This window comes from Segeticoccus sp. (genome assembly GCF_035708005.1).
This window is the reverse complement of sequence record NZ_DASSTI010000174.1, coordinates 1-51,853: the sequence shown is the minus strand read 5'-3', so window position 1 is coordinate 51,853 and position 51,853 is coordinate 1. Positions and strand designations below refer to the sequence as shown.

Here is a 51,853-nt window from a genome sequence, read left to right as displayed (position 1 = left end):
CGCAAGGCGCTCGAGCGCGGCGTTGACGCGCTCGCCAACACCGTCAAGGTGACCCTCGGCCCGAAGGGCCGCAACGTGGTCATCGACAAGAAGTGGGGCGCCCCGACCATCACCAACGACGGCGTGACCATCGCCCGCGAGGTGGAGCTCGAGGACCCCTACGAGAACCTCGGCGCGCAGCTCGCCAAGGAGGTCGCCACCAAGACCAACGACATCGCCGGTGACGGCACCACCACCGCCACGGTGCTGGCGCAGGCGATGGTCAAGGAGGGCCTGCGCAACGTGGCCGCCGGTGCCGCCCCGTCCGCGATCGGCCGCGGCATCAACGCCGCCGTGCAGGCGATGAACGACGAGCTGCTCAGCGGCGCGCGGGAGCTCGAGGGCAAGGACGAGATCGCCCAGGTCGCGACCCTGTCCGCCCAGGACGCCACCATCGGCGGCATCATCGCCGAGGCGTTCGACAAGGTTGGCAAGGACGGCGTGATCACCGTCGAGGAGTCCTCGACCGCGACCACCGACCTCGAGTTCACCGAGGGCATGCAGTTCGACAAGGGCTACCTGTCGCCGTACTTCGTGTCCGACCCGGAGCGCATGGAGGCCGTCCTCGAGGACGCCTACGTGCTCATCAACCAGGGCAAGATCTCCGCGGTCGCCGACATCCTGCCGCTGCTCGAGAAGGTCGTGCAGTCCGGCAAGCCGCTGCTGATCATTGCCGAGGACGTCGAGGGCGAGGCCCTGTCCACGCTGGTGGTCAACAAGATCCGCGGCACCTTCAACGTGGCGGCCGTCAAGGCCCCCGGCTTCGGTGACCGTCGCAAGGCCATGCTGCAGGACATCGCCGTCCTGACCGGTGGCCAGGTCATCAGCGAGGAGGTCGGCCTCAAGCTCGACCAGGCCGACCTGGACGTGCTGGGCACCTGCCGCCGCGTCGTGGTCACCAAGGACGACACCACGATCGTCGACGGTGGCGGCGCGGCCGCGGACGTCGAGGGCCGGGTCGGCCAGATCAAGGCCGAGATCGAGCGCAGCGACTCCGACTGGGACCGCGAGAAGCTGCAGGAGCGCCTCGCCAAGCTCTCCGGCGGTGTCTGCGTGATCCGTGTCGGCGCGCACACCGAGGTGGAGCTGAAGGAGAAGAAGCACCGCATCGAGGACGCCATCTCCGCCACCCGTGCGGCCATCGAGGAGGGCATCGTCGCCGGCGGCGGTACCGCCCTGGTGCACGCCTCCTCGGTGCTGGACAAGGTGGAGCGTGAGGGTGACGAGGCGACCGGCGTGGCGCTGGTGCGCAAGGCGGTCTCCGAGCCGCTGCGCTGGATCGCCGAGAACGCCGGCCTCGAGGGCTACGTCGCGGTCGAGAAGGTGCGCGCGCTCGAGGGTGCCCAGGGCCTGAACGCCGCGACCGGTGAGTACGTCGACCTGATCAAGGCCGGCATCATCGACCCGGTCAAGGTCACCCGCTCGGCGCTCCGCAACGCCGCGTCCATCGCCTCCATGGTGCTGACCACCGAGACGCTGGTCGTGGAGAAGAAGGAAGAGGAGGAGTCCGCGGCCGCCGGACACGGTCACGGCCACGGGCACTGATCCCGAACCGTCCGCTGGGTCCTGCCCAGCAACCGCGAGGGCCCCGCACCGGCAGGTGCGGGGCCCTCGTCCTGTCTGTGTCGGAAACCGGGTCTCAGCCGGATGGCCGGTCTGAGAGCGGGTCTCAGCCGGAGGTCACCCGGATGACCGTGCCGTCGACGTCGACGAAGCTGCCGAGGTCGACCTGCCGTCCACGTCGCTGCTCGACCTCACCGTCGACGCGCACGTGCCCCTCCTCGATGAGGGTCCGGGCCATCACGCCGTCCTCGACCAGGCCGGCCAGCTTCAGCAGCTGACCGAGCTTGATCGCCTGGTCACGGATCATCACCTGCCGTGGTTCGGCAGCGCTGTCGATGCCGTCCACGGCCTCGACGGGGTGGGCAGGGTCGGTGCGGTCGGTGCCAGGGGTCACGGGGTCATCCCATCAGGGCATGCCACGGGCCGCCACCTCTCGGTGACGGCCCGTCGTTCTTCGGCTCTCAGCTCGCCGCAGGGAACAGCGAGGGGGCCTCGGCAGGTGGCGACGCGGCATACAGCTCCTCGCGCTCGGCCTCCGTCAGACCGCCCCAGACGCCATACGGCTCTCGGACCTTCAGGGCGTGCCGGCGGCACTGCTGCAGCACCGGGCACTGCATGCACACGGCCTTGGCCTCGGCGTCGCGATTGCGCCGGGCCGGCCCGCGCTCACCCTCCGGGTGGAAGAAGACGTCAGGGCTCGAACTGCGGCAGGCTCCTTCGAGCTGCCAGTCCCACAGGTCGGCGACGGGTCCGGGCAGTCGAGAGATCTCAGCCAACGGTGCCTCCTTGGGTCGGTCCACGAGGGACGACGGGTTCTTTCGGGCTCAACGTCGAGCGAACTACCCGCGCCCCGGGGGCCTAAACCCACACGACGGTTTCCGCAATCGGAGAAGTCTCGGTACGGTGTCTGCGCCAAGAATCAATTCGGGTGGTGGTTCATGCTCAGGGGGAGCAGCAGGACGCGGGGGGCCGCGACAGCAGCAGCGTCACCCATCGCACCGCGGGGGACGGGTGCGCAGGAGGGCACAACCGGATCCGTACCGGTCGCAGGCGTAACGCCGACCCCTGCTGCGCCGATGGACTCCACGGACGCTCGAACGTCGTTACGAGAACTGCTCGCCGCCTCCCGTGGCGGTGACCAGGCGGCGAGCGAGCAGCTCATGGCGGCGGTGCACCGTCTCGCACTGCGCTACGCGTGGGCCCGGCTCGGCCCGTTCGGCGGCGCGGCGGAGGTGGCGCAGGACGCCGCCCAGGAGGTGTGTGTCGCGGTGCTGGCAGCGTTGCCGCGCTATGTGGACAAGGGCGCGCCGTTCGAGGCGTTCGTCTACGCCATTGCCTCGCGCAAGGTGGCCGACGCCCAGCGCTTCGCCATGCGCCAACCCGTCCCCACCGACGAGGTTCCCGACCAGGTCGACGACAGCGCGGGACCGGAGCAGCATGCCCTCGCCGCCGACGACGCGGAGCGGCTGTGGGCGCTCATGTCCCGCCTGTCCGACAACCAGCGCGAGCTGCTCACCCTGCGCGTGGCCGTGGGACTGTCCGCCGAGGAGACCGGACGCGCGCTCGGTATGACGGCTGGCGCGGTCCGCGTCGCCCAGCACCGGGCGTTGGGTCGCCTGCGCACGCTCCTCGCGCACGAGGACCCCGGACTCGTGCCCTCCAGCGGTGAGGCTGCGGGGGCCACCGGATGACGCCTCCCGCTCCGCTCGGCCCGATCCGCGAGGACGACCAGTTGCTCGACGCGCTCGGACAGCGGCTCGGCGCGCCCGGGCAGGACGAGCTCTCGGAACTGCTCGAGGGATGGGTCCGCCACATTGACGCGAGCGTGGCGATCCCGGTGGTTGAGAGCGCACCTGTGCGGCTGTCGGTCCCGGTCCGGCGCCGGGCGCGCGCGGCCTCCGTGGCGCTCGCGATGGCCCTCACCCTCTCCGGTGGGACGGTGGCGGCTGCGGTGACCAACACGCGGGTCCCGGTCCTGCACCAGCTCGGCGCCGTGGGCAACTACTTCCTGCACGGCCCCTTCCTACGCAGCACCGGCGCTCCCTGGGTCCCCGAGCACCTCCCGGCCGGCCCGACCGCTCCGCCTTGCGACCTGACCAGCGCTGCTCCCGGGGTCCCGACGCCGAGCAGCACCACCGTGCCCACCTCCACGGGCCACCCCACTGCCGGCCACGGGTCCTTGGCGGCGGAATCGCGTTCGCCGGACGCGTCCGGTGCGCTGGCGCGCTCCGGCGCGCCGGGGGTGGCCGGGGCGGATCCGGCGCAGCGCCCCGTCGGAGGCACCGGTGCCGCTCCGTCCGCGGGCGGGCCGGGTCCGGCCCCGAGCCGTCCCGCGACCTCGCCGGGTGGTTCCCCCTCGGGCGGCTCGGCAGCAGCGCCGGGGGGCGCGACGCCTGCGTCCGGTGGCTCCAGCACGGCGCCCGGTTCCGGCACGGCGCCCGGTTCCGGCACGGCGCCCGGTGGGGCGGACACAGGGTCCGGGGCGGAGCTGCCCGCGCCGGCGCCCCGGCTGCGGGTGCCACCGGTGGTGTCGCCCCCGCAGGGTCCGCCGCAGTCGCTCGTGCCGCCGACTCCCGCCCCGCCACTGCCGGTGCGCACCAGTCCCGGGCCGCCGCCCCGCACGAAGCTGGTCAAGGTGCCCGGTCCGCACGGGCCGGCCAGCCACGCACCGCACGCAGGTCACCCCGTGCCGCCGGTCGGGGTGGGCATGGCACCGCCCGGTCATCCCGACCGGTCGCTCACCGTGCAGCCGCCGCCGGTGCGGTCACCGACCGGGCTGACCGGTCAGACCCCCACTCCCGGAGCCTCGGCGCCTGCCACGCCGGCACCTGCAGCCTCGCCACCTGCAGCGTCGGCACCCGCGGCACCGGGAGACGAGCCGTCTCCGCAGCCCAACTAGAATCGGGGAATGACCCCCGCGAGTCATTCCGACGCCGCCGTTCCTGCCCCGTTCGCCACCCTCGGCCTCACGTTCGACGACGTGCTGCTCCTGCCCGGCCACACCGACGTGGTGCCCAGCGAGGTGGACACCACCACCCGGCTGACGCGTGAGATCACCCTGCGCGTGCCGCTCATCTCCGCCGCGATGGACACCGTCACCGAGTCGCGCATGGCGATCGCCATGGCCCGCCAGGGCGGCCTCGGCGTGCTGCACCGCAACCTGTCGACCGAGGACCAGGCCTACCAGGTCGACCTCGTGAAGCGGACGCAGACCGGGCGCATCACGAACCCGATCACGATCGGCCCCGATGCCACCCTGGAGCAGCTGGACGAACGGTGTGGGGAGTACCGCGTCTCCGGCCTGCCGGTGGTCGACGCCGACAACCGGCTGCTGGGCATCTGCACCAACCGGGACCTGCGCTTCACGCCGGTCGCGGAGTGGGCGAGCACCAAGGTGTCCGAGGTGATGACGCCGACGCCGCTGATCACCGCACCCGTCGGGATCAGCCGCGAGGAGGCCACGCTGCTGCTGCGCAAGCACAAGCGGGAGCGGCTGCCCCTCGTCGACGACGAGGGTCGGCTCGCCGGTCTCATCACGGTGAAGGACTTCGTCAAGAGCGAGCAGTTCCCCCACGCCAGCAAGGACGACCATGGTCGGCTCCTCGTGGGCGCGGCCATCGGCTACTTCGGTGACGCCTGGGAGCGGGCCACGACCCTGATCGATGCCGGTGTCGACGTGCTCGTCGCCGACACGGCCCACGGGCACGTGCGGATGCTGCTCGACATGGTCAAGCGACTCAAGACCGACCCCGCCACCCGGCACGTCCAGGTCATTGGCGGCAACGTCGCCACGCGCGACGGCGCGCAGGCCTTCGTCGACGTCGGGTCGGACGCCGTCAAGGTCGGGGTGGGGCCGGGCTCGATCTGCACCACCCGCATCGTCACCGGCGTCGGGGTGCCGCAGATCACCGCGATCCACGAGGCGGCGCAGGCCTGCAAGCCGGCCGGCATCCCGGTGATCGCCGACGGCGGCCTGCAGTACTCCGGCGACATCGCCAAGGCCCTCGTCGCGGGGGCGGACTCGGTGATGCTGGGCTCGATGCTCGCCGGCTGTGACGAGAGCCCGGGCGACCTCATCTTCGTCAACGGCAAGCAGTTCAAGGCCTACCGCGGCATGGGGTCGCTCGGCGCCATGTCGTCGCGGGGCAAGCAGTCCTATTCCAAGGACCGCTACTTCCAGGCCGAGGTCGACAGCGACGACAAGCTCGTCCCCGAGGGCATCGAGGGTCGCGTGGCCTACCGTGGCCCGCTGTCCGCGGTCGCGCACCAGATGGTGGGCGGGCTCCGCCAGTCGATGTTCTACTCCGGCGCGCGCACCATCCCGGAGCTGCAGGAGCGGGGCCGGTTTGTCCGGATCACGCAGGCCAGCCTCAAGGAGAGCCACCCCCACGACATCCAGATGACGGTGGAGGCACCCAACTACACCGTCGGGTAGCCGCCGGTAGCCTTGCCGCGTGACTGAGATCGAGATCGGCCGCGGCAAGCGGGGACGGCGGGCCTACTCCTTCGACGACGTGGCCATCGTGCCGTCGCGACGGACCCGCGACCCCGAAGAGGTGTCGGTCTCCTGGCAGATCGACGCCTACCACTTCGACCTGCCGGTCATCGCCGCGCCGATGGACTCGGTCGTCTCGCCGGAGACCGCGATAGCGATCGGCCGGCTCGGCGGCCTGCCCGTGCTCGACCTCGAGGGCCTGTGGACCCGCCACGAGGACCCCGTGCCCCTGCTGGCCGAGATCGCGCGGCTCGACGCGAGCGCGGCGACCGCGCGGATGCGCGACCTCTATGCCACGGAGATCCGGGAGGACCTCATCGTGGAGCGGCTGCGGCAGATCCGCGAGGCGGGGATCACGGTTGCTGGCGCCCTCTCGCCGCAGCGGACCCAGCAGTTCTGGAAGACCGTCGTGGACGCCGGGGTCGACCTCTTCGTCATCCGCGGCACGACGGTGTCGGCCGAGCACGTCTCCAGCCGCGCCGAGCCGCTGAACCTCAAGCGCTTCATCTACGAGCTCGACGTCCCGGTCATCGTCGGCGGGGCCGCGACCTACACCGCTGCCCTGCACCTCATGCGGACCGGCGCAGCGGGCGTGCTCGTCGGCTTCGGTGGGGGAGCGGCGCACACGACCCGGCTCACGCTGGGCATCCAGGCGCCGATGGCGACCGCGATTGCCGACGTCGCCGCCGCGCGCCGCGACTACATGGACGAGTCCGGCGGCCGCTACGTCCACGTCATCGCCGACGGTGGTGTCGGCCGCAGCGGTGACATCGTCAAGGCCGTCGCCTGTGGGGCCGACGCGGTGATGCTCGGCGCGGCGCTGGCGCGGGCCCAGGAGTCACCGGGTGGCGGCTATCACTGGGGCTCCGAGGCCCACCACCCGGTCCTCCCCCGGGGGGAGCGGGTGGCGGTCGACACCGTCGGTTCGCTCGAGGAGATCCTCCTCGGCCCCGGACACAGCGCGGACGGCACCACCAACCTGATCGGCGCGCTCCGCCGCGCCATGGCGACCACCGGCTACTCCGACCTCAAGGAGTTCCAGCGGGTCGAGGTCGTCGTGGCGCCCTACCAGCGCAGCTGACACGTCGCTCCACCTCGGACCGACGACCCGGTCTGTGGCGTTTCGCCCCCCGACAACGCCGCGACACGCCACAGACGAGGTCGTCGGTCGGCCATCGGGGTCCGGTCAGCGGGCGTCCGGCCATCGGGGTCCGGTCAGCGGGCGGGATGGGTCTCCGGGCCGACCGCCGTCGCCGGGTCGCCAGGCGCGGTTCCCGACGGGGACGGGCCGGACGGCTCGTCCCGCCAGGACCGCCACAGGGCGGCGTAGGCGCCGTCGGCGGCGACGAGCTCCTCGTGCGTGCCCAACTCGCTGACCTCGCCGTCCTCGACCACCGCCACGCGGTCGGCGTCGTGCGCGGTGTGCAGCCGGTGGGCTATCGCGACCACGGTGCGGCCGCGCACGACCGCCGCCAGTGACCGCTCGAGGTGCCGCGCGGCCCTGGGGTCGAGCAACGACGTGGCCTCGTCGAGCACCAGCGTGTGCGGGTCGGCCAGCACCAGGCGGGCCAGCGCCAGCTGCTGCGACTGTGACTCACCCAGCCGGTGGCCGCCGCTGCCGACGACCGTGTCCAGCCCGGCGGGCAGCTCGGCAGCCCAGCCGTCGGCGTCGACGGCGCGCAGGGCCGCCCACAGGTCCTCCCGCCTGGCCTCGGGACGCGCCAGGCGCAGGTTGTCATCCAGCGTGCCGACGAACACGTGGTGCTCCTGGGTGACCAGGGCCACCTCACGGCGCAGCCGGTCGAGCTCGAGGTCGACCAGCCGCACGCCGCCGACGTCCACCCGTCCTTCGCGGGGGCCGTCGATGCCGGCCAGCAGCCGGCCCAGGGTGGACTTGCCCGCGCCCGAGGGACCCACGACCGCCAGGCGCTCACCGGGACGCAGGTCGAGCGACACACCACGCAGCACATCGCGGCCCGCGCGGTAGGCATACCGCGCCTCGCGTACCTCGATGTCCCGGCCGTGCGGCTGCTCGTCGGTCGCTTCCCGGTCCGGCGGCACGTCGGCGATCCCGATGACGCGCGCCAGCGACGTGGCAGCGACCTGGATCTCGTCGAGCCAGCTCAGCAGCTCATCCAGCGGCCCGGTGAGCTGCTGCAGGTAGAGCACGACCGTCGTCACCGTGCCGATGCTCGCGTGCCCGGTGGAGACGAGCCAGCCGCCCCACAGCAGCGCACCCGCCACCGGCAGCAGGTAGGCGAAGTCCACCTGAGGGAACCACCACAGCCGCAGCTTCAGGGTGTACTTCTCCGCCGCGAAGCACCCGCGCACCGCCTCGTCGATGCGCTGCCGACGGCGCTCCTGCAGCGACAGCGCATCGACGGTCCGGGCCCCGTCCACCGTCTCGGTCACGACCCCGTTGGCGACGGCATACGCGGCACGCTCGGCGAGGTAGCCGTCCGGAGCCAGCCGCAGGTAGCGCTTGGTGGACCACCAGATGATCGGCACGCCGAGCACCATGGGCAGGGCCACGAGCGGCCCAGCCGCGACCGCTGCCACCGCGGTCAGCACCGTGGTGACGACGGCCACGAACATCGCCGGGATTCCGAACCGCACCACGTACGAAAGGGATTCGACGTCGTTGGTGGTCCGCGACACCAGGTCCCCGGTGCCGGCGCGCTCCACCGTCGACAGCGGCAGGGCCGTGACCCGCGCGACGAACTGCTCGCGCAGCTCGGCGAACACCGTCTCGCCCATGACGACCGAGGCCCGGCTCGCCGCCCACGTCAGCACCGTCTGGAAGACCACGGCCACGGCGATCACGAGCGCCAGCTCGTCGACGAACGACCGCGACGTGCCGTGCGTGACACCGTCGACGAGCATGCCGACGAGCCGCGGCGCCACGAGCCCCGCCAGGGCGGCGAACGCGTGCAGGCTCACCACCGTGCCCAGCGTGCGCCCGTGCTCGCGCACCATCGCCGCCGTGTGCCGGCGGACGGACCGCATGTCAGCCACCGGCAGGGTGCGGCTGGTCGGTTCGACCGTGAGTGCCATGTCAGTCCTCCTCTCCTCGCGTCACGACGCGTCGGTATGCCGGGCAGCTCACCATGAGCTCGTGGTGGGTGCCGGCCGCCACCGCTCGACCGTCCTCGATGAGGACGACCTCGTCGCAGTGGTCCAACAGCAGCGGGCTCGCGGTCATCATGACCGTGGTCCGGCCCGCGCGGGCCGCCGGCAGCCGCTGGGCGATGCGCGCCTCGGTGTGGGCGTCCACCGCGCTGGTCGGCTCCACCAGGACGAGGACCTCGGCCTCGGTCAGCAACGCCCGCGCGAGCGCGATCCGCTGCCGTTGGCCGCCGGAGAACGACCGGCCGCGCTCCTCGACCGGGCTGTCGAGTGCGGCTTCGAGGGCGCCGCCGTCGAAGGAGCCACGAGACGATGCCGCCAACGCCTCGAGCACGTCCTCGCCGCTGGCAACCGCGAGCGCCAGCAGGATCGCGGTGTCGTGGTGCCGGCCACTGGGGTCGAGCTCCTCGCGCAGCGTCCCCGTGAACAGGCGTGGGTCCGGTTCACTCACCACGATCCGGGACCGGACCTGCTGCACCGGCACGGTTGCCAGCGCCGTGCCGCCGAGGGTGGCGGGGGTCGGTTGCGGGCCGAACCGGCCGAGCCGGTCGGCCAGCGCGGCGGTCTCGGCCGGCCGCGCCGACACCAGCGCCGTGAGCCGGCCCGGGTGGATCGTCACGCCGCTGTCGGGGTCGTGCAGCGGCCCGTTGCCGAGTTCCGTTTCCGCAGGGGTGGATTCGTCGTCCCGGGTGTCCGGCTCCACGGCGAGCACGCGGATGACCTTGCGGGCCGCGATGAGGGCACGCGTAGCCCGGTCGGCGAACTCGGTGGCCGTGCGCAGCGGGATCACGAGGAACGCCGTGTAGCCGTAGAACGCCACGAGCTGGCCGACCGAGATGCTGCCCGTCAGGGCGAACCGGGCCCCCAGCCAGGTGACCAGGACCACGAAGCAGCCGGGGAGCAGCACTTGTGCGGCCTCCAGCGTCGCCTGCACCGCCGCGACGTGCACGCCGACCCGGCGCACCTCCTGGCTCTGGGCGACGTAGCGGCGCAGGAAGGTCTGCTCACCGCCGATGCCGCGCAGGACCCGCAGTCCCGCGACCGTGTCGGCCCCCAGCGTGGTGAGCCTGCCGGACTCCTCGCGCTGGTGCGCCTGCCGCTGCTGCAGCGGGCGGACGATGAGCGACAGCGTGCCGACGAGCACCGGCACGCCGAGCAGCACGACCAGGCCCAGGGGCACCGACTGGCTCAGGAGGACCACGGCGACCACCGCATAGCTGACGACCGCGCCGCCAAACCGCGCGGACACGTCATACAGGCCGCCGAGGCGCACGGCGTCGGAGGCGACGGTCGCGACGACCTCCCCGGTGGGCATCGTGCGCGGCAGTGCCTCACCCGCGCGGGCGCTGTGGTGGCCGATGAGCTGCATGCAGCGGAACGCCGAGCGCAGCCAGTTCTCCACCGAGTAGCGGTGCCGAGCGGCCCCCGACAGCGCGCTGAGGACGCCGAGGGCAAGGAGCGCGCCGCCCCACAGGAGCAGCGCCCTGCTGTCGTGCGCGACGATGCCATCGTCGATCGCGCGGCTCACCGCGGCGGGGAAGAACGCCTGACCGACCATCCAGACGACGCCGAAGCCGAGCGCCAGCAGCTGGGTACGCCACTGGCCCCCCAGGACCCAGAGCAGGAACCGCAGTGGGCTGCGCAGGTCGGGGGTCCCCGGGTCGTCGTAGGGAAGGTTCCGCATCAGACCGACCACGCTATGCCGCGTGGGTGCGCCGATTCGACTGAATTTCCCCGTACCCTAGGCTGCCGGACACTCACCCTCCGGACGGAATTGATCGTGCACCTCAGACAGGAAGCCGTCTTCCGGCGTCGCCGGCGCGCCGCCGCCCTCGTCGTCCTCCTCCTGGTCGCCGCCCTGGTCGTGGCCGGCGGCACTCTCGCCTCCCTCGTGCGTGACGACGGCCCCGCCGTCGCGCAGGGCGGCCCCGGCCACCGGGTAGCGGGCAGCCCCAAGGGGACCGGCCGCTCCGTCGCGCCGTCGCAGCGTCCGTCGGCGAGTCCGTCGCCCTCCGCGAGCCGGGGGACGCAGGCGACCACGGAGGGCCACCGCAGCGACCGGACCGTGCTCACCCGGGTGGACCGGATCACCGGGGCGATCACGCCCAAGTCGGTCGTGTCCTCCCAGCACGGCATCGTCATCGCAAACAACATGATGTACAGCCACACGGTGACCGCCTACGACGCCAGGACCCGCAAGCTGCTGGCCACGATCCCGGACTCGGTGGACCTGTCGGCCTTCGGCGTGAAGGGTCACCCCGGCATCTCGCAGGGGGCACCCGTGGAGGGGGCGTTCACCAAGGACGGGCGCTACGCCTACGTGTCGAACTACTCGATGTACGGCAACGGCTTCGGGCCGCACGGGCTGGACGTGTGCAGCCCCAAGGACGGCTACGACGCCAGCTACCTCTACCGGATCGACACCACGACCATGTCCGTCGACCAGGTCATCAAGGTGGGCGCGGTCCCGAAGTACGTGGCCATCACCCCGGACCAGAGCAAGGTGCTCGTCACCAACTGGTGCGACTACACCCTGTCCATCGTCGACCGGGCGACGGCCCGACAGGTGGCGACCGTCAAGATCGGCCCGATGCCCCGCGGCATCGCGGTCGCCCCGGACGGGCGCACCGCCTACGTGACGGCGATGTGGACCAACCACGTCTACCGGGTGGACCTGGTCCACCCACCGAAGCAGGCGCCGATCTTCGTCTCCCCGGGCGACCGGATGCGCCACCTCGACATCTCCCCGGACGGCCGCTGGCTGTACGGCGTGAGCACCGGGGACAACGCCGTGTCCAAGATCGACACCCGCACCGGGAAGATCGTCGACACGGCGACCACCGGCGCCGAGCCGCGCAGCATGGCCATCTCGCCGGACGGTCGCGCGCTGTACGTCGTGAACTACAACGAGGCCACGATGACGAAGATCCGCACGTCCGACATGACGCCGCTGGGCACGGTGAAGACCGACATCCACCCGATCGGCGTCACCTACGTACCGGCCACGCACTCGGTCTGGGTGGCCTGCTACGGCGGCAGCATCCTCGTCTTCGACGACGACACGCCGGCCCCGGCGGACGGCGTCAAGAGCCCCGCCTAGCCGCCCGGCGGGCGGCACGGAGCACCCAGTCCGATCACGTAGCCTGAGGGCGTGCTCCGGACGGCCCTGCGACCCCGCATGCTGGGGTTGCTGGCGCTCGTTCTGGCCAGCATGGCGGTCATGTCCGGCCTGGGGGTGTGGCAGCTCGGCGTCGCCCGCGACCACGGACGGGTCAACGCCATGAAGGCGGCCGAGGCCCGTCCGGTCACCCCGCTCACCACGGTCGTCGGTCCGCACCAGCCGTTCCCCGACAACGGCTCGCTGCGCCGCGTCACCGCCACCGGCCACTACGACTCCTCGGGCCAGGTGCTCGTCACCCCGCGCCGCCTGCACGGCAGGACCGGCGCGTGGGTGGTGACCCCGCTGGTCGTCGACGCCACCGGCGCCCGCCTCGCCGTCGTCCGCGGGTTCGTGCGCAACCCCAGCCAGGCCCCGCCACCGGCCGCGACCGGAACCGTGACGGTGACCGGCGCGCTGGCCCCGGGGGAGGAGCCGAGCGACCAGAGCCTGCCGAAGGGTCGGCTGAGCACCGTGGACCTGCCGCTGCTCCTCGACCGCTGGGGCGGCGACATCTACAACGCCTTCGTGTTCGAGCTGCACGAGAAGCCGGCCGCGACCGCCGCCTCCTCGACGCTGCAACGGGTGCCGCCGCCCGTGCCCACCGTCCAGCTGGACAAGCGCAACGCCGCCTACGCCCTGCAGTGGTGGGTGTTCGCCGCGTTCGCCGGCTACATGTACCTCCGCGTCCTCCGGGACGAGGCCCACCGCGAGCAGACCCCCGCTCCGGAACCCGCAACACACACGAATGAGAGAGCACATGTCTGAGCAGGCCCGCCCTGCCGCCCGTCCCCTCGACGTCGGTGCCGCCCGCAAGGCGCTCGGCTTCTTCAAGGTGATGGCGACCCTCGCCGGTATCGCGCTGTTCATCCTGGTGATCGTCGTGATCATCCACTACGGCTTCCACAACCCCAAGCCGTCGAACGCGTGGAGCCCCATCCACGGCGTCATCTTCTTCGTCTACGTGGTCTCGGTGGCCAACCTGGGCTTCAAGATGCGCTGGAACCTCGTGCGCATGGTGCGGATCATGCTCGCCGGCGTCGTGCCGATCCTGCCGTTCTTCGTCGAGCGCAAGGTCGCCGCCGAGGTGGAGGCCGAGCTCTCGACGGCCGAAGGCAGCCAGCCCGCCCGCCCCGAGCAGGCCCCGCAGAGCCAGCTCCGCACGGGGGACCAGCCGGACTGAGTCCGGTATGCCGGCCGGTAGCCTTGCGTCGTGAGCGAACCCCTGCAGTCCAAGCCGGTGCTCGTCGTCGACTTCGGGGCGCAGTACGCGCAGCTGATCGCCCGCCGGGTGCGTGAGGCGGCGATCTACAGCGAGGTCGTGCCGCACACCATGCCGGTCGGCGCGATGCTCGCGAAGGACCCCGCCGCGGTGATCCTCTCCGGAGGCCCGTCGTCGGTCTACGCCGAGGACGCGCCGGGGCTCGACGCCGCCCTCCTCAAGGCCGGCGTGCCGGTGTTCGGCATGTGCTACGGCTTCCAGGCGATGGTCCAGGCGCTCGGCGGCGAGGTCGCCCACACCGGGCTCGGCGAGTACGGCTCGACGCCCGCGGAGATCAACGACACCGACTCCACCTTGTTCAACGGGCAGCCGGACGAGCAGTCGGTCTGGATGTCCCACGGCGATTCGGTCACCCGGGTGCCCGAGGGCATGCGGGTCACGGCCGCCACGGCCGGCACCCCGGTGGCCGCCTTCGAGGACGACGACCGCCACCTCTACGGCGTGCAGTGGCACCCCGAGGTGGTCCACTCCACCTTCGGGCAGCGGGTGCTGGAGAACTTCCTGCTCCGCGGGGCCGGCATCGAGCCGGACTGGACCCCGGAGAACGTGGTCGACGAGCTCGTCGACCAGATCCGCGAGCAGGTCGGCGACGCCCGCGTGCTCTGCGCCCTCTCCGGCGGCGTGGACTCCTCCGTTGCGGCCGCGCTCGTGCACAAGGCGGTCGGGGACCAGCTCACCTGCGTCTTCGTCGACCACGGCCTGCTCCGCCAGGGGGAGGCCGAGCAGGTCCAGAAGGACTTCGTCGACGCCACCGGCGTGGACCTCGTCGTCGTGGACGGGCAGGAGCGCTTCTTGTCCGCCCTCGAGGGCGTCTCCGACCCCGAGCAGAAGCGCAAGATCATCGGCCGGGAGTTCATCCGGGTCTTCGAGCAGGCGGCCCGTGACGTCGTGGGCTCCGCCGACGCGGAGGGCCACCCCGTGGAGTTCCTCGTCCAGGGCACGCTCTACCCCGACGTGGTCGAGTCCGGCGGCGGCGCGGGCGCCGCCAACATCAAGAGCCACCACAACGTCGGCGGCCTGCCCGAGGACCTGCAGTTCAAGCTCGTCGAGCCGCTGCGGACCCTGTTCAAGGACGAGGTCCGGCAGGTGGGTCTCGAGCTCGGCGTCCCCGAGGGCATCGTCTGGCGCCAGCCGTTCCCGGGACCCGGCCTCGCGATCCGCATCGTCGGCGCCGTCACCGCCGATCGCCTGGCCACCCTGCGCGCCGCCGACCAGATCGTCCGCGAGGAGCTCAGCGCCGCCGGGCTCGACCGGGAGATCTGGCAGTGCCCGGTGGTCCTGCTCGCCAACGTCCGCAGCGTGGGCGTCCAGGGCGACGGGCGCACCTACGGGCACCCGGTCGTCATACGGCCGGTGTCCTCCGAGGACGCGATGACCGCGGACTGGACGCGGGTGCCGCACGAGGTGCTCGCGCGCATCTCCACCCGGGTGACCAACGAGGTCCCCGAGGTGAACCGGGTGGTGCTGGACGTCACCAGCAAGCCCCCGGGCACGATCGAGTGGGAGTAGCTCAGCCCAGCACGTGGTAGCGGGTGACCATGCCCGCCGTCAGGTGGTCATTGACGTGGCAGTGGAACAGCCACACGCCGGGGTCGTCGGGGACCATGTCCGCGGTGATCATGGTCGCCGGCATCAGGCTGACCACGTCCATCCGCATGCCGCCGACCAGGGCGTCGTTGCCGTGCCAGTGCGGCGTGTGCAGGTCCACCTCGGTGCCCATCGACATGAGGTACCAGCGCACCCGCTCGCCCTTGCGCAGCGTGAGCATCGGCTGGTTGCCGTAGACGTAGCCGTTGATGGAGTGCATGAGGTTGGACTCGTGGAAGTCGTCGTCCTCGGGGTCGACCGACTCGGTGGTGAAGCGGCGGATGTTCTCGGCCAGGTAGGCACTGCTGTTCTCGTCCATCACCGAGAACAGCTCGAACACCTCACGGTCCACGTCCTTGGGGCTGCCGTCGGCGCGGGCCATCCCCGGCGCGGTGATCACCATGAACCCCTGCAGCCCGGAATAGGTGTCGGAGACCTCGTCGGTGTGCGAGTGGTACATCCACATCACCGAGGAGCCGTCGTGCGGGCCAGGGCCGGCCCGGTCGGGGACGAGCCAGGTGTAGGTGTGCTTGCCGCCCCGCGGGACCGCGTCGTCGTAGGTGTCCTTGCCCGAGGTGTTGTCCGCGTAGGGGGCACCCTCGGAGGCCTTTTGGTAGAAGACGCCGTGCGGGTGGACGCTGGCGCCGATCGAGCAGCCGTTGCGGAAGACGACCGTGATGGTGTCGCCCACCGCGGCCCGGATCACCGGGCCCGTGAAGCCCAGGTAGGCGTCCCGCGGCGCCCGAACGGTCCGGTGCCGGAAGGTGCCGTCGGTGTACTGCCGGTACAGGCACTTCACGTAGCGCGTCCCGATCCGCTGTGGGCCGTGCCCGACGAAGACGCCGGCGACGTCGTCGAACGGCTTGCCGGTGATCTCGTTGCGCCCGCGTGGTGCGTAGTCCCACACCACCTCGTCGGCGCCGACGTAGTAGGTCCGCACCGTCCCGCTCGGGTGGAACGGTCGGCCGGCCACCTGCTTCCAGTAGTCCGTCGTGCCGGCGGACGAGCCGGGCATCGAGCCGGACCTGCTCGTGGCCTGGTGCTGGCCGGAGGTCATCGTGTGCTGGTGCTGACCGGCGGAACGTCCCGGTGGCTTGGCCTTCTCCACCCGCCCCTGCTGCCCCGCCGACGCGGGTCTCGCACGGTGCACCTCGTTGGGCGGTATGACGGCCGGTGCCGTGTCCAGCGCACAGGCGCCGGTCACGGCCGTGCCGAACAACAGGACCAGAAGGAGGGTGGTGAGCTTCATGGCTGCCTCCAGCGGAAGGAAGACCGGCCAGGGTCATGGCTGCCTTCGCTCGGAACGTAGCGCCGAGAGGTATGCCGACACGCACGATTCCGCGGAATTGCACCGTGGCGCCCGGGCGGCTACCCCGCCGCTGCGCGGCGGCCGGGCGAGCGCGCTGGGCCGGACTTTCCCCTAGAGAACTTCCCGGCGCCGTGGTGGCATGGGCACATGTCGTCCGAGACGTCACCGGAATACGCCACCGAGGGGCTGGAGCTGGACCTGCGCTGGTGGGCCGCGGCGAACTACCTGACCGTGGGGCAGATCTACCTGCAATCCAACCCGCTGCTGCGCGAGCCGTTGACCGTGGCGGACATCAAGCCCCGCTTGCTGGGCCACTGGGGCACCAGCCCCGGGTTGTCGGCGATCTACACCGTCCTCAACCGGGTGATCCGCGAGACCGACAGCGACTGGCTGTACGTCACCGGCCCGGGGCACGGCGGGCCGGCGCTCGTGGCCAACGCGTGGCTCGAAGGGACCTACTCGGAGGTGTACCCGCACGTCGGCGACGACGCCGAGGGGATGCGCCGGCTGTTCCGCCAGTTCTCCTCTCCCGGTGGGGTGCCCAGTCACGTGAGCGTGCAGACGCCGGGCAGCATCCACGAGGGCGGCGAGCTGGGCTACGCGCTCATCCACGCGGCCGGCGCGGCGTTCGACCACCCCGACCTGATGGTCGCCTGCGTGATCGGTGACGGCGAGGCGGAGACCGGGCCGCTCGCGGCATCCTGGCGGCTGCCGTACTTCCTCAACCCGCGTCGCGACGGGGCGGTGCTGCCGATCCTGCACCTCAACGGCTACAAGATCGCCGGCCCGACCGAGCTCGGTCGTACCAGTGACGAGGACGTCGGGGCCTTCCTGCGCAGCCAGGGCTGGGAGCCGGTGTTCGTCGAGGGCGACGATCCGCGACAGGTCTTCCCGGCCCTGCACGAGGCGATGCGCAGCGGGCACGCCCACATCCGCGAGCTGCAGCAGTCGGCGCGCGCCCGCGGCGGGCCGAGTGAGGCGGTGCGCCACTCGTGGCCGATGGTCGTGCTGCGCACGCCGAAGGGGTGGACGGGTCCGAAGGTGGTGGACGGCCACCAGGTCGAGGGCACCAACCTGGCCCACCAGGTGCCGTTGGCCGGCCTCGCCGACAACCCCGAGCACCTCCGGATGCTCGAGGAGTGGATGCGCTCCTACCACCCGGAGGAGCAGTTCGACGGCGACGGGCGCCTCGTCCCGGAGCTGCGGGCGCTGGCGCCCGCCGGCGACCGACGGATGTCCGCCACGCCCTACGCCAACGGCGGGCGCCTGCGCGAGGAACTGCCGTTGCCGGACACGGCGAAGTACGAGGTCTCGCTCGACGCGCCGGGCCGGGTCTGGTTCGAGAACACCAAGTCCTCCGGGGAGTTCCTGCGCGACATCTACGCCGCCACCACGAGCAGTGACGGAGGAGGCAGCTTCCGGCTGTTCTGTCCCGACGAGACGGCGAGCAACCGGCTGCAGGCGGTGTTCGAGGTGACGGACCGCTGCCTGATGACCCCACCGAGGCCCACCGACATGCAGGTCGGTCCGGACGGCCGGGTGATGGAGGTCCTCAGCGAGCACCTGTGCCAGGGCTGGCTGGAGGGGTTCACGCTCACCGGGCGGCACGGCGTGTTCGCCACCTACGAGGCGTTCGCGATGATCTCTGCCTCGATGGCGGTGCAGCACACCAAGTGGCTGCAGCACGCCCAGACGCTCCCGTGGCGCGCCTCGGTGTCCTCGCTCAACGTGCTGCTGACCTCGACCTGCTGGCGCAACGACCACAACGGCTTCTCCCACCAGGGCCCCGGCTTCATCGACGCGCTGCTGCCGCTGGCGCCCGGGGTGGTCCGGGTGTGGCTGCCGCCGGACGCGAACACCGCGCTGTCGATGATGGACCACTGCCTGCGCAGCACGGACCACGTCAACCTCATCGTCGTGGACAAGCAGCCCCACCTGCAGTACCTCACCCTCGAGCAGGCCAACCGGCACTGTGCCGCGGGCGCGGGCATCTGGCAGTGGGCGAGCACCGCACAGGCGGGGGAGGTTCCGCACGTCGTGCTCGCCTGCGCGGGTGACGTCCCCACCCAGGAGGCGCTCGCGGCCGCCGAGCTGCTCGCCGAGCACGTGCCCGACCTCAAGGTGCGCTTCGTCAACGTCGTCGACCTGATGGCGCTGCTGCCGGAGAACGACCACCCGCACGGCTACTCCGAGAGCCAGTTCGAGGGGCTGTTCACCGCCGACCAGCACGTCGTCTTCGCCTTCCACGGCTACGCCCGCGCCGTGCACCAGCTCATCCACGGCCGCAGCCACCCGGGGCGGTTCCACGTGCGCGGGTTCAGCGAGCAGGGGACGACCACGACGCCGTTCGACATGGTGGTGCTTAACCGGATGAGCCGGTTCCACCTCGCCAAGGAGGCCCTGCGCCGGGCCAGCGTGCGCCCGGCAGGCTGGGACCGGCTGCTGCGGCTGTGTGACGACCGGCTCGCGGAGCACGAGGTCTACGTCCGCGAGCACCTCAAGGACCTGCCCGACATCGCCACCTGGACATGGTCGGGCCTGCCGGGGTGAGCGGCCCGGTGCTCGTGCTCAACGCCGGGTCCTCCTCGGTGCGCTGGCAGCTGCTCGACCCGACCGACGGCACCTCCCTGGCCGGTGGGCACGTCCAGGACATCGGCGCGACCGGCCCCGCCGACCACGAGGCCGCCGTGCGGGACGCGCTGGAGGACCTGTCCCGCCAACGTCCCGACCTGGCCGACGCAGGACCGGCGGTCATCGGTCACCGCGTGGTGCACGGCGGCCCGCGCTTCCACGACCCGGTCCTCATCGACGAGGCGGTCCTCGCCGACATCGCGGGCCTGGAACCGTTGGCGCCGCTGCACAACCAGGCCAACCTCGCCGGGATCCGCGCCACCATGACGGTGTTTCCGCACCTTCCGCAGGTGGCGGTCTTCGACACCGCCTTCCACCACACCCTGCCCCCGCGCGCCAGGACGTATGCCGTCCCACTGGAGTGGCGTGATGCGCACCACGTCCGTCGCTACGGGTTCCACGGCATCTCCTACGCCTACGTGTCCCGCCGGACGTGCGAGCTTCTCGGCCGGGAGCCGGCGGACACCAACCTGATCGTGTTGCACCTCGGCAACGGTGCCAGCGCGTGCGCCATCGCCGGCGGGGCCAGCGTCGACACGTCCATGGGGTTGTCGCCGCTGGAGGGGCTGGTCATGGGCACCCGCTCCGGCGACGTCGACCCGGCGATGGGCGCCTACCTGGCGCGGGTCGAGGCACTCGACCCTCCGGCATACGACCATGCCCTGAACTTCGACAGTGGGCTCCTGGGCCTGGGCGGCTCCAGCGACCTGCGTGAGGTGGAACGCCGCTGCGTGGAAGGGGACCTGAACGCCGCGCTGGCGCTGGAGGTGATGACCTACCGCATCCGCAAGTACCTCGGCGCGTATGCCGTCGCGCTCGGCCGGGTCGATGCCATCGTCTTCACCGCCGGCATCGGCGAGCACAGCATCGACGTGCGGGAGCGGGTGCTGTCAGGACTGCAGGTCCTGGGCGTGCAGCTGGACCGTGCGGCGAATGCCGACGAAGCGCGAGCGGAGCGCCGGATCACCACTGACGCCAGCGCGATTGCTGGCTACGTCGTCCCCACCAACGAGGAGTGGGAGATCGCCCGCGCCTGCGTGCAACTGCTGTCCGCCTAGACCGTCGGCCCGCCGGAGGTCGGCCCGGGCGCGGTCGGGCACGATGCGTTGGGCGCGGCCGACGGGTGTGGTGTCCGTTGCCATGCTCAAACGCCTGTTCGGCTCGAGAGATCAAGGGCTGCTGTGCCTTTCCTCCGAGGACTTCCCATCGGCCCGCCCGACGCTCGGATGGTTGAGACAATCGGGACATGTCCCGCACCGACCGAGCGGAGCCGCCGCGTCCGTATGACACGGAGACCAAGGTGTACCGCCGGACCTGGCACCGCCGCGCCCGCGCCTTGGCGCGCAGCGCCCTGCGCCGCGGAGACCACGAGGCGGCCGAGCAGCGGCTGCGCCGGACCCAGGGGTGGATGACCTGGTGAGCCGGTGGGATGACCTGGTGACTCGATGCTGCTGACTGAGGTGCGCGCTCGCGCCCGGACGACACGGGAGGTGTGGCTCACCGCGGCCGCCCTGGTCGTCGGCGGCGTGGTCGCGGTGGTGGTGCTGGTCCACGTGGCCGTGGGCACCGCACGTGGGCAGCGCTGGGACGAGGCCGCGCGGTATGCCGTGAGCGGCCCGCCGGCGACGGTGCACACCCTTGTCGAGGCCATGAGCATGGTGTCCATCGGGACGGTCGGCGCCGTGCTGCTCGTGTGCGGCCTGGTGGCCCTCGTCCAACGGCGGATCGCGCTGGCGCTGACGGCGCTCGCCCTGGTCGCGGGCGCGAACGTGACGACTCAGGTGCTCAAGTACATGGTCATCCACCGACCGGACCTGCTCGGTCTCGGCATCCAGAACTCGCTGCCGAGCGGGCACACGACGGCGGTGCTCTCCCTGGCCATGGCCGCTGTGCTTGTCGCCCCGGCGAGGCTGCGCGGTCTGGTCACCCTGGGCGCAGCCCTGGCCGCGACCCTGGTCGGCGCGGGCACGGTGATCGCCCGCTGGCACCGGCCGAGCGACGTGCTGGCGGCGACGGCGGTGTGCGCGGTCTGGGGCGGCTTCGCCCTCCTCGTGCCCCTCGTCTGGGAGCGGCTGCGACGACCGAGGCTGCACAGTGGGACCCACCACGTGGCGGCGTTGGCCGGCGCCGGTGCTGTCGGCGCGCTCGTCGTCTCGTGGGGCGTACGGCCCAGCCGTGGCAGCAGCGACCTGCTGCTGGCCGCCGCCTCCTTGGGCGCCATCGGTGTCGCGTGCGTTGCCGTGCTGGGCGCCTTCGGCTACGCGGTGGACCGCTCCTGGGGTTGACGAACGAGGGGCCCGTCAGGCCGAAAGCGGCAGGATGAGCGATGGAGAGGTGAAGGGGCAACCTGTCGTCGAACGCCACCCTGCTGGGAGAACGCTGAGCTCCACGCGGCCCGCGCCGCTGCACGCCACCACCAGGGGTGGCGACGATCCTCACGTACAGTTGCCGCGTGCTCAGGACCCTCAGGAGCTCGGCAGCAGTCGCGGCGGGGAAGGCCACGCGGGTGGCATCTCGGCTGCGCGGTGGCGGATCGGCGCTGCCCGGTCTGGTCGTGGAGAAGGTCGATCCCGCCTTCCTGGCCCACGCGCTCGCGGACCTGCCGCAGGGCGTGGTCGTCGTCAGCGGCACGAACGGCAAGACCACCACGACCCGGATGCTCGTGGCGATCCTGCGTGGGCACGGACTGCGGGTCTTCACCAACCCGACCGGCAGCAACTTCACCCGCGGGGTGATCTCCTCGATGATCAGCGAGCTGCCGCTCTCGGGGCGGCTGGACGCCGACGTCGCGGTGCTCGAGCTCGACGAGGCGCACGCGCTGAGGTTCGCGGCGACGGTCCGGCCCACGCACACCCTGCTGCTCAACGTCGCTCGCGACCAGCTGGACCGGTTCGCGGAGATCGACCACACCGCGCAGCTGCTCGGCTCGCTCGCGGAGCACACGACGACCGGGGTCGTGCTCAACATGGACGACTCCTTCATCGCCCGGGTCCGCGACCAGCTCGACCCCGGCGTCGCGGTGCGTTGGTTCGGCGTCGATCCGTCGATCGCCGACCGGCTGCCCGAGCTGCAGGAGGCCGACGTCCGCTTCGACGACCCGGCCCAGGCACCGGACCCGGAGCCCTCGACCGGGCTGCTCGCCCCCGAGGACGAACGCACCTTCCGGATCCGGTTCGGCGACGGCAAGGACGTCGGACCGCTGGAGCTGCGCCAACGCGGCCTGGCGGCGATGATCAACGCCACCGCGGCGACGACCACGGCCCGGCTGCTGCTCGATGGTGGCTTTCGCGCCGACTCGGCCGAGCAGGCGCTGCGCGAGGTCACCCCGCCCTTCGGCCGCGGCGAGGTCATCGACGCGGACGGGCAGCCGCTGGAGCTGGTCCTCGTCAAGAACCCGGCCGGCTTCACCGTGGCCCTCGGAACCTACGGCAGGACGCCGGTCGCGTCGATGATCGCGATCAACGACAACTACGCCGACGGCCGCGACGTGTCCTGGCTCTACGATGTCGACTTCGCCAGCCTCCGGGAACGCGGGGTGGCGCTGACCAGCGGTGTGCGCGCCTACGACATGGCGCTGCGGCTGCAGTATGACGACGTGCCCGTCCAGGAGGTCGAGCCCGAGTTGGACCGCGCGCTGGAACGGTTCCTCACGGCATACCGGGACGAGCCCAAGCGCATCTTCTGCACCTACACGGCGATGATGCGGCTGCGCCGCAACCTCGCAGCGCGCTACGGACTGGCCGGGTTCGGGGAGGAGTGATCGGCGGTATGACGAGCAAGGGCCGGATCAACGTCGTGCACCTCTACCCGCGGGAGATGAGCATCTACGGCGACCTGGGCAACACCCGCTGCCTGGCCTCGCGACTGCGCTGGCACGGCTACGAGGCCGAGGTGCGCCAGCACCACCCGGGCCACCCGTTCCCCGAGGACGCGCACCTGGTCGTCGGCGGGGGAGGGCAGGACTCCGGGCAGGCCCGGGTCGAGGACGACCTCGCCCGCAACGCCGACCTGCTGCGGGCCCTCGCCGAGGACGACACCCCGATGCTCATGGTCTGCGGGACCTACCAGCTGTTCGGCCGGTCCTTCACGACCGTGCAGGGGACGGTCCTGCCCGGCTTGGGCATCCTCGACGTCACGACGAGGGGCAACCCCAAGCGGATGATCGGGCCGGTCGTGCTCGAGACGGACTACGGCGAGGTCGTCGGCTACGAGAACCACTCGGGTTCCACGATTCTCGGTGAGGGGCAGCGGCCGCTCGGCAGGGTCCGCCACGGCAGTGGCAACAACGGGAACGACCGCACCGAGGGTGCGGTGACACGACAGGTGCACGGCACCTACCTGCACGGTCCGGTGCTGCCGGCCAACCCGGCGCTCGCCGACGCACTCATCGCCGCCGCAGTCCGCCGAGCCCTCGGTCGTGACTTCGAGCCGGCGCAGGTCGACGACACGATCGCCGACACCGCCCGCACCCGCCAGGTCAAGCGGCTGGTCGGCTGACGGCGCGCCGGGCCGGTTCGCGGTGCAGAAGTCGGCACGCGGCCGAGGTGGTCCCGGGGTCGGGCCGGGCGAGGGTGCAGAAGTCGGCACGTGGCCGAGGTGGTCCCGGGGCCGGGCCGGGAGAGGGTGCAGAAGTCGGCACGCGGCCGAGGTGGTCCCGGGGCCCGGCCGGGAGAGGGTGCAGAAGTCGGCACGTGGCCGAGGTCGGAGTGGGGGACGGGGCAGCATCCGCCTCAGCGCACGAGGGTGGGGCGGCGGTCGGACTGACCGGCCCGGCGCCGGCGGCCCACCGCCCACGCCAACCACCCGAGCGCCCCGAGCGGCAGCTCGGCGAGGTGGCTGTAGAGCGAGAACAGCACGACCCCCGCCACTGCCGCGGTCGGGTGCGCTCCCCACGAGGTGAGCACCAGCGCCGTCCCGGTCTCGGTGAAGCCGAGTCCGCCGGGGGTGATCCCGACCGCCGTGAGCAGCCGGCCCACGGCGTAGGCGGCGAACACCTGCGCGGGCGAGAGGTGCACCCCCACGGCGGCGAGGCAGAGCCAGAAGAGCAGGAAGTACAGCCCGAAGAACCCCACCAGGCCGCCGGTCATGGCGGCCCACCCCGTGTGCACGACGCTGGCCATCCGGCGGCGCAGGTCGGCGATGAGGGCGTCGATGTTGACGTCCTTGCCCTTGCGCAGCCGGCGGGACAGCGGCGTCAACGCGACGTCCAGGGCGTGTCCGACCCGGTTGGCGGTGGCCTCGGAGGCCACGACCCCGACGAACACGGCCAGCAGCGCCGCCCCGCCGACGGCGCCGACGAGACCCCCTCGCACCACTGCTGACGGGAGACTCACCGGGGAGGCGATCAGGACCGCCAACCCGACCACCGGCAGCGCCACCCGGGCCAGGATGTTCCAGACGCCGCTGACGATGATCGAGGTGGAGATGTCCCGCCGGCTGAAACCCCAGGAGCGGCACATCAGGTAGGTCACCGCCACCCCGGCGGCCCCTCCGCCGGGCAGCAGGTTGCCGACCGCAGAGCCGGCCACGTTGACGACGAGTGCTCGGGGGTGCGTCAAGCCGGGCAGCGACCCGGTCAGGGTGAACGTGTAGGCCCACAGCCCTGCGAGCATCAGCACGAACAGGCCCACGGCGGTGGGGAGCCCGACGGTGCCGATGGTGTCCGCGACATGTCCCCACGACGTCGAGGTGAGACGGGGCAGGGCGACGCCGAGCAGCACACCGGCCAGTGCGAGACCGAGGACGACCTGCACGACGCGGCGCACCGAGGGGCGGCCGAACGGTGCCGAGCCAGGCTCCTGGGAGGTCGGTTCGTTCCTCACGGGAGCCCCGCGAAGACGTCGGTGCGGATGCGGCTGCCGGCCGGGAGCGAGGGGTCGATGAACCACTCCCGGCCGAACACGACGTCGTAGAGCGGCCGCGGGATCCGTAGGAAGGCGGCCAGTGTGCGGTCCGCGTCGCCGTCCACGGCAGCTTGGGAGGCGTGGGCCCGCATCGCCGCGCGCTTGGCGCCGGCGAACCGTCGCACGTCGATCCGGTGGGTGATGGCCGACCGCGGGCTGTAGGCCTGCTCGAACGAGGTGGGGTCGAACTCGGGCGGGAACCGGTAGACGCGCCCCGCCAGCCGCAGCGCCCGGCAGATCGTGTCCCGTGGCACCGTCGCCTCCAGCACACGCGGCGTCCCGGCGAGCTGGGCCGCCCGTGCTCCGACGCGGTGCACGTGCACGTGGTCGCGGTGGCCGTAGCCTCCCCGCTGGTCGTAGCTCAGCAGCACGTCGGCGCGCTCCTCACGCAGGATCTCGGCGAGGCGCCCCGCGGCCTCGTCGATCCCCGCGCGCACGAACCGCGTCCGTCCCGGCGGGTCGGGGCGGATCTCCCCGACCATTCCGCTGTCCGCGTAGCCCAGGTGCTCCACCCGGGCCACCCCCAGCGCGGTCGCACTGCGGCGCAGCTCCTCCAGTCGGTGGGCACCGAGGTGACCGTCACCGGCATACAGCTGCGAGGTCAGGCCGAGGTCACCGTCGGTGGCGACCACGAGCACCACCCGGTGTCCCTCCGCCGCGGCTCGCGCCATCGTCCCCGCCGTCAGCAGGGCCTCGTCGTCCGGGTGCGCGTGGAACGTCACCAGGGTCCGTCCCATGTCCCTCCTCTCGTGGCTGCTGTGCTCCCCAACCCACTGTGGCGGCCGGGGTCCGTGCGAGGCTGGGCCCCGTGAAGGTCGCCCTGCTCACCGATTGTTACCTGCCCAGGCTGGGAGGCATCGAGGTGCAGGTGCACGACCTCGCCGTGCGCCTGCGTCAGCGGGGGCACGACGTGCATGTCTTCACCGCCGCGCCCGGCCCGAACGGGGAGCGCCACGGTGTCATCGACCGCCTCGACGGCGTCCCGGTGCACCGGTTGGCGCTGCGGCTGCCGTTCGAGCTGCCCGTCAACCCGCTGGCGCCGCCGGAGCTGGGTCGGCGACTGCGCCGGGGCGGATTCGACGTCGCCCACGTGCACACCGGCGTCGTCAGCCCGTTCGCGACCGACGCGGCCCGGGTGGCGCACCGGCTCCGGCTGCCGACGGTGATGACCTGGCACTGCATGCTCGGCGTCAGCGAACCGGCGTTCCGGCTGCTTCCCCGGCTGCGTCGCTGGGCGCGCGAGGGCGTCGCCATGACGGCCGTCTCGCAGGTCGCGGCCGCCTCGGTCCAGCGGGTCCTCGGCGACGCCGGCGAGGTCACCGTGCTGCCCAACGGGATCGACGTGGACCGTTGGGCACCCGAGGTGAGGGAGGGCACCCACCCGCGTGCCGGCATACCGCCGGCGGGGGAGGTGCGGCTCGTCTCGGCCATGCGGCTGGCGGCCCGCAAGCGGCCGATTCCCTTGCTGCACATCGTGCGTCGCGTGCGCCAGCTCGTGCCCGAGTCGGTGCCGCTGCGCCTCGACGTCCTCGGCGAAGGGCCCCAGCGCGCCCGCACCGAGCGGTATGCCGAACGCCACGGGATGGCGGCCTGGGTGCACCTGCCCGGCCGGGTCACCCGTGCGGAGCTGCACCAGCGGTACGCGGCGGCGGACCTCTACCTCGCGCCGGGGCTGATGGAGTCGTTCGGGATCGCCGCACTGGAGGCGCGCACGGCCGGTCTGCCGGTCGTGGGTAGGCACCAGAGCGGGATCAGCGAGTTCGTCGAGCCGGGCGTCGGCGGACTGCTCGCGCCGGACGACGAGGCGATGGCGGCGCAGGCCGCCCAACTGGTGACCGACCCGGACCTGCGGGCGCGGTTCCGCCGGCACAACAGCACAGTGCCGCCGGCACAGAGCTGGCCGCACGTCCTCGACCTGGCGGAGGGGGAGTACGAACGCGCCATCGCCCACCCAGCCGTGCGCCGCGGGACGGTCCGGCGATGAGGTCGGTGCCCGACCAGCCGCCAGGCGTGGAGCTGGTGGCCGAGGACGAGCAGGGCCGGGTGCGGGCGCGTTCACCGCTGCCCCACGGCGCGGACCCCGTCGACGTGCTGCACGCGCTGGGCTGGGCGGTGGTGCGGGTCCGCTCGGCGCAGCAGTCGCCCGACGCCCACCGCCTGCTGCGGCTGCGCTTCCAGGTCCGGCCCGTCGGCGACGTGGCCGAGCGGGAGGAGCCGCCCGAGGCTGACCTCGCCGGTGGCGCGGTCCCGCGGGACGCGGACCTCGTGCTCGATGAGGGGGAGCGGCTCGTGGTCTTCCAGCGGGTGGCCGCCTACGCGGTTGTCGAGAGCCCATGGGGCGTCCTCATGTCGGAGGCGTCCGACCGGACGAATGCGCCGGGGACGTGGGCCCTGCCCGGTGGCGGGATCGACCCCGGCGAGGAACCGGCCGACGCCGTGGCGCGCGAGGTCTGGGAGGAGTCCGACCAACAGGTCGAGGTCGGGGAGCTGCTCCTCGTGCAGAGCCAGCACTGGGTGGGCCGAGCGCCCGGCGGGCGGGCCGAGGACTACCACGCCGTCCGGCTGATCCACCGCGCCCGCTGCTCGCGGCCGAGCGACCCCGTCCTCAACGACGTCGGCGGGACCACCCGGTCGGCGGCGTGGGTGCCGCCGACCGAACTGGCCGCCCTGCCGATGTCGGACAGCTGGCGCGCCGCGCTCGTCGAGCTGGGCCTGCTGTGACCGCATCGCTGCGTCAGCGTTGGTGCGGCTCCCGACGGTCCCGCAGCAGTCCCAGCGCACCCACCGCCAGCAGCACCACACCGGCGCCGACGATGACCGCCGGGCCCGAGCCGGACCAGGTGAGGCCGACGAAGCCGGTGACCTGACGGGCGATCGCCAGCGCCGCCACCGCGAGGCAGACGAGTGCCATGAGGATCGTCGGGGCGTGGGGGCCGCGCGCCCGCTCGGTCGGGGGTTCGGCCCATGTGGCGGGCGCCTCGATCCGCTCGGTCGGGGCCTCCATCCGGGAGGGCAGCTCGATCCGCTCGGTCGGCACCTCGTCGCCGGCATCGTGCGGGAGGCGCTCCTCCGGTCGGTCCTGCTCGGTCATGGTCACTCCTTCTCCACCCGGACGGAGCCGATGCCCACGTCCGCGGTGATGGTCAGTTCGGTCGGCCCACTGCCGACGGTCAGCCGTCGGTCGGCGTTCACGCCGCCGTTGTCGGTGCCCTGACCGGAGCCGGCGGCCACGCTCGTCGGCACGTGGATGTTGCCGACGCCGACGTGGGCGTCGACGGCCGTCGTCACGTCGTGGGGCACGATGACGCGCAGCTCGCCCATGTTGACCGAGGCGTGCACGGTCCGGTTCCGCAGCGAGTCGGCAGGCACGTTGCTGAGGTCGAGGACCCCCTGACCGGCGCCGAGCGAGTAGTTCGCGTCGGTCGTCAGCGTCGTCGGCGCCCAGGTCCGGTTGGTGACCTCGGGACTGAACGACATGCTCCGGGGAGCGACGCTCGCGACGAGCGCCACGATGATCCCGACACCGGCGACGAAGCTCACGAAGCCGCCCTTGCGCCCCGCCAGACCGGCGACCAGCAGGAACAGCCCCACGGCGCCCAGCGCGGCGGCGATGCCGACGGACCAGGCGTTGCCCGGGATCCCGTAGTAGTCGTTGGCCCACTGCACCCCGCCGTAGGCCACCAGTCCGAGCCCGACGGCGACCACCAGGCCGAGGAAGCCGACCGAGCGGCGACGCGGGCGGCGCGGCAGCACTGCCGGCGCCGGACGTGCCGGCTCCCACGCGGGGGCCCCCTGCGGCCCTCGCGGAGGCGTCGGTGCACTCGGCCCCGCCCCGGGCTCGCGGCCGGCGGGCGCGTGACCCCATTCCTGGGTCCGCTCGCTGAACCGCTGGCCCCACTGGGCCGTGTTGTCACCCATTCGTTGCCCCCACTGCGCGGCGCGGTCACCGGTGCGCTTACCCCACTGGGCCGCCTGGTCGCCGACGCGCCGGCCCCACTCCTCGGCGGTCTCGCCGCGCCGGGGCTGGCCCGGGGCGCGGCCGTGGGCGTGGGCCCAGACCCACCAGACGATGAGGCCGAGGATGACCAGGCCGCCCCACGGCACGCCGTTGCCCCAGTTGCCCCACCACCAAGGGAACCCGCTGAACAGCACGAGTCCCGCGATGACGAGCAGCACCACCGATCCGGCGTCGCCGTCCCGCAGTGCCCGCTCCGCGCTGATCTCGCCCTCGGTGTCCGGCAGCAGCACCCACGCCACCAGGTAGAGCGTCACGCCGAACCCGAAGATGAGGCCGAGCAGGATGAAGGCGGCGCGGGTGATCAGCGGGTCGATGCCGAGGCGGTCGGCGAGCCCCGAGCACACGCCGCCCAGCCACTTGTCGTTGCGGCGTCGGTGCAGACCGAGCCCGCGCAGGCCACCCCAGAACCGGTCCAGCCAAGACGGCTCTCCGGTGGGTGGGTCTTCCCGGTAGCCGGTGCCCGGCGTGCCGGAGGTCGGTGGTTGTGTCATGGCACCAGCCTGCGGGAGCCGGCGCGGCGCTGCCATGAGGGTCGACCCTGAACGACCCCTGAGGGTGCCCCTGAAAGGTGCCCGGACGACCCCGAGGAGGGTCGGAACGGCGCCTCGCGTGAGCGAGGATAGGGCCATGGACAGCACGGGACAGCCGTCGCGGCCGCCGCTGGTGCGGCCGCCCGACGGACGGTGGGTCGCCGGGGTGTGCGCCGGCGTCGCCGAGCACTTGTGCGTGCCCGTCAAGGTGGTCCGCCTCGGCTTCGTCGTCGCGGCCCTGGTCGCGGGAGCGGGTCTGGTCGTCTACGCCTTCCTGTGGGCGCTGACCCCGACCGGTACCGCCGCACTCGCCATTCCCGCGCCGCCGCACCGTACGGCGCCGACCAGCACGGGAGGACCGACCACCGCAGGCGCCTCCACCACGGGGGAGGCACGACCCCCGAGAGAGGCGCTGAGCACCACGACCACCGCACGCTCGGGCGCCGGCGAGGAGGCCATGCGCAACGTCCTCATCGGCCTCGCGCTGGTCGTCGTCGGCCTCGCGCTGTACCTGCAGGTCCAGGGCGTCAACCTGCGTCTCGGCCTGCTCATCCCGCTGCTCGCAGTGGGCACCGGCGCGGTCCTCGCGTGGTCCCGGCTCGACGACGCCGAACGGGACCGGTGGCTGTTCGCCCGCCCCGGCCAGCGGCGGGAGTCGTTGGTGCGGTTGGGCATCGGTGTCGCGCTCGCAGTGGTCGGTCTGGTGGCGCTCGCCACCCAGGGGCGCGGGCTGGCCGGGCTCTGGGACGCCGGCGTGGCCGCGCTCGCCGTGCTCGCCGGGGTCGCGTTCCTCATGGCCCCGTGGGTGCTCCGGCTGTGGAACGACTACCGCACCGAGCAGACCGAGCGCATCCGCGCCACCGAGAAGGCCGACATCGCCGCCCACCTGCACGACTCCGTCCTGCAGACGCTCGCCCTCATCCAACGTCGCGCCGAGGACCCCGCGTCGGTCGTGCGCCTCGCCCGCGCGCAGGAGCGGGAGCTGCGCTCCTGGTTGTATGGCGGACCCGCCGGTCCCGAGTCCACCCTCGCCTCCTCCGCCACGCAGGTCGCGCACGAGGTGGAGGACCTGACCGGGGTGCCCGTCGACCTGGTCGCGACCGGGGACCGGCCGCTCGACGAGCACGGGACCGCGCTGGTGCGTGCCCTCCGGGAGGCCCTGCTCAACGCGACCCGGCACGGCAGGCCGCCGGTGTCGGCATACCTGGAGGTGGGGGCCGACCGGGTGGAGGCGTTCGTGCGCGACCACGGGCCGGGGTTCGACCTCACCGACGTGCCGCAGGACCGGCTCGGCGTGCGCCAGTCGATCCTCGGCCGGATGGAACGCCACGGCGGGACGGCGAAGGTGCGCCGCCTCGAGGACGGCACCGAGGTGTCGCTGACCCTGCCGACCGCCCCGACCACCCCAGCGAGACCCACCGCACCGAAACCGACCGAGGAGCACGTCCGTGACTGACCCGATCCGCCTCGTCCTCGTCGACGACCACCGCATGTTCCGGTCCGGCGTGAAGGCCGAGCTCGACCCGGCGCTGCAGGTCGTGGGTGAGGCCGCCGACGTCGACAACGCGGTCGCCGTCGTGCGCGACACCCGTCCGGACGTGGTGCTGCTCGACGTGCACCTTCCCGGCGGCAACGGCCGCGGCGGCAGCGACGTGATCAGCGGCTGCGCGGGCGTCACCACAGCGGCCGGCGGCCCGGTGCGCTTCCTCGCGCTGTCGGTCTCCGACTCGGCCGACGACGTCATAGCGGTCATCCGGGCGGGCGCCAGGGGTTACGTGACCAAGACCATCAGCGGGGACGACCTCAGCCGCGCGATCCGACGGGTCGCGGACGGCGACGCCGTGTTCAGCCCGCGGCTGGCCGGCTTCGTCCTCGACGCGTTCGGGGCCGCAGCCGGGGAGGTGGCCGAGGTCGACGAGGAGCTCGACCGGCTGAGCGCCCGGGAGCGGGAGGTGATGCGGCTCATCGCCCGCGGGTACCAGTACAAGGAGGTGGCCAAGGAGCTGTTCATCTCGGTCAAGACGGTCGAGACGCACGTCTCCTCGGTGCTGCGCAAGCTGCAGTTGTCCTCGCGGCACGAGCTGACCGCGTGGGCCATGGGCCGGCGCCTGCTCTAGACCTCTTGGCAGTTCCGCAGTTCCGCAGTTCCGCAGTTCCGCAGTTCCGAAGTTCCGCAGTTCAGGGGGAGGGCGACGCTAGCGTGGCGGACGTGAGTCGAAGCGATGAGCTGGTGGCCGGGGACCACCCGGGGGCGGCCACGGAGCGTGCAGTCGCGACCTCGGGCTGGGGGCGGTGGCTGGAGCTGCCGGCGTTGGGGGTGCTCTTCGGGCTCTATCAACTCGTGATCCACCTGCTGCCGCCACGGTGGGTGACGGCGCAGGTGCACGCGGCGCAGCTGTGGGCGGCGGAGCGGCACGTGCACCTCGCGGTCGAGCTCGACCTGAATCGCTGGGTGTCCGCGCACACGGTGTTCGCGGTGGCCTCGGGCGTCTGGTACTCGCTGTTCCACTGGGCGGTGACCCCGGCGGCGCTGATCTGGGCGAAGCTGCGGGCCAGCCGGCAGGACTTCGTGGTCGCCCGGGACACGCTCATCGCCGCGAACGTCGTGGCGCTCGTCGGTTACGTGAGCTTCCCCACGGCGCCGCCGCGGCTGGTGCCCCACGCCGGGTTCGTCGACACCCTCATCGCCTACGCGTCCTACGGCTGGTGGGACAACGACTCGGCACTGAGCAGCTCCGGCGAGCTCGCGAACCAGCTCGCCGCGATGCCCTCGATGCACGTCGGCTGGGCGGTGTGGGTGGCACTGGTGGCGCTGACGATGGTGCGGCGCTGGTGGTGGCGAGTGGCGGCAGTCACCTACCCCTGCGTCACCGCCGTCGATGTCGTCGCCACCGCCAACCATTGGCTGCTCGACGTGGTCGTGGGTGCTGCGGTCGTGCTCCTGTGCTGGTGGGGTCGTCGCGCGCTGAGCCGACGCGCGCAGGACCGGAACCGGTTGGTCTACGCGTACCAGCCGGCCTGGTCGACCCCGCCGGGGATGTCCGCATCCGGCTGGTACGGCACCCGCGTGAACCGGAACGATGCCACGTCGAGGTATGCCGTGCCCTCGCGTGTGTGCCGCACCTCGAGCGGCTCCCCGGCGAAGTAGCCGTCGAGGCCGATCCAGCCGGAAGCGTTGGCGCCGCTGCCGTCCCGGCGGAAGCGCGACCCGCGTCCACTGGTCCCGATCGGGCGCAGCTCGAGCTGTCCGTCGCCCGCGGCGCGCAGTTCGTGCGGCGCGGTGCCCCAGTGCCACAGGCCCAGCAGCTCGCGGACGCCTGCGTCGACGTCAACGGCATGCCAGGTCGGCGGGCTCGAGGGGTCGCCCTCGGCGAGGATGCGCAGGAGGTCGGTGCCCAGCTCGCCGGACAGCCCAGTCGTGGCGTTCGCCATGGTGACCACGCCGTCCGGTCGCGGGTCGTCGAGCCCGACGTGCAGGTTGGCGAGGAAGCCCGGCATGGAGCCGCCGTGGCCGGCGTACCGCCTGCCGTCGCGGTTCCAGACCTGGATGCCCAGGCCGTGCGCGGCGGTCCACGGCTCGTCCGGCACGTCGTGCCAGGCCATCGGTTGCCGCATCTCCTCGAGCGTGTCGGTCGTGAGCACGCCGCCGGTCTCGCCGCCGACGAACCGGGCCCACCGGGCCAGGTCGTCCACCGTGGACCACAGCTGCCCGGCCGGCGCCATCGCCCGGGTGTCCTGCACCGCCTCGCGCAGGACGAGGTCGGCGAAGGGGTGCACGCCCAGCCCGCTCGCGGCCGGCTGGGCGGGCAGGTAGGTGGTGCGCGCCATCCCCAGTGGGTCCAGCACGCGCTCGCGCAGCACCTCGGCCCAAGGGTCACCGCGGTGACGTTCGACGAGTCGCCCGAGGACGGCATACCCGGTGTTGGAGTAGTGGTGGCGCCGGCCCGGGCGGTGCCGCTGGACCAGGTGACCGGCGAGGTCGCCCCACTCGCGGCCCGGGCTGCGCTCCCACCAGGAGCCGTCGGTCTCCGCCTGGAGTCCCGAGGAGTGGCTCAACAGCTGGGCGACGGTTGCTCCCGGCACCCCGGCGTCCGGCACGTGCCGGTCGACCGGGTCGTCGAGGTCGACGAGCCCCTCATCCCGCAACTGCATCACCAGGACTGCGGTGAAGGTCTTGGTGATCGAGCCCATCCGGTACTGCGTGTCCGTCGTCGCTGGCGTCCCGTCGGGCAGGCCGTCGACGGCGCCGACCGCCCCCGACCAGAGGAGCTGGCCTCCGCGGACGAGCGCCGCGGCCACGGACGGCAGCCGCCGTTGCGACTGCTCCTGGGCGAGGCGGTGCGTGAGCTGGCGGGCCGTGGCGTCGGAGATCACGGGCCCGACCCTACGGCCGAGGAGACCCGCGTTGGCGGCGAGCCACGGTCACGTGTCAGCGGCGGGGGCGACTCGTGACAGGTAGGGCGTGACCAGTTCCGTCAGCGCCGTACTCGGCGCCACCCCCAGCTCGGCGTGAAGCGCGTCCCGGCAGGCTCGGTACTGGCGGAGGGCCGAATCGACGTTTCCCTCAGCCAGATGAATGTGGATCAGCAGCCGGTGGGTCGATTCACGCAACGGGTCCGCGTGCAGGGCGGCAAACGCCGTCGCCAGGGCCTGCCCGGGGCGGTCACGTCGGAGTTGCTCTCCCGCCGCCGTTTCCAGAGCGTGGATGTGCAGCTGGTGCAGTCGCTGTCGCTCCGGTTCCAGCCAGTCGTCGTCCCAACCTGGGAGCAGTTCCGCGCTTGTTGTGGGCGACTCCAACTCGTCGTCGTCGACCGACGCCGGGTCGCGGATGATGCGGTGTGCCCACGCGAGGCAATCGTTGAGGTCAACCCGCACGCGGGGAGAGAGCGAGAGCGTGCGGGCACCGGCGTCCAGCGCTCCCGGCGCCTGGTGCTGCAGCCGCCACACGGCAGTGCGGAGTGCGGCGAGTGCGGCGTCATCTCGGTGATCGGGCCAGAGCATGCTCGCAATGACGTATCGGCTCGGCCAGGAGTGCACGGCGAGGAACGCCACCAACCGTTGCAGGGCCGGGCCCAACTGCCGCGGCAGCCCGTCGACCGCGAAGCCAAACCTGCCCAGAAGTTCCACCGTCACTGCCGGCTGGTCCACGGGCTGCTCCCTCGACGCATCGTCAATCGTCCCGTCGGGGTGCAGCCGCGTCAACGGTGACGGTGCTGTGACGGCCACCTGCTTTGCTGGGCGAACGAGAGCGGTGGCTGCGACGGCATACCAGGCCATGTCCGCAGTCGGTCGTGCTGCGCCGGCTGCAGCACACGCGCCGCTGTCACCCCTGGCCAGAACCAACAGCAACGAAATCGAGGACCATCATGCTGATCACGCGCACTTCGGGAAGTCAGTCATGAGCGTCAGTGTCGTCACGGACGTCGGACTTCCAGACAACTTCAGGGGCAGGGCGATTCGCCCCGCAGATCCCGACTATGACGAGGCACGTGCGGTCTACAACGGGAGCATCGATCGGCGTCCGGTGCTCATCATCCGGCCGTCCGGTGCGGCTGACGTGAGGGATGCCGTGGGCTTCGCCCGCCAGCAGGGGCTGCCCCTGGCCGTGCGCTGCGGGGGTCACCAGGTGGCCGGCTTGGGAACCGTCGAGGGTGGCGTGCTCATCGACCTGTCCAGCCTCAAGGGCGTGCATGTCGATGTCGAATCCGGCGTCGCCCACGCCAATCCCGGGACGCTCTGGGGGGAGTACGACCGCGACCTGGAGATGCTCGGCCTGGCAACTCCCGGTGGACGCGTCACCACAACCGGGATCGGTGGTTTCACTCTGGGCGGGGGATACGGCTGGCTGTCCACCAAGTACGGCCTGTCCTGCGACAACCTCGTGGGCGCGGATCTGGTCACGGCCAAGGGGGAGCTCGTCCACGTCACCGACGAGTCCGACGCCGAGCTGATGTCGGCGCTCCGAGGAGCCGGCGCCAACTTCGGTGTCGTCACGTCTTTCGCCTTCAAGACCCACCAGATCCCACCGCTGATGATGGCCGGGCTGCTGGTCCTGCCCAACGACGGGACACGCGCAGCGGAGGCCGCTCGGGCCTACCGCGACGTCGTCGAGGCGGCACCACGCGAGCTCGTGACGGCGTTGGCGACCGTCCTGGCGCCACCGGAGGACTTCGTGCCTCCCGAGTTGGTGGGCAGCCCGGTCCTCGCCGTGGTCGTGGCGTGGCTCGGCGACTCCTCCGATGCCGAGGACGCCGTGGCTCCGCTCCGCAAGGTGATGGAGGGCGGTATCGACCTGATCCAGCCCATGCCCTACACGGCACTGCAGTCAATGCTCGACGGGTTCGCGCCCAGAGGGTGGCGGAACTACCACCGTGGCCACTACGTGACCGGACTGCCCGACGACGTCATCGAGGCCTACCTGGCGAGCGGACGCGACATCGGCTCGCCGATGACGCAGGGCATCATCTTCCGTCTCGGTGGTGCCATAGCTGACGTGTCGGAGGAGGCCACCGCGGTGAGCAACCGCAAGGCTCCCTACCTGGCGCATCCCATCGCGTGCTGGCGCGACGACTCCGCGACCGAGCACGAGATGGAGTGGGTCCGGAACTTCAGCGCAGCCTTCGAGCCCGCTCTCACGGGTGGGCTCTACCTCAACTTCGAGCCGGGAACCGGTCAAGCCGAGGTCAGGGCTGGTTACGGCGACGCCAAGGCGCAACGGCTCGCCGAACTGAAACGGCGCTGGGACCCGGACAACCTGTTCCGGACGAACCACAACCTGGTTCCGCTGGACGACCAGTCTCCGTAGATCTGCTCGGGCCATGCTGGGCCACCCTCGTGCGGCGGACCCCCGGGCACCTCATGGGGGCCAGGAGCTTCGGTGGACCGGACCACCTGGGCGCCTGGGGGATCACCGCCGCTTGAAGAACCGGAAGTAGACCGCCATGAACACCAGGACGATTCCGATGTTGACGATCAGCCGCGGCCAGAGGTGGTGCCGGAAGAGGGCGACGTCCACCGCGACCACAGTGACGACCATCGCGACCACATAGAGGGCGACTGCGGACGGCCTTCCCACGATCTGGTTCTACTCCACGACGCTGGATGTGAGGTGCGGCGCTGGTCCTCCAGCGGCAGGCCGTCCGCGCGATGCCAGCAGAGCACGGCGAGGGTGGCGACACCACACGCGACGGACAGCACGTGGCCCGCGGTGGTCATGTCCGGATCGGTGATCAGGGGGACCACCACCGAGGCAGCCACCGTGAACAGCGCGATGGCGCGCAGCCGGCGCGGCAGGAGCAGGGCCGCCGCGCCCAGCAAGGCGTACATGGCGTAGGAGATCCCCACGTCGGACCGGGTCGGGGACGAAGCGGCGGTCAGGTGGAGCCCGCCGAGAACCGCCGCACCGTACTCGGTGACGAGCGTGGCAAACACCTGCCCCGACAGTGCCACGACGATGGTGCGACACACACCCAGGCGACGCTCGGTCAGGCCGCAGCCGGCCGCGACCAGGATGAGCTCGAGCCACGGGAACCCCCTCACCACGAACATGCTGGCCAGCATCGCGGCGACCGGGTGACCGGCGAGGTTGCGCATATTCGTCGACGCCCACTCCACCACCGGCGAGGTGTCGCCGGGGTCCAGGTCCAGGAACGCGGCGACGCCGACCAGGATGAGCAGCACGCTGCCGGTCAGCGGCAGTATGCCGATGAGCCGCCACGAGGCGCCCGGTGACCGCCATCGGTCGCTTGCCTCGTGCATCCCTGCCTCCTCGACACCTTCACCGCGCCGCGCCGAGCTGTGCGGACCGGACGCAGCGGCACGACCCAGTACAGCGCGGTCCACCGGCACCACGCTGTGAGCCACTGCTGCTCCCGCTGTGAGACGTGGTCGCGCCGGCCGCGTCACCGGTCGGTCTGGGTCACCTTGTGCAGCCCGCGCGGGGCATCGGGGTCGAGCCCGAGCTGGCGGGCGAGGGTCTCGACCACGAGCTGACCGGCCACCACGAGGGCCAGCGGCGCGACGGTCTCGGGCAGGTCCGGGCCGGCCACCGCCACGTCGGCAGCCTGGGCGAACCCGGCGTCGCCGCCGATTCCCACGGTGATCGCGCCGCGCTGGTGCAGGTCGTCGAGCAGCTCGGTGAGGCCGGACACCATCGGGCCGTCCTGGGGCGCGACGACGATCGCGACCAGCTGCGGGTCGACGATGGCGATCGGCCCGTGCCGCAGGTCGGCATACGACAGCCCCCGGACCGGGCGCAGGCACGTCTCCTCGAGCTTCAGCGCGGTCTCCACCGCGGCGGCGAAGGTGAGGCCCCGGCCGCTGACGAGCACCTCGTTGGTGCGGGACAGCGCGGTCGCCGCCGCGTCGACGCCGGTGCGCTCGGCGAGCAGCTTCTCGATGGCAGCCGGCACGCGGTCGAGGTCGGCGTCGAGGGCACTCGGGTCCTCGGCCAGCGCGGTGGCGAGCACCGCCACCGCCGTGAGCTGGGTGGTGAACGTCTTGGTCGCCGGGACCGCCCGCTCGGGACCGGCCTCGGTGAGCAGGGCGAGGTCCGCCTCGCGGGCCAGCGCGCTGTCCGCGACGTTGGTGACCGCGATGGTGGCGGCGCCGCAGTCGCGCGCCCACGCCTGGGTCTGGACGATCTCCTCGGTCTGCCCCGACTGCGAGATCGAGACGACCAACGCGCCGGAGAGGTCCAACCGGCTGCGGTAGTGCGTGGCCACGCTGGGCGCGGCGAGGGAGGCGACCCGACCTGCGTGCACCTCGAGGAGGTAGCGCGCATAGATCGCGGCGTTGTCGGAGGAGCCGCGGGCGACGAAGAGGATCTGGCCGCGGTCCTGCGCGAGCTCACGGATCCGTGGGCGCAGCGGCCGCAGGGCCGCCAGGGTGCGGGCGATGGCCTCAGGTTGCTCGGCCATCTCCGTGGCCATGGTGGTCGGCGTCACGGCGCACAGCGTAGCCAGCGGCAGCTCACTCGACGGTGGTCGTCCCGTCTGCCGGCTCACTCGACGGTGGTCGTCCCGTCTGCCGGCGTCGCCGGCTGCTCTGCATCCAGCAGCCGGCGGAGCTGGGCGTCGACGCCCGGGCGGGACAGCACGGTCACGACATCGCCCGGGTGCAGCGGCTGGGTGCCGATCCCGAAGTGCAGCGCGTCCCCGTGCTGCACGGACACGACCACGGCGCCGTGGGGGAGGGCGCTCTCCTTCAGCGGGCGGCCGCCGAGCGGTGAGTCGGGACCGACGCGCAGCTCGACGACGCTGGAGTGCGCGGACACGTGCGACATCCGCCGGGCGTCGGAGCGGATGGCCCGCCGGTAGCCACGGACGATGTCGCTGTAGGCGACGGTGCCGAGGACGTGCCGGCCGTCGTCGAGGACGGTGATCCACCGGCCGCCGGTGGGGATCGCGTCGAGGGCGTCGTCCAGCGTGGCGTTCTCGGGGACGGTCCCGGCGGTGCTGTCGACGAGGTGGCCGATCGTGTCGCTGTCGGCGTGGCGCAGGTCGGGCGCGTGCACGACGCCGACGAACCGGGACTCCTGGTCCAGGACCGGCGCGCCCGGCACCTCGGCCTCGGCGAGGGCCGCGCGGGCGTGCGCCGGGCTGTCGGACTGGCGCAGCACCAGCCGCGGTGGGGCCATCGCGGACGTGACCGGGACCCGGCGCAGCAGCGGGAGGCCGAGGCGCAGCCGGGCCGAGTGCGCCTCCTCCCGGTTGCGCAGCTGGCTGCGGTAGATGGTGTCCCCCCTGCTCCGGACGATGAGGTAGGCGAGGCCGACCGCCACCATGGCCGGCGGCAGGATGGTGAGGCTGCCGGTCATCTCCGCCACCATGAGCATCATCGCCAGCGGTGCCCGGGCGATGGCGCCGAAGCAGGCCATCATGCCGACGATGACGAACGCCGCCGGGCTGTGCGGCACGCCGGGGCCGAATCCCTCGAGCAGCCGCCAGACGGCCGCACCGGTGAAGCCGCCGATGATCATGCCGGGGCCGAAGATTCCGCCCGAGCCGCCGGTGCCGATGGACAGCGACGTCGCCAGGACCTTGGCGAACGGCAGCAGGAGCACGATCCACAACGGGATCGACATCAGCCCGTCGCGGTCGAGCGAGGCCTGGACCCAGCCGTAGCCGGTGCCGAGGACCTGCGGGATCGCCAGGGCGAGCAGGCCGACCAGCACCCCGCCGATCGCGGGCGTGAACAGCGAGGAGATGCGGGTGCGCTTGGTCAGGGAAACCACGCGGTAGAAGGTGCCGCTGTAGACCAATCCGGTGCCGGCGGCCGCGAGGCCGATCAGGGCGAACCAGAGCAGCTGGACCGGCTCGTGGAACTCATAGCCCGGCAGGGCATAGCCGAACAGCGGCGTCCAGCCGATGGTGAACCCGAACACGGTGTAGGCGATCACGGCGCTGATCAGCCCCGGGATCAGGGCCTGCTCCTCGAAGTCGTCCCGGTAGACGATGTCGGCAGCCAGCACCGCGCCGCCCAGCGGTGCCCCGAAGATCGCGCCGATGCCGGAGCCGATGCCGACCGAGACGGCGATCCGGCCGTCCTCGGGCGACAGGTTGAGGGTGCGGGCCAGCAGGGATCCGAAGCCGGCCGAGATCTGGGCGGTCGGTCCCTCGCGGCCGCCGGAGCCGCCGGAGCCGATCGTGATCGCCGAGGCGACCAGCTTCACCAGGACGGCCCGGGCCCGGATCATCCGCGGGTTCTGGTGGACGGCGTTGATCGCCGCGTCCGTGCCGTGTCCCTCGGCCTCGGGGGCGAGGACGTAGACGAGCGCGCCCGACAGGAGCCCGCCGAGGCCGACCACCAACGGGACCGCCCAGGGACGGGAGAAGTGCCCGGAACCGTGGGCGCCGCCCTCGCCGAGCGGGCGGGGCACCTCGTAGCCGCCGATGAGCCCGAGGAGCAGGTGGCCGGCGGTGACCAGCGCGAGGTAGAACGCGACCGCACCAAGGCCGGCGATCACGCCGATCGCGGTGCCGAGGACCACCCACTTGCGCAGGTAGCCGGCACGGCGCACCCAGCCGCCGGCGAGGGCACCGAGCCGCCGCAGCTGCTCCCGGGGGTCGAGGACGGCCGTCAGCGTGCACCCAGCCGCTGCAGCGCGTCACCGTCCATCCGGAACGTCGTCCACTCGTCCTGGGAGACTGCGCCGAGGCCGCGGTAGAACCCGATCGACGGCTCGTTCCAGTTGAGCACCCACCACTCCAGCCGCGTGTAGCCCCGCTCCACGCACAGTGCCGCCAGCGTGGCGAGCAGCTCCCGGCCGAGGCCGGTGCCGCGGTGCTCGGGTTCGACGAACAGGTCCTCCAGCCAGATGCCGGGCCGCCCCGTCCACGTCGAGAACGACAGGAACCAGAGCGCCATACCGACGACCCGGCCGTCCGCCTCGGCGACGTGCGCATGTGCCACCGGGGCACCGTCCGGCGGGAAGAGGGAGGCCGTGAAGTCGGCCTCCGTGGCGGTTGCCGCCTGCGGCTCCTTCTCGTAGACGGCCAGCTCACGGACCAGCCGGATCAGCTCCGGGACGTCGCTGGGGGTCGCGGGACGGACGTTGCCGGTATGCCGGGTGCTCACCGGGGCAGCCTACGGGCGAGGGGTGTCCCGCCCTCGGCTTAGGGTGGAGACCACGATGAGCACCTTGTTCGACGACCTGCCTTTGCCCGGAATGTCTTCCCGAGCCGCCTCCGGGGAGGTGGATCCGGATGGGGTGCCTGCATGGGCCCGGGACACCAGTGCGGCCGCAGCGAGCGGCGGCGCCGCGAAGCCGCCCGTGCGGGCCTGGTGGGGCGAGCGAGACGCCACCGACTCGGCGACCCTGCTGGAGGGGCTCAACCCGCAGCAGCGCGCCGCGGTGGTCCACCACGGCAGCCCGCTGCTGATCGTGGCAGGCGCGGGCTCCGGCAAGACCCGCGTGCTGACGCACCGGATCGCCTACCTCCTCGCCGAGCGCGGCGCGCAGCCGGGCCAGATCCTCGCGATCACCTTCACCAACAAGGCCGCCGCGGAGATGCGCGAACGCGTGGAGGCGCTGGTCGGTGGCCGGTCCAAGGCGATGTGGGTGTCGACCTTCCACTCGGCCTGCGTGCGCATCCTGCGCCGGGAGGCGACCAAGGTCGGGCTGAAGTCCAGCTTTTCGATCTACGACGCGGCCGACAGCCAGCGGTTGATGAGCATGGTCCTGCGGGACATGAACCTCGACCCCAAGCGCTACCCGCCGCGGTCGTTCTCGGCGCAGGTCAGCAACCTCAAGAACGAGCTCGTCGACGAGGAGACCTACGCCGCCCGGGCCGCTGACGGCACGCACCAGGACCAGGTGCTCGCGGAGGCCTACGCGAACTACCAGCGGCGGCTGCGGCAGGCCAACGCCCTGGACTTCGACGACCTCATCATGACGACGGTCAACATCCTGCAGGCCTTCCCGGAGGTCGCCGAGCACTACCACCGGCGGTTCCGGCACGTCCTGGTGGACGAGTACCAGGACACCAACCACGCGCAGTACGTCCTGGTCCGCGAGCTCGTCGGCGGCGGGGTCGGTGGAGCTGCCGGCGCGGCCGAGCAGGACGGGCCGGCCGTGGCGCCGGCGGAGCTGGCCGTGGTCGGGGACGCCGACCAGTCGATCTATGCCTTCCGCGGCGCGACGATCCGCAACATCACAGAGTTCGAGCAGGACTACCCCCACGCCACGACGATCCTGCTGGAGCAGAACTACCGGTCGACGCAGACCATCCTGCGGGCCGCCAACGCCGTGATCGCCCGCAACGAGGGTCGCCGCCCGAAGAACCTGTGGACCGACGCCGGTGACGGAGCGCCGATCATCGGCTACGTCGCCGACTCCGAGCACGACGAGGCAGCGTTCGTCGCGCGGCAGATCGACCGGCTCGCCGACGAGCACGGCGTCAAGCCGCGGGATGTGGCCGTCTTCTACCGCACCAACGCCCAGTCACGGGCGATCGAGGAGGTCTTCGTCCGCGTCGGACTGCCCTACAAGGTGGTCGGGGGCACCCGGTTCTACGAGCGCCGGGAGGTCAAGGACGCGCTCGCCTACCTGCGCGTCATCGCGAACCCGGCCGACACCGTCAACTTGCGCCGCATCCTCAACGTGCCCAAGCGCGGGATCGGGGACCGCGCCGAGGCCTGCATCTCGGCGCTCGCCGAGCGGGAGCGGATCGCCTTCATCGCGGCCCTCGGCCGGCCCGAGGACGCGCCCGGCATCGCCACCAGGTCGGTGACCTGCATCAAGGCCTTCACCTCGCTGCTCGAGGCGCTCCAGACGGTCCGTGAGGGCGGGGCGGGCGTCGCTGACCTGCTCGAGGCGGTGCTGGAGCAGACCGGCTACCTCGACGAGCTGCGCAAGAGCCACGACCCGCAGGACGAGACGCGGGTGGAGAACCTCAACGAACTGGTCGCGGTCGCGCGGGAGTTCGACGAGGCGAACGGCACCGGTGCCGAGAGCTCGCTCGACGACTTCCTCGAGCAGGTCTCGCTGGTGGCGGACGCCGACGAGATCCCGGACAACGAGGAGGCGCAGGAGCAGGGCGTCGTCACCCTGATGACGCTGCACACCGCCAAGGGGCTGGAGTTCCCCGTCGTCTTCCTCACCGGCATGGAGGACGGCACGTTCCCGCACCTGCGGGCGCTCGGCGACCCACGGGAGCTGGAGGAGGAGCGCCGACTCGCCTACGTCGGCATCACCCGCGCCCGCGAGCGGCTGCACCTGTCCCGCGCGGTGGTCCGTTCGGCGTGGGGCGCGCCTCAGTACAACCCACCCTCCCGGTTCCTCGACGAGATCCCGGACGAGCTCATCGACTGGCAACGGACCGAGTCCACCGGCACCCGCCCGTCCGCCACGCCGGCCGTGGCACGGCTCGCAGCGCGACCGGGGGTGCGCTCACCGGGCACCCGGCAGGTCATCAGCCTCGATGCGGGGGACCGCGTCACGCACGACTCGTTCGGGCTCGGCACGGTGGTCCGGGTCGAGGGCAGCGGGGACAAGGCGATGGCGCACGTCGACTTCGGTGGCGAGGCGGGCGTCAAGCGGCTGCTGCTGCGCTACGCCCCCGTGGAGAAGATCTGATCAGAGCCGGACGTGGTGCCGGGCCAACCAGGGCAGCGGGTCGACGGGGTCACCGCCCCGAGGGTGCACCTCGAGGTGCAGGTGCGGCCCGGTGGAGTGCCCGGTGCTTCCGGAGTACCCCACGAGCTGGCCGGGGCGCACGCGCTGTCCGACCTGCACGACGCCACGGGACAGGTGCAGGAACATGATGACCGTGCCGTCCCACTGCCGAACGGCCACGACGAACCCACCGCCGCCGTCCCAGCCGGCCTTCGTCACCGTGCCGCTCGACATCGCCCGCAGCGGTGTCCCCACCGGCACGGCGAGGTCGACGCCCGCGTGCAGGCGCCCCCACCGGTAGCCGAACCGCGAGGTCAGCCGCCCGTCCGCCGGGCGCACCCACCGGTGTGCCTCCGCCCGTCGCTCCCGATCCCGGGCCCGCTGCGCACGAGCACGCTGCTGCGCCCGTGCACCGGCACCCTCTTCGTGGGCATCCTGCGCCGGGCGCGCGTGGTTCCGCGAGGCCGGCTCGTCCGCGCGCAGCACCTCCGGCGGCCGGGTGGGGCTCGGTGAGGTGTTCCCGGCAAGCAGGTCGGTCGGGGCAACCGTGGAGTCGGCGACGGACACCCCGTTCGACGAGGGCCGGGCGCCGAGGGTCCCCGAGCCCAGCGTCGCGCCGGTCGTGGAGACCAGGAGCACGCCGGCCGCCAGGGACGGCAGCACCAGGCTCCAGCGGCGTCGGCGCGGCCGGCGGGGGGCGCCGGGCGCACGGTGCTGCCCGGCATACCTGGAACGACGCACGAGGACCTCGGGATGGACAGGGCGCGCGCCACCGGGGTGGCGCGGACAGGGGCGCCACGACCCTAGCCTGCCGGGCACGGGCCGATCGATCGGGCTCCCGGCAGGCGTTAGTCTGCGCAGCATGACAGCGTCTTCGTCGTCCTCCTCCCCGCTGCGCGTCGTGGTGGCCAAGCCCGGGCTCGACGGGCACGACCGTGGTGCCAAGGTGGTGGCCCGCGCCCTGCGGGACGCCGGCATGGAGGTCGTCTACACCGGGCTGCACCAGACCCCGGAGCAGATCGTCGAGGCGGCCATCCAGGAGGATGCCGACGCCATCGGGCTCTCGGTCCTCTCCGGAGCCCACATGACCCTGTTCGCCAAGGTGCTGGAGCTGCTCAAGGAGCGCGACGCCGAGGACATCGTCATCTTCGGCGGCGGCATCGTCCCGGACGACGACATGCCCCAGCTTATGGAGATGGGCGTCGCGAAGATCTTCACCCCCGGCGCCACGACGCAGGAGATCGTGGGCTGGGTGCGCGAGCACGTCCAGCACGAGGAGACCCCCGCCTGATCCGGCGGCGGCCGGCGCCCTCTCCGGGCGCGCCCTCTTGACCAATCTTCTGGTGTCGCGCTGTCCTTTCGTCACCCGTGGGTGCGCGCCGGTCCCTACAGTCAGGTTCTGGCCGCCGTCGCGTTCCTGCGGCGTCGCCCCATCCGGTATGACGACGAAGGGCTGTCCATGTCCGCTCACCACAGCCGCGCCCCCCGATTCCGCTCCGTGCTGGCCGCCGCGGCATCCGCGGTGACCGTCGCGGCACTCACCGTGCCGGTGCTCGCCACGTCGGCGGGTGCGGCGCCGACCCTCGACGCACCGCACCGGCCGTCGGCGGCCGCGCGCAGTGTCGGCATCGACCGTCCGGGACAGGCGTACATGGGCTGGTCCGCGCGGCGTCAGGCGTCCCAGCTGGCCGCACCGCAGCTCACGGCCAGCGCTCCCTCCGGCGTGCGGGGGATCGACGTCTCCAGCCACCAGGGCAACGTGGACTGGAGCCGGCAGTGGTCGGCGGGCAAGCGCTTCGCCTACGTCAAGGCCACCGAGGGCACCGGCTACCACAACCCGTACTTCGCGCAGCAGTACGTCGGCTCCTACGACGTCGGCATGACCCGCGGCGCCTACCACTTCGCCCTGCCCAACGTCTCCTCCGGCGCCACCCAGGCCAACTACTTCGTTGACCATGGTGGCGGCTGGTCGCGGGACGGCAAGACCCTGCCCGGCGTCCTGGACATCGAGTACAACCCCTACAGCGGTACCTGCTACGGCATGTCGCGGGCGCGGATGCGCAGCTGGATCAGCAGCTTCGTCAACCAGTACCGAGCCCGCACCGGACGCGATGCCATCATCTACACGACCACCGACTGGTGGCGGACCTGCACCGGCAACACCTCGGCCTTCAGCGGCACCAACCCGCTGTGGATCGCGCGCTATGCCGCCAGCCCCGGCACGCTGCCGGGAGGCTGGTCCTACCACACGTTCTGGCAGTACGCCTCGACGCCGATGGACCAGGACGTGTTCAACGGCAGCAGCACCCGGCTGCGCGCGCTCGCGCTGGGGTGACCCGGGTGCGCGACGGAATCTTTGCCCAAGCCTCCGCACAGGCGTGTCGGGTGTAGCGGAGGCAGTGAGTTCCCCAGCGTTGCACCAAGATTCGGTAAGAACCGTTGACCCCTCACGACGTCGGCCGACACAGTCCGACGCGGCCATCGGCCCCGATGGCCGGACAGTGAGGAGATCAACGAATGAAGCGCTTGTCCTCCGGCGTGGCCTTGGGCGCGCTGGTGGCGGCTGCGGCACTCGTGCCGGACACCACCGCGTCCGCGGCCCCGCCCAGCAGTGACCACCCGGCGCCGTCGATCCGGACCGAACAGGGTGCGGCCGCGACGATGGCCCGTGACCTGGGCCTCGGCGCACAGCAGCGGCTCACGGTGACGGGCATCGTGCCCAACCCCAGCGGGTCCTACTACGTCCGCTACAGCCGCACCTTCGCCGGTCTGCCCGTGGTGCACGGCGACGTGGTGGTCGAACGCTCCCGCGCCGGGGCCGTGCAGCACGTCGACTGGGCCGTCGGGCAGGGCAAGGTCGCCGTCGCGTCCACGACGCCGGCAGTCTCGCTCGCCAGCGCGAAGGCGAAGGGACTCCAAGCGACTTCGGCAGTCAAGGGGGAGCGCGTCGACAGCCACCGGCTCGTCGTCTTCGTGACGCAGGACGGCCGTCCGCACCTCGCCTACGACGTGCTGACCCAGGGTGTCACCGCCGACCAGACGCCCACGAGGCTGCACACCTACGTCGATGCCCACACCGGCGCGACACTGGCGAGCCACGACGAGGTCGAGACCGGCACCGGGCACGGCATCTTCGTCGGGAACGTCCAGATCGGGACGCAGCCCGCGAGCTCCGGCTACCAGGTCAAGGACTCGGTCGGGAACTACACCACCAACCTGCGCGGTGCGACCTCAGGAACCGGCAGCATCTTCACCGGCGCCGACGACGACTGGGGCAACGGCTCCCAGAGCAACCCTGAGTCCGCGGGCGTCGACGCCCAGTACGGCGCCGAGATGACCTACGACTTCTACCAGAACGTCATGGGACGGGCCGGCATCTGGGACAACGGGAGCGGCGCCCGCTCCCGCGTGCACTACGGCAACAACTACGTCAACGCGTTCTGGGACGGCACCCAGATGACCTACGGCGACGGTGCGAACAACCAGCACCCGCTGGTGGAGCTGGACGTTGCCGGCCACGAGATGAGCCACGGCGTCACCGAGAACACCGCGGGTCTGACCTACAGCGGTGACGCAGGCGGCCTCAACGAGGCGACGAGCGACATCTTCGGCACGGCGGTCGAGTGGTACGCCAACAACCCGAACGACGTGCCCGACTACCTCATCGGCGAGGAGATCAACATCAACGGCGACGGGACACCGCTGCGCTACATGGACAAGCCGTCCCGGGCCGGCACGCAGTACCCGAACTGCTACTCCTCCAACGTCAAGAACCTCGACCCGCACTACGCCTCGGCGCCCCTGAACCACTGGTTCTACCTCGCCTCCGAGGGCTCCGGCGCCAAGACGATCAACGGGGTCTCCTACAACAGCCCGACCTGCAACGGCTCCACCGTGCAGGGCATTGGGCACGTGAAGGCCGAGAAGATCTGGTACCACACGCTGGCCACCAAGCTCGGCCCGTACAGCACCTACACCGACGCCCGCGACGGGGCGATCGCCTCGGCGAAGGAGCTGTACGGCGACGGCACCGAGTGCGCCGGCGTGCAGGCCGCCTTCAGCGCGATCTCCGTGCCGGCCGGCAGCCAGAGCTGCAGCGGCGGCACCACTCCGCCGCCCTCGGGCAGCAACCTGCTCAAGAACCCCGGCTTCGAGTCCGGTGCGGTCAGCTGGACCGGCACGAGCGGCCCGATCACGAACAACTCCGGCCGCCGCGCACACAGCGGCACCTGGAAGCTGTGGCTCGGCGGCAACGGCCGGACGGCGAGCGAGAACGAGTCGCAGAGCGTGACCCTCCCGTCGGCCTCCACGGCGTCGAAGGCCACGCTGTCCTACTGGCTGGCGGTCGACACCGACGACTACCCCTCCGGCGCCTACGACACGATGAAGGTGCAGGTCGTCTCCGGCGGTACCGCGCACACGCTGAAGTCGTACTCCAACCTCGACGCCGATGGTGGCACCTACCACCAGGTCTCTGTGGACGTCAGCAAGTACCTCGGACAGAGCGTCCAGGTGAAGTTCGTCATGAACGAGGACGCCTACTACCAGACCAGCTTCGTCGTGGACGACACGTCGCTCACCGTCAGCTGACGGGTCAGCTCAGCGGCCCGCACAGCTCCCGCTGGCCGGCGGGGCGGCTCACGTCCCCGAGCAGCCGGGTGAGCGGGTCCTGCAGGGCCTGCACCGCGGGCGTGTCGAGGCGCGCGGCACCTCGGGGACTCTGCACGACCACGACGAGCTCGTCGGCATACGTCGCGGTGGTCGAGGGCAGGGTGCGTGCGGGCCAGCGGACCTGGGCAGCCGCCTGTCGCAGGGTGTCCAGCAGGTCCGGGTCGAGTCGGCAGCGCTGCTCCGCGGCGCCAGCGCGACGGAAGGTCACCGAGCCGTCCGCGTGGATGCGCAACCGGTCGTGGAACCCCGCGATCCCGCCCCGACGCACCAGCGTGAGCGGAAACACATCGGCCCGGCTGTCGTCGTCAGCCGCGGCCGTCGACGGCTCGGTGGCCGTGGTCTCCTGCGACGCCGCGGAACCGCCGGAAGCCGGTGTGGCAGAGGGGCCGCACGCCGTGAGGAGCAGCACCGCGGTCACCGCGGCCGGCATACCGAGGAGGACACGGAGGAGGGTGCTCATCGCCGCCATCATGCCGCTTGGACGGCGGACCGGCGCCTCAGGATCCCTCCGGAGGGGACTATCCTCCGCTTGGATGTCCCCGGTCGCAGCAGGCTCGACGCGGTGACCGGACGACGACGACCACCGTGCCGACGACCCACCTCCGGCACACCGATGTACGCCGACGGACAAGGAAAGAGCTCGTGGATCTGTTCGAGTACCAAGCGCGCGATGTGTTCGAGAAGCACGGGGTTCCCGTGCTCGACGGCGCGGTCGCCGAGACCGTGGAGGACGCCAAGGCTGCGGCGGAGACGATCGGCGCCAAGAGCGGCGGCGTGGTCGTGGTCAAGGCGCAGGTGAAGACCGGTGGCCGTGGCAAGGCCGGCGGGGTCAAGGTGGCCAAGAGCCCCGAGGAGGTCGAGGCCGCCGCCCAGGCCATCCTCGGCATGGACATCAAGGGCCATACCGTCCACCGCGTGATGATCGCCCAGGGCGCCCAGATCGCCGAGGAGTACTACTTCTCCGTCCTGCTCGACCGCGCCAACCGCTCCTACCTGGCCATGGCCAGCAAGGAGGGCGGCATGGAGATCGAGCAGCTCGCGGTGGAGCGGCCGGAGGCCCTCGCGAAGGTGGCCGTCGACCCGATCGTCGGGATCGACGCCGCGAAGGCGAAGGAGATCGTGGACGCGGCCGGCTTCGAGGAGGACGTCAAGGGCAAGATCGCCGACGTCATCCAGCAGCTGTGGACGGTCTACCGCGACGAGGACGCGACCCTCGTCGAGGTCAACCCGCTCATCAAGACCCAGGACGGTGACATCGTCGCGCTCGACGCGAAGGTCACCCTCGACGACAACGCCGCCTTCCGGCACCCCGACCACGCCACGCTGGAGGACAAGGCGTCCGCTGACCCGCTCGAGGCCGAGGCCAAGGCCAAGGGGCTGAACTACGTCAAGCTCGACGGCTCGGTGGGCATCATCGGCAACGGCGCGGGCCTGGTCATGTCGACCCTCGACGTCGTCGCGTACGCCGGGGAGTCCGTCGAAGGGCACCCGAAGCCGGCCAACTTCCTCGACATCGGCGGCGGCGCCTCGGCCGAGGTGATGGCCAACGGGCTGCACGTCATCCTCGGCGACGAGCAGGTCAAGAGCGTCTTCGTCAACGTCTTCGGTGGCATCACGGCGTGCGACGCCGTCGCCAACGGCATCGTCGGCGCACTGGGCGCGCTCGGCGACCAGGCCACCAAGCCGCTGGTCGTCCGGCTGGACGGCAACAACGTCGAGGAGGGTCGGCGCATCCTGGCCGAGGCCGCGCACCCGCTCGTCAGCATCGAAGAGACCATGGATGGCGCGGCCCGCAAGGCTGCCGAGCTCGCCGCGAGCAAGTAAGAGGGACGGGATAGCGAAGCAATGGCAATCTTTCTGAACGGCGAGTCCAAGGTCATCGTCCAGGGCATGACCGGCTCCGAGGGCATGAAGCACACCCAGCGGATGCTCAACTCGGGCACCAACATCGTCGGGGGCGTGAACCCGAAGAAGGCCGGACAGCAGGTCGACTTCGACGGGGGTCACACGGTTCCCGTCTTCGGCACCGTCGCCGACGCCATGAAGGAGACCGGCGCCAACGTGTCGGTCATCTTCGTGCCCGCGAAGTTCACCAAGTCCGCGGTCGTGGAGGCCGTCGACGCCACGATGCCCCTGGTCGTGGTGATCACCGAAGGCGTCGCGGTCAAGGACACCGCGGAGTTCTTCACCTACGCCCAGCAGGCGGGCACCACCCGGATCATCGGTCCGAACTGCCCCGGACTGATCAGCCCCGGGCAGTCCAACGCCGGCATCATCCCCGCCGACATCGCCGAGGGCGGCCGGATCGGGCTCGTGTCCAAGTCCGGGACGCTGACCTACCAGATGATGTACGAGCTGCGGGAGTTCGGCTTCTCCTCGGCGGTCGGCATCGGTGGCGACCCGATCATCGGCACCACCCACATCGACGCGCTCGAGGCGTTCGAGGCCGACCCCGACACCGACGCGATCGTCATGATCGGTGAGATCGGTGGCGACGCCGAGGAGCGGGCCGCGGAGTACATCAAGGCCCACGTCACCAAGCCGGTCGTCGGGTACGTCGCCGGCTTCACGGCGCCCGAGGGCAAGACGATGGGCCACGCCGGCGCCATCGTCTCCGGCTCCTCCGGGACGGCCGCCGCCAAGAAGGAAGCGCTCGAGGCGGCCGGGGTCAAGGTCGGCAAGACGCCGAGTGAGACCGCTGAGCTGATGCGCAAGATCATGAACGGCTGATCGACCCGAGCCGTGTTGCCGATCCCGGACGCTGTCCGGACCCGGGCGATCAACCAGGGTGCCGAGGCCTGGCTGGCCGGGCTGGATGACGTACTCGCCGGGTTGTGCGCCGGATGGGACGTCCGGCCGGGGTCGGTGATGGGCGGCGGCACGGCAGCACTGGTTGTCGCAGTGACCTGCTCCGACGGAACGCCCGCGGTGATCAAGATCGCTCCGCCGTACGTCGGGTTCCATGATCAGAACCGGCTGCTGGCGGCTGCCGACGGCCATGGCTATGTCAGGCTGCTGCGCTCGGCGCCCGACGTCCGGGCGATGCTGCTCGAGGGTCTCGGTCCCCGGCTGGAGACGATCGGCGATCCCGGCTTCCGGCTCGACGTGTTGTGGCGACTGCTGCCCGTGGCCTGGCAGGTGCCGGTCGACGACCACCGCGATCAGACCTGGGACAAGGCCGAGGAACTCGCGCGGATGATCGAAGAGCTCTGGCCTGCATTGGGCGGTCCGTGCTCGCGGCGGGTGATCGAGCGGGCGTTGGACTGTGCCGAGCGCAGGGCCGGTGCTGCGCGCCGGGTGGTGGTCCACGGCGACCCGCACCCCGGCAACGCACTGCGGCTGCGGACCAATCGTCCGGGTGCCGTCGCCGGCTACGTGTTCACCGATCCGGACGGTTTCCTCTGCGATCCGGCGTACGACGTCGGC

The 51,853-nt window shown here is 71.9% G+C and carries 44 protein-coding genes and 1 pseudogene; 28 read left to right on the top strand and 17 right to left on the bottom strand.

What is annotated here, in order from left to right; all coding sequences use genetic code 11:
* A partial coding sequence (groL, locus tag VFL99_RS16660; protein WP_325107480.1) for a chaperonin GroEL occupies positions 1-1,584 on the top strand: 1,584 nt, incomplete at its 5' end.
* A 124-nt stretch (positions 1,585-1,708) separates the two neighbouring features.
* Here the strand turns inward: groL and VFL99_RS16655 are convergent.
* Both VFL99_RS16655 and VFL99_RS16650 read right to left on the bottom strand, forming a co-directional pair.
* Complete coding sequence (locus VFL99_RS16655; RefSeq protein ID WP_325107479.1) at positions 1,709-1,996, bottom strand: RNA-binding S4 domain-containing protein; 288 nt, start codon at positions 1,994-1,996, stop codon at positions 1,709-1,711.
* 67 nt (positions 1,997-2,063) lie between these two features.
* Positions 2,064-2,378 (bottom strand): WhiB family transcriptional regulator, encoded by a 315-nt coding sequence (locus VFL99_RS16650; RefSeq protein ID WP_325107478.1) that lies wholly within the window; start codon positions 2,376-2,378, stop codon positions 2,064-2,066.
* A gap of 300 nt (positions 2,379-2,678) precedes the next feature.
* Between VFL99_RS16650 and shbA the strand changes: the two genes are divergently transcribed.
* Genes shbA through VFL99_RS16630 form a run of 4 tightly spaced genes read left to right on the top strand, consistent with a single transcriptional unit; the run spans position 2,679 to position 7,178 of the window.
* Positions 2,679-3,293, top strand: coding sequence for an RNA polymerase sigma factor ShbA (gene shbA, locus VFL99_RS16645; RefSeq protein WP_325107477.1), 615 nt, complete (start codon positions 2,679-2,681; stop codon positions 3,291-3,293).
* Positions 3,290-4,501 carry a hypothetical protein gene (locus VFL99_RS16640; RefSeq protein WP_325107476.1) on the top strand — a complete coding sequence of 404 codons (1,212 nt, stop codon included), beginning with the start codon at positions 3,290-3,292 and terminating at the stop codon, positions 4,499-4,501. The genes shbA and VFL99_RS16640 overlap by 4 nt, the downstream gene beginning before the upstream one ends.
* Positions 4,502-4,510: 9 nt before the next feature.
* Complete coding sequence (guaB, locus tag VFL99_RS16635) at positions 4,511-6,037, top strand: IMP dehydrogenase (RefSeq protein ID WP_325107475.1); 1,527 nt, start codon at positions 4,511-4,513, stop codon at positions 6,035-6,037.
* 19 nt (positions 6,038-6,056) lie between these two features.
* Positions 6,057-7,178, top strand: coding sequence for a GuaB3 family IMP dehydrogenase-related protein (locus VFL99_RS16630; protein ID WP_325107474.1), 1,122 nt, complete (start codon positions 6,057-6,059; stop codon positions 7,176-7,178).
* Positions 7,179-7,312: 134 nt separating this feature from the next.
* On the opposite strand, the gene VFL99_RS16625 is transcribed toward VFL99_RS16630, so the two are convergent.
* Together VFL99_RS16625 and VFL99_RS16620 are read right to left on the bottom strand one after the other, a co-directional pair.
* Positions 7,313-9,151 (bottom strand): ABC transporter ATP-binding protein, encoded by a 1,839-nt coding sequence (locus VFL99_RS16625; RefSeq protein ID WP_325107473.1) that lies wholly within the window; start codon positions 9,149-9,151, stop codon positions 7,313-7,315.
* Between the two features lies 1 nt (position 9,152).
* Positions 9,153-10,907, bottom strand: a complete 1,755-nt coding sequence (locus VFL99_RS16620; protein ID WP_325107472.1) for an ABC transporter ATP-binding protein — start codon at positions 10,905-10,907, stop codon at positions 9,153-9,155.
* Positions 10,908-11,003: 96 nt separating this feature from the next.
* On the opposite strand from VFL99_RS16620, the gene VFL99_RS16615 reads away from it, so the two are divergent.
* Genes VFL99_RS16615 through guaA form a run of 4 tightly spaced genes read left to right on the top strand, consistent with a single transcriptional unit; the run spans position 11,004 to position 15,171 of the window.
* On the top strand, positions 11,004-12,323 hold the full coding sequence (locus VFL99_RS16615; protein WP_325107471.1) for a YncE family protein: 1,320 nt from the start codon (positions 11,004-11,006) through the stop codon (positions 12,321-12,323).
* A gap of 51 nt (positions 12,324-12,374) precedes the next feature.
* Complete coding sequence (locus tag VFL99_RS16610) at positions 12,375-13,148, top strand: SURF1 family protein (RefSeq protein WP_325107470.1); 774 nt, start codon at positions 12,375-12,377, stop codon at positions 13,146-13,148.
* On the top strand, positions 13,141-13,563 hold the full coding sequence (locus tag VFL99_RS16605) for a DUF3817 domain-containing protein (protein ID WP_325107469.1): 423 nt from the start codon (positions 13,141-13,143) through the stop codon (positions 13,561-13,563). Before VFL99_RS16610 ends, VFL99_RS16605 begins: the two co-directional genes overlap by 8 nt.
* A gap of 30 nt (positions 13,564-13,593) precedes the next feature.
* Positions 13,594-15,171 (top strand): glutamine-hydrolyzing GMP synthase, encoded by a 1,578-nt coding sequence (guaA, locus tag VFL99_RS16600; protein ID WP_325107468.1) that lies wholly within the window; start codon positions 13,594-13,596, stop codon positions 15,169-15,171.
* Between the two features lies 1 nt (position 15,172).
* Here the strand turns inward: guaA and VFL99_RS16595 are convergent, their stop codons facing one another.
* Positions 15,173-16,498 (bottom strand): multicopper oxidase domain-containing protein, encoded by a 1,326-nt coding sequence (locus tag VFL99_RS16595; protein WP_325107467.1) that lies wholly within the window; start codon positions 16,496-16,498, stop codon positions 15,173-15,175.
* A gap of 207 nt (positions 16,499-16,705) precedes the next feature.
* Here VFL99_RS16595 and VFL99_RS16590 point away from each other — a divergent pair, with 207 nt between their 5' ends.
* The 6 genes from VFL99_RS16590 to VFL99_RS16565 all read left to right on the top strand — a co-directional run bounded on the left by VFL99_RS16590 (position 16,706) and on the right by VFL99_RS16565 (position 23,686).
* Entirely contained in the window at positions 16,706-19,108 is a 2,403-nt protein-coding gene (locus VFL99_RS16590; RefSeq protein WP_325107466.1) for a phosphoketolase family protein, read from the top strand.
* On the top strand, positions 19,087-20,247 hold the full coding sequence (locus VFL99_RS16585; protein ID WP_325107465.1) for an acetate/propionate family kinase: 1,161 nt from the start codon (positions 19,087-19,089) through the stop codon (positions 20,245-20,247). Before VFL99_RS16590 ends, VFL99_RS16585 begins: the two co-directional genes overlap by 22 nt.
* A 188-nt stretch (positions 20,248-20,435) precedes the next feature.
* The gene (locus tag VFL99_RS16580) at positions 20,436-20,609 is read left to right on the top strand and encodes a hypothetical protein (protein ID WP_325107464.1); all 174 of its coding nucleotides are present in this window, start codon (positions 20,436-20,438) and stop codon (positions 20,607-20,609) included.
* Between the two features lie 25 nt (positions 20,610-20,634).
* A complete protein-coding gene (locus VFL99_RS16575) occupies positions 20,635-21,474 on the top strand; it encodes a phosphatase PAP2 family protein (protein ID WP_325107463.1) in 840 nt (279 codons plus the stop codon).
* A 167-nt stretch (positions 21,475-21,641) separates the two neighbouring features.
* Positions 21,642-22,949 carry a MurT ligase domain-containing protein gene (locus tag VFL99_RS16570; RefSeq protein WP_325107462.1) on the top strand — a complete coding sequence of 436 codons (1,308 nt, stop codon included), beginning with the start codon at positions 21,642-21,644 and terminating at the stop codon, positions 22,947-22,949.
* 8 nt (positions 22,950-22,957) lie between these two features.
* A complete protein-coding gene (locus tag VFL99_RS16565) occupies positions 22,958-23,686 on the top strand; it encodes a type 1 glutamine amidotransferase (RefSeq protein WP_325107461.1) in 729 nt (242 codons plus the stop codon).
* Positions 23,687-23,919: 233 nt separating this feature from the next.
* Here the strand turns inward: VFL99_RS16565 and VFL99_RS16560 are convergent, their stop codons facing one another.
* Both VFL99_RS16560 and VFL99_RS16555 read right to left on the bottom strand, forming a co-directional pair.
* Complete coding sequence (locus VFL99_RS16560) at positions 23,920-25,011, bottom strand: lysylphosphatidylglycerol synthase transmembrane domain-containing protein (protein ID WP_325107460.1); 1,092 nt, start codon at positions 25,009-25,011, stop codon at positions 23,920-23,922.
* Positions 25,008-25,829, bottom strand: a complete 822-nt coding sequence (locus VFL99_RS16555) for a PIG-L family deacetylase (protein WP_325107459.1) — start codon at positions 25,827-25,829, stop codon at positions 25,008-25,010. The genes VFL99_RS16560 and VFL99_RS16555 overlap by 4 nt, the downstream gene beginning before the upstream one ends.
* A gap of 71 nt (positions 25,830-25,900) precedes the next feature.
* Between VFL99_RS16555 and VFL99_RS16550 the strand changes: the two genes are divergently transcribed.
* Positions 25,901-27,076 (top strand): glycosyltransferase, encoded by a 1,176-nt coding sequence (locus VFL99_RS16550; protein ID WP_325107458.1) that lies wholly within the window; start codon positions 25,901-25,903, stop codon positions 27,074-27,076.
* Positions 27,073-27,813: an NUDIX hydrolase gene (locus VFL99_RS16545; protein WP_325107457.1), complete on the top strand. Its 741-nt coding sequence runs from the start codon at positions 27,073-27,075 to the stop codon at positions 27,811-27,813. The genes VFL99_RS16550 and VFL99_RS16545 overlap by 4 nt, the downstream gene beginning before the upstream one ends.
* A 13-nt stretch (positions 27,814-27,826) precedes the next feature.
* Here VFL99_RS16545 and VFL99_RS16540 read toward each other — a convergent pair whose 3' ends face one another.
* On the bottom strand, positions 27,827-28,183 hold the full coding sequence (locus VFL99_RS16540; RefSeq protein ID WP_325107456.1) for a hypothetical protein: 357 nt from the start codon (positions 28,181-28,183) through the stop codon (positions 27,827-27,829).
* 2 nt (positions 28,184-28,185) lie between these two features.
* Complete coding sequence (locus VFL99_RS16535) at positions 28,186-29,601, bottom strand: PspC domain-containing protein (RefSeq protein ID WP_325107455.1); 1,416 nt, start codon at positions 29,599-29,601, stop codon at positions 28,186-28,188.
* Between the two features lie 136 nt (positions 29,602-29,737).
* Here VFL99_RS16535 and VFL99_RS16530 point away from each other — a divergent pair, with 136 nt between their 5' ends.
* The 3 genes and pseudogenes from VFL99_RS16530 to VFL99_RS16520 all read left to right on the top strand — a co-directional run.
* A complete protein-coding gene (locus VFL99_RS16530) occupies positions 29,738-31,096 on the top strand; it encodes an ATP-binding protein (RefSeq protein WP_325107454.1) in 1,359 nt (452 codons plus the stop codon).
* Positions 31,089-31,757: a response regulator transcription factor gene (locus VFL99_RS16525; protein ID WP_325107453.1), complete on the top strand. Its 669-nt coding sequence runs from the start codon at positions 31,089-31,091 to the stop codon at positions 31,755-31,757. The genes VFL99_RS16530 and VFL99_RS16525 overlap by 8 nt, the downstream gene beginning before the upstream one ends.
* Positions 31,730-32,581: pseudogene (locus tag VFL99_RS16520) on the top strand (phosphatase PAP2 family protein); the annotation flags it as partial. The gene VFL99_RS16525 and the pseudogene VFL99_RS16520, both read left to right, overlap by 28 nt.
* Before the next feature lie 59 nt (positions 32,582-32,640).
* Here the strand turns inward: VFL99_RS16520 and VFL99_RS16515 are convergent.
* Both VFL99_RS16515 and VFL99_RS16510 read right to left on the bottom strand, forming a co-directional pair.
* Positions 32,641-34,014 (bottom strand): serine hydrolase domain-containing protein, encoded by a 1,374-nt coding sequence (locus VFL99_RS16515; protein WP_325107452.1) that lies wholly within the window; start codon positions 34,012-34,014, stop codon positions 32,641-32,643.
* Between the two features lie 48 nt (positions 34,015-34,062).
* Positions 34,063-34,788 carry an AfsR/SARP family transcriptional regulator gene (locus tag VFL99_RS16510; RefSeq protein ID WP_325107451.1) on the bottom strand — a complete coding sequence of 242 codons (726 nt, stop codon included), beginning with the start codon at positions 34,786-34,788 and terminating at the stop codon, positions 34,063-34,065.
* 250 nt (positions 34,789-35,038) lie between these two features.
* On the opposite strand from VFL99_RS16510, the gene VFL99_RS16505 reads away from it, so the two are divergent.
* Positions 35,039-36,445, top strand: a complete 1,407-nt coding sequence (locus tag VFL99_RS16505; protein ID WP_325107450.1) for an FAD-binding oxidoreductase — start codon at positions 35,039-35,041, stop codon at positions 36,443-36,445.
* A gap of 167 nt (positions 36,446-36,612) precedes the next feature.
* On the opposite strand, the gene VFL99_RS16500 is transcribed toward VFL99_RS16505, so the two are convergent.
* The 4 genes from VFL99_RS16500 to VFL99_RS16485 all read right to left on the bottom strand — a co-directional run bounded on the left by VFL99_RS16500 (position 36,613) and on the right by VFL99_RS16485 (position 41,217).
* Positions 36,613-37,398, bottom strand: coding sequence for a rhomboid-like protein (locus VFL99_RS16500; protein ID WP_325107449.1), 786 nt, complete (start codon positions 37,396-37,398; stop codon positions 36,613-36,615).
* 143 nt (positions 37,399-37,541) lie between these two features.
* On the bottom strand, positions 37,542-38,585 hold the full coding sequence (locus VFL99_RS16495; protein WP_325107448.1) for an SIS domain-containing protein: 1,044 nt from the start codon (positions 38,583-38,585) through the stop codon (positions 37,542-37,544).
* 56 nt (positions 38,586-38,641) lie between these two features.
* Positions 38,642-40,660, bottom strand: coding sequence for a chloride channel protein (locus tag VFL99_RS16490; RefSeq protein WP_325107447.1), 2,019 nt, complete (start codon positions 40,658-40,660; stop codon positions 38,642-38,644).
* Between the two features lie 59 nt (positions 40,661-40,719).
* Positions 40,720-41,217, bottom strand: coding sequence for a GNAT family N-acetyltransferase (locus VFL99_RS16485; RefSeq protein WP_325107446.1), 498 nt, complete (start codon positions 41,215-41,217; stop codon positions 40,720-40,722).
* A gap of 55 nt (positions 41,218-41,272) precedes the next feature.
* Between VFL99_RS16485 and pcrA the strand changes: the two genes are divergently transcribed.
* Positions 41,273-43,717 (top strand): DNA helicase PcrA, encoded by a 2,445-nt coding sequence (gene pcrA / locus VFL99_RS16480; protein WP_325107445.1) that lies wholly within the window; start codon positions 41,273-41,275, stop codon positions 43,715-43,717.
* Here the strand turns inward: pcrA and VFL99_RS16475 are convergent, their stop codons facing one another.
* On the bottom strand, positions 43,718-44,497 hold the full coding sequence (locus tag VFL99_RS16475; protein WP_325107444.1) for a M23 family metallopeptidase: 780 nt from the start codon (positions 44,495-44,497) through the stop codon (positions 43,718-43,720). It lies immediately after the preceding gene.
* Between the two features lie 121 nt (positions 44,498-44,618).
* Between VFL99_RS16475 and VFL99_RS16470 the strand changes: the two genes are divergently transcribed.
* The 3 genes from VFL99_RS16470 (at position 44,619) to VFL99_RS16460 (ending at position 48,346) form a co-directional block, all read left to right on the top strand.
* On the top strand, positions 44,619-45,047 hold the full coding sequence (locus VFL99_RS16470; RefSeq protein WP_325107443.1) for a cobalamin B12-binding domain-containing protein: 429 nt from the start codon (positions 44,619-44,621) through the stop codon (positions 45,045-45,047).
* Positions 45,048-45,215: 168 nt separating this feature from the next.
* Positions 45,216-46,091, top strand: coding sequence for a lysozyme (locus VFL99_RS16465; protein WP_325107442.1), 876 nt, complete (start codon positions 45,216-45,218; stop codon positions 46,089-46,091).
* A gap of 182 nt (positions 46,092-46,273) precedes the next feature.
* Positions 46,274-48,346 carry a M4 family metallopeptidase gene (locus VFL99_RS16460; RefSeq protein ID WP_325107441.1) on the top strand — a complete coding sequence of 691 codons (2,073 nt, stop codon included), beginning with the start codon at positions 46,274-46,276 and terminating at the stop codon, positions 48,344-48,346.
* 4 nt (positions 48,347-48,350) lie between these two features.
* Here the strand turns inward: VFL99_RS16460 and VFL99_RS16455 are convergent, their stop codons facing one another.
* Positions 48,351-48,887, bottom strand: coding sequence for a hypothetical protein (locus VFL99_RS16455; protein ID WP_325107440.1), 537 nt, complete (start codon positions 48,885-48,887; stop codon positions 48,351-48,353).
* 182 nt (positions 48,888-49,069) lie between these two features.
* Between VFL99_RS16455 and sucC the strand changes: the two genes are divergently transcribed.
* From sucC to VFL99_RS16440, 3 genes are all read left to right on the top strand, one after another.
* Complete coding sequence (gene sucC / locus VFL99_RS16450; protein WP_325107439.1) at positions 49,070-50,251, top strand: ADP-forming succinate--CoA ligase subunit beta; 1,182 nt, start codon at positions 49,070-49,072, stop codon at positions 50,249-50,251.
* A 21-nt stretch (positions 50,252-50,272) separates the two neighbouring features.
* Positions 50,273-51,157 (top strand): succinate--CoA ligase subunit alpha, encoded by an 885-nt coding sequence (sucD, locus tag VFL99_RS16445; RefSeq protein ID WP_325107438.1) that lies wholly within the window; start codon positions 50,273-50,275, stop codon positions 51,155-51,157.
* Between the two features lie 12 nt (positions 51,158-51,169).
* On the top strand, positions 51,170-51,853 hold a 684-nt coding region (locus tag VFL99_RS16440; RefSeq protein ID WP_325107437.1), incomplete at its 3' end, for an aminoglycoside phosphotransferase family protein.

What these genes read in the sequence shown, in the direction of transcription:
- shbA (WP_325107477.1), top strand. Translation starts at nt 2,679, where the DNA reads ATGGACTCCACGGACGCTCGAACGTCGTTACGAGAACTGCTCGCCGCC.
- VFL99_RS16640 (WP_325107476.1), top strand. Translation starts at nt 3,290, where the DNA reads ATGACGCCTCCCGCTCCGCTCGGCCCGATCCGCGAGGACGACCAGTTG.
- guaB (WP_325107475.1), top strand. Translation starts at nt 4,511, where the DNA reads ATGACCCCCGCGAGTCATTCCGACGCCGCCGTTCCTGCCCCGTTCGCC.
- VFL99_RS16625 (WP_325107473.1), bottom strand. Translation starts at nt 9,151, where the DNA reads ATGGCACTCACGGTCGAACCGACCAGCCGCACCCTGCCGGTGGCTGAC.
- VFL99_RS16620 (WP_325107472.1), bottom strand. Translation starts at nt 10,907, where the DNA reads ATGCGGAACCTTCCCTACGACGACCCGGGGACCCCCGACCTGCGCAGC.
- VFL99_RS16605 (WP_325107469.1), top strand. Translation starts at nt 13,141, where the DNA reads ATGTCTGAGCAGGCCCGCCCTGCCGCCCGTCCCCTCGACGTCGGTGCC.
- VFL99_RS16595 (WP_325107467.1), bottom strand. Translation starts at nt 16,498, where the DNA reads ATGAAGCTCACCACCCTCCTTCTGGTCCTGTTGTTCGGCACGGCCGTG.
- VFL99_RS16590 (WP_325107466.1), top strand. Translation starts at nt 16,706, where the DNA reads ATGTCGTCCGAGACGTCACCGGAATACGCCACCGAGGGGCTGGAGCTG.
- VFL99_RS16585 (WP_325107465.1), top strand. Translation starts at nt 19,087, where the DNA reads ATGGTCGGGCCTGCCGGGGTGAGCGGCCCGGTGCTCGTGCTCAACGCC.
- VFL99_RS16580 (WP_325107464.1), top strand. Translation starts at nt 20,436, where the DNA reads ATGTCCCGCACCGACCGAGCGGAGCCGCCGCGTCCGTATGACACGGAG.
- VFL99_RS16575 (WP_325107463.1), top strand. Translation starts at nt 20,635, where the DNA reads ATGCTGCTGACTGAGGTGCGCGCTCGCGCCCGGACGACACGGGAGGTG.
- VFL99_RS16565 (WP_325107461.1), top strand. Translation starts at nt 22,958, where the DNA reads ATGACGAGCAAGGGCCGGATCAACGTCGTGCACCTCTACCCGCGGGAG.
- VFL99_RS16555 (WP_325107459.1), bottom strand. Translation starts at nt 25,829, where the DNA reads ATGGGACGGACCCTGGTGACGTTCCACGCGCACCCGGACGACGAGGCC.
- VFL99_RS16545 (WP_325107457.1), top strand. Translation starts at nt 27,073, where the DNA reads ATGAGGTCGGTGCCCGACCAGCCGCCAGGCGTGGAGCTGGTGGCCGAG.
- VFL99_RS16540 (WP_325107456.1), bottom strand. Translation starts at nt 28,183, where the DNA reads ATGACCGAGCAGGACCGACCGGAGGAGCGCCTCCCGCACGATGCCGGC.
- VFL99_RS16535 (WP_325107455.1), bottom strand. Translation starts at nt 29,601, where the DNA reads ATGACACAACCACCGACCTCCGGCACGCCGGGCACCGGCTACCGGGAA.
- VFL99_RS16530 (WP_325107454.1), top strand. Translation starts at nt 29,738, where the DNA reads ATGGACAGCACGGGACAGCCGTCGCGGCCGCCGCTGGTGCGGCCGCCC.
- VFL99_RS16505 (WP_325107450.1), top strand. Translation starts at nt 35,039, where the DNA reads ATGAGCGTCAGTGTCGTCACGGACGTCGGACTTCCAGACAACTTCAGG.
- VFL99_RS16500 (WP_325107449.1), bottom strand. Translation starts at nt 37,398, where the DNA reads ATGCACGAGGCAAGCGACCGATGGCGGTCACCGGGCGCCTCGTGGCGG.
- pcrA (WP_325107445.1), top strand. Translation starts at nt 41,273, where the DNA reads ATGAGCACCTTGTTCGACGACCTGCCTTTGCCCGGAATGTCTTCCCGA.
- VFL99_RS16470 (WP_325107443.1), top strand. Translation starts at nt 44,619, where the DNA reads ATGACAGCGTCTTCGTCGTCCTCCTCCCCGCTGCGCGTCGTGGTGGCC.
- VFL99_RS16465 (WP_325107442.1), top strand. Translation starts at nt 45,216, where the DNA reads ATGTCCGCTCACCACAGCCGCGCCCCCCGATTCCGCTCCGTGCTGGCC.
- VFL99_RS16460 (WP_325107441.1), top strand. Translation starts at nt 46,274, where the DNA reads ATGAAGCGCTTGTCCTCCGGCGTGGCCTTGGGCGCGCTGGTGGCGGCT.
- VFL99_RS16455 (WP_325107440.1), bottom strand. Translation starts at nt 48,887, where the DNA reads ATGAGCACCCTCCTCCGTGTCCTCCTCGGTATGCCGGCCGCGGTGACC.
- sucD (WP_325107438.1), top strand. Translation starts at nt 50,273, where the DNA reads ATGGCAATCTTTCTGAACGGCGAGTCCAAGGTCATCGTCCAGGGCATG.